The following is a 57,671-nucleotide window of genomic DNA, read 5'->3' on the forward strand; positions in this document are numbered from 1 at the left end:
CGTAAACTCGGGAGAATGGGGTTATTTTAATCAAAAGGAATTTAAACTTTTTGATTTTTTAGGAAAGGAACTTACTCCCGTTTTCAAAAAACAGGAACTGCGCTGGGAAGACCTCGATAAAGGCGGTTATCCTCATTATATGATCAAGGAGATTCACGAACAAGCGGGAATCTTTCGTAAGGTCATTCAAGAACGTATATTAGATAACGGTGAAATTGTTTTTCCGGAAATCAAACTCAACAAAGACGTTCTTTCCAGAGTCAACCGTATCATCATCCAAGCCGCAGGAACCAGTTATTACGCGGGGATGATCGGCAAACACTATCTCGAAAATTTTGCAAAGATCCAAACCGACACAGAAGCTTCCTCCGAATTTCGTTATAGAAATCCGGTAGTGGAAGGGGATACTCTCATCATGGGAATTTCCCAGTCGGGTGAAACCGCGGACACGTTAGCTTCCATTCATGAGGCGAAAGCGAAATTTATCAAAGTGATTTCTCTTGTGAACAACGTAAATTCTACGATTGCAAGAGAATCGGATTCTTATATTAGAACCGATGCGGGACCGGAGATCGGAGTCGCGAGTACGAAAGCGTTCACCGCTCAGGTTTTGAATCTTCTTTTATTCTCCATTTACATGGCGAATTTGAAGTGGTTGATCAGCGACGAAGAAAAGAAAACTCTCATCGAAGAGATCCGTTTTCTTCCCGCGAAGATCGATCGGATTCTCGCGCAAGCAAACAAGATCGAAGAGATGTCTTCTCACTTTACTACAGCGAAGGATTTTATCTTTTTAGGAAGAACTTACAATCATCCGATTGCGATGGAAGGCGCGTTAAAGCTGAAGGAAATTTCCTATATCCACGCGTCCGGTTACGCGGGTGGAGAATTCAAACACGGGCCGATCGCATTGATCACAAACGAAGTTCCCGTGGTTTGTATCGCGACAAAATCTGAAATTTATACAAAGATGGTTTCCAATATTCAGGAAATCAAAGCGAGAAAAGGGATCATCATTTCGATCGTTACGGAAGGAGATCACGAAGCAAAGGCTCTTTCGGATTATTGTTTTGAGATTCCGGAATGTTCCGAAATTCTAAGTCCGATCTTAAACGTAATCCCTCTTCAATTGCTCGCATACTATTCCGCGATCGCAAGGGGTTGTCCTCCGGATCAACCGAGAAACTTAGCCAAGTCCGTAACCGTCGAGTAAGATTATGCCGAAGATCCAGAGAATTCTCATCGATGAAAGAGAGGTTCCTGCGGGTTTACGATCCCTTACTCGGATTCGATCTTTCTCAGAGATTCGAAACGGAATTCTGAACACGATTCAAAGAACTAAAGAATACTATTCGGATGCAAAGATCTATTACATTCATTCCAATCCCGCTTTTCAACAGGCGTTTTTGGAAAGAAATTCTAAACTCCTTCCTTACGACGGAAAGGACGTGGATTTGGTTTTGTCGCCGGAATCTTATCTTCCATGGAATCTGATCGACGGAACCGCGAAGAACATAGAATCCGATCTCGAACTCAGCAAAGAAATTCAGAAATGGATTCGAAAGATCAAAGTAAAATCGAATCACTTTCAAGTCGTCGGCAAATCTAAACATCTGCACATTCATCCTTCAGCGACGATTTATCCCGGAGTTGTTTTTGATACTACATCGGGACCGATCCTGATCGATAAGGACGCCAAGATCACTTCTTTCTCATTCATAGAAGGTCCGGCTTACATCGGACCCAATTCTCAGATTGATAACGCGAGAATTACCGGAGCGACGAGCATCGGAGCCACTTGTAGAATCGGAGGCGAAGTAGGTACTTCTCTCATAGGCGATTTTACAAATAAACATCACGAAGGATTCTTAGGACATTCCGTTTTAGGAAGTTGGGTAAACATCGGCGCTCTTGCGACCACTTCCGATTTGAAGAACAACTATGGGGTTGTCAAAATTCGGGAAGAGGACGACGAATGTATCACCGGTTCGATCAAGTTCGGATCGGTGATCGCAGACTATTCTAAGATTGCGATCGGAGTGATGTTGAACACGGGAACCGTCGTGGATTTCGGATCGAACGTCGTCACCTCACGAGTGAGCGGGTATGTTTCTCCGTTTACTTGGGCCGAATCGGGACAACCTTATATTCTCGATTTATTCTTGAGAGACGCTCGAAAAATCATGGCGAGAAGAAATCGGGAACTCACGTTATCCGAAACGGAACTCATCCGTATCCTATACGAATCTAAAGTAAAAAAATAAAAATCCGGAGGGTTCTCTATGGAAATTATAGAATCCAAAATACGTACGTCCTCATCGGAGTATAAAGAGAATTTTGAAGATTTAAAACAAAAGGTAGAATCGGTCCGAGGCCTTATTCGTAGAATCGAATTGGGCGGCGGTGAAAAGGCGATTCAAAGACATAAGGGAAGAGGGAAGTTCACCGCAAGAGAACGGATAAACGCTCTCATTGATCCGGGAACCACATTCTTAGAATTTTCACCACTCGCCGCCGAAGGCGTTTATCCTGACAGCGTTCCTTCTGCGGGAATTCTTACCGGCATTGGAAGAATCTGCGGCGTGGATTGTGTGATCGTCGCCAACGACGCGACCGTAAAAGGGGGAACTTATTATCCTCTTACGGTTAAAAAACATATCCGTGCACAAGAGATCGCTCTGCAGAATTCTTTACCTTGTATTTATCTCGTCGATTCCGGCGGAGCCTTTCTTCCGATGCAAGACGAAGTCTTTCCGGACAAAGAACATTTTGGAAAAATCTTTTATAACCAAGCGAATCTTTCCGCTCTGAAAATTCCTCAGATCTCGGTTGTGATGGGAAGTTGCACCGCGGGGGGCGCGTATATTCCCGCGATGTCCGACGAATCCGTAATCGTAAAAGGAAACGGAACGATCTTTCTCGGAGGACCACCTCTTGTAAAAGCTGCGACGGGAGAAATTGTAACTCCGGAAGAATTGGGCGGAGCCCTCGTTCACAGTACGATTTCCGGAGTTACGGATCACTACGCGGAAGACGACGCGCATGCGATTGAGATCACAAGGAACATCGTTTCCACATTGCATCTCGCTGGAAATTCTTCTCAAAAGGGCGGAATCAGTTGGGAAGAACCCTTGTATCCCCCGGAAGAAATTTATGGAATCATTCAGAGAGACGTTCGTAAGTCGTACGACGTAAGAGAAATCATTGCAAGGGTTGTTGACGGATCTCGATTTCAAGAATTCAAAAAATATTATGGAACTACGCTCGTTACGGGATTTGCTAAAATCTACGGAAAGATGGTGGGGATCATCGCAAACAATGGCGTGTTGTTTGGCGAAAGCGCTCTCAAAGCAACTCACTTTATCGAGCTTTGTAATCAAAGAGGAGTTCCACTTTTATTTCTTCAAAACATTACCGGATTTATGGTAGGAAAGAAATATGAGAATTCGGGGATCGCAAAAGACGGCGCGAAGATGGTGAATGCGGTTTCTACTTCGATAGTTCCGAAGTATTCCGTTGTCATCGGAGGTTCTTACGGAGCTGGAAATTATGGAATGTGCGGTCGAGCATTCAATCCTAGATTTTTATGGATGTGGCCCAATTCGAGAATTTCCGTAATGGGTGGAGAACAAGCCGCTAACGTGCTTCTTACCGTAAAGATGGAACAATTGGAAAAAGAAGGAAAGAAAATGACCGATTCGGAGCAAATGTCATTTCGAAAACCAATCTTGGATGATTATGAAAGTCGTTCTTCTTGTATTTATTCTTCCGCGAGACTTTGGGATGACGGTGTGATTGATCCCGCTAAGACGAGAGAAATTTTAGGAATTGCTCTTTACGCAGATCATTCTTTGAGACCGGAACATCCTCGTTATGGAATTTTTAGAATGTAGAAAAAATTGCTTTCAAATTATATATCCGGATTTATCTATTTCACTAATTTGTTCCGGAATCTTCATGCAATTAAGAAATTATTTCCTTATTCTTCTCTCTTTGTGTTTTCTCCCATGGAACTTAATGGGAGAATCTCTCATTCTGAAGGATGGGACGATCATCAAAGGCCGCGTTACTTCTCAGAACGCGCAAACCGTAGTAATTCAAACCGAGGATGGAAAGAAGCAGGAATTTTCTAAGATTCGGATTCTAAAAATTGTTTACAAAGACGTTTCTCAAGCCGAGGTCTTAAAGATTCAAAAAGAGGAAGAAGCGAAGCTCGCAGAAAAGGAACAAAAGAAGAAAGATCAAGAAGATAAGAAGAAAACCGAAGAAGAGCTCGCTAAAAAGAATAAGGAAGAAACGGATAAACAAAACAAAATAGATAAGGAAGCGAAACTCGCTGACGCGAATCAGAAAGAGAAAGAACGCCTTGCTCGGATTCAACAAAAAGGTTTGGGACCTTGGAGCGTTGTGTGGAGATCTGCGGTTCTTCCCGGTTGGGGTCAATGGACCCACGAAAGAAAAAATCCTGCGATTGTTTATTCGGCTCTATTTTTCAGCTCACTCTATTTAGTTTATCGCGAGAATCAGATCTATAAAAACTCAGTGAAGGATCTGAATCATATCAATAATCCTTATGAAACTTTGATTCCTCCTCCTACTTTTTCGGATCCGGTAGCGCTCTATATTTATAGCAAACCTTTCGAAGATCAAAGAGATCGGGTCAATCAAAACTATCACAAGCTTCAGCTTTCCGTTGCCTTTACCGTTTTGGTGTACGCGGCCAATATCTTTGATGCCTATTTTTTTCATCCTCGTTTTGGAAAATCCGTAAGTAACCATTTGATTTTGGACTATAATCCGATGGCTCGATTGGATTCTACCTACACTTCCAATTCCACGTCGGCAAGTATGGAAACCTTCTGGAAACTCGGATATCGCTTCAATTTAGAATAGAAGCAGTTTTTAGAATTTCTCAGCATCTTTTTCAGAGAAAAAGCAGAATCAATAAATTTGCCTAAGAAATAGGCAGATTGGGGTACTTTTCATTTTCGGGATTCTCTGGAAATAGGAAAAGCTCAGGAGTTCCGACCTTTCTCCTCTCGAATCTCCAGAAAACGCGGGAACTCCCAGTTTTAGGCCATTTTGACTACCATTTAGAATTCTGAATTTATTATCTGCCTGGTACCAATCTTGCATTAATGTATGCAAATTGATTTGGGATGAGAATGATTATGAATTGGACCAAGAGACTACTCTTATTGCTCGCTCTGCTTCTTCCATTTGTCCTTTTCGGACAAGAAGCAACTGCTCCCGCTGCGGCAACGCCCGTAGCGGATAAAGGAGACACTGCATGGATGCTCGTGGCATCTGCGTTTGTGTTTTTTATGATTCCTGGACTCGCCCTTTTTTACGGCGGTCTTGTAAGATCTAAAAACGTACTCTCTACCATGATGCACAGTTTTGTTGCGATTCTGGTATTGACTATCCAGTGGACCGTTTTCGGATACAGTTTCGCATTTTCCGGAACGAATCCTTATTTCGGTAACTTTGACCTTGCTTTCCTCAACGGAATCGACGAGAATTCTTTAGAGTTAACGATTCCAAAATACGTTCACTTTCTCTTTCAAGGAATGTTCGCTCTGATCACTCCTGCTCTGATTTCCGGAGCGATTGCAGAAAGAGTAAAGTTCGGCGGATATATCGCTTTTATCCTCCTCTGGTCTACTCTCGTTTATGATCCGGTCGCGCACTGGGTTTGGGCGGCTGACGGCTGGTTGTTTAAAATGAGCGCTTTGGATTTCGCAGGAGGAACAGTGGTTCACTTGATCTCCGGTATCGCGGGTCTTGCTGCGGCTATCGTTCTCGGAAAGAGAAAGGGAGAAGGCCCTGCTTTGATCGCGCCAAACAACCTCACTTACACTTTGATCGGTGCCGGTCTTCTTTGGTTTGGTTGGTTCGGGTTTAACGCGGGTTCCGGTTTAGCCGTAAATGGTATCGCCGCAAGAGCATTCTTAGTAACCTTGATCGCACCTGCTGCGGCTGGAGTTGCTTGGTTAGTAATCGAATACGCACATACAAGAAAAGCAACCGCTCTTGGAGCCGCTTCCGGGATCGTTGCAGGTCTCGTTGTGATCACACCTGCATCCGGATTCGTTGGAGTTCAGGGAGCCCTCATTATGGGATTTCTTGTAAGTCCGATATGTTACGGAGCTATTCTCTTGAAAGGTAAACTCGGTTACGACGATAGTTTAGACGCTTTCGGTATTCACGGTGTGGGTGGTGCGTTAGGCGCAATTCTAACCGGGGTGTTTACACTTTCTCTCGGAGCTGGTGTCGCGAGCAGAGGCGATCAAATTCTGGTTCAGGTAATCAGCGTTCTCGCAACCGCGGCCTATTCTTTTATCGTTTCCGTTATCCTTGTATTCTTAATCGATAAGACAATCGGATTCCGTATCTCCGAAGATAAGGAAATTGCCGGTCTGGATTCTGAAATCCACGGTGAAAAAGGCTACGAGATTTAATTTAAGTTACTGAAGAATTTTAATAAGGAGATTATATGAAATTAATCGTTGCTATCATTCAGCCACATAAACTCGAAGAGGTTAAGGCAGAATTGACTAAGAATGAGATCTATAGACTGACCGTGAGCGATGTTCAAGGTTATGGTCAGCAAAAAGGGAAAACTGAAGTTTTCCGCGGACACGAATACCAAGTGAACCTTCTCAGAAAAGTTCGTTTGGAAATTGCGGTCAACGATGAATTCGTAAAACCGACTGTGGATGCGATTCTCAAAGCGGCTAAAACCGGTGACGGAAAAATCGGAGACGGAAAGATTTTTATCACTCCGCTTGAAGACGTGATCCGTATCAGAACAGGAGAAAGAGGAAGTTCAGCGATCTGATTTCTTTTTCGAATCAAGAATGGAGCCGGGTAATTACCCGGCTTTGTTTTTGTAAGATTGCTTTTTAAATTCGGTCGTCTTCGTCCCGATACAGTTTGGGATAAAATCGCCGCCGAATTGATTTTTGAGAATAAGGTTTTGCTACTTCGTAAGAACTACGAATCTTTCCTTTCCGGAAAGATCCTTCTCAACCTTTGCCTTCGCCCAGCCTCTATCAAGAGATTCCGCAACCAGAACGTTCGCTAAGGACGGAAGAGTTTCCATATAAAATTTTCCATGTGCGTTTAAGTAAGAATGCGCCTTTGCGATCAGGTTCGTCAGAAACTCCTTCGGATTATCAAGAAATAAAGCGAGATGAGGTTCGTAGTCAACGACGTCTTTCATCATCGTTTCTTTGTCGGAACTCGGGATATAAGGAGGATTGGTTGCGATTAGATCGAATTTGGATTCTTCTGGAATCAAGGAAAACAAATCACTTTCTAAAAATTGAATGGAGTCTTTTTCTCCCAAGATCTGGATCGTATTTTTTTCGGCGATCGAGAGCGCTTCCTTCGAGATATCGCTGAGGGAAACGTTCCAGTCCTTCCTTGAAAGCTTGAGGCTGATTCCTATACAACCGCTTCCTGTACAAAGATCGAGAACGTTGATTTCTTTTGGATCTTCCTTGAAATCGAGAAGAATCTTTTCGACGAGTTCTTCCGTTTCCGGTCTTGGAATTAAAACGTTCTCATTTACGTAAAACACGGAATTGTAAAACGCTTTTTGCCCAGTGATATAAGCGGTCGGCCTGTTCTTGGAACGTTCCACGATCCTTTCTCTGTAAGCGTCTTTTTCGACTTCGTTTAACAATCTTTCGAAGTTCACATACAACTTCACTCTCTGAAGATTCAAGAGATCGGCCAAAAGAATTTCGGCGTCCAATCGAGCGCTGGAAATTTCTTTCTTCTTTAAAAATTCCTCTGATTTTTTGAGGAGGGAGAGAATAGAATCTGGGTGTTGCATTGTAAAGTCGTATCCTTACCCACAAATTGGCTGGAATCTCAAGATAAATCCTGTCGGAAATACGACACTCTTCGTGAAAGTCGCGCGCCCCACCCTGATCTTGGGTGGTGGGGAGTGGCGGCGGGAAAATTCGGGAGATTTTGCTCTATCATAAAATTCTAATTTTGCAAGCACAAAGTCTCCTCTTTCTTTTGTCGGAATTCCTACAAATTCAATTCTTTAGATCGTCCGGATTCCGATATCCATTTCGACTTGTAGGCGAGGATATTTGTTAAGGAATGGGGGTGGTGCCCCCGAGAGGATTCGAACCTCCGACCAAAAGTTTAGGAAACTTCTGCTCTGTCCACCTGAGCTACGGGAGCGTTTAAGAATTCGGTTTCCGTTTTTGTGAGACTATTCTCTGGAAGTCGGCGATATTGTGTATAACAATTTTGTCTTCGTAGAGTTCGATTTTCCCGCTCTTGGAAAGAGTGTTGAGAACCTTTTGAACTTCTCCAACCGGTTGCGCGCACCATTCCGCTACGTCGTGTTGCGAAACGTTGAGAACGATCTCTTTAAAATCGCTGTGAGCGTGCATCTTTTCGTAGAGCATCAAGAAAACGTCGGCGACCTTTCCTTGAATATCATCCATGAGAAGAATGAGAAGCCTTCTTTTGGCGTCGTTGATTCTCACGGAAAAGATGGTGAGAATTTTAAGAGCTAACATCGGATTCTTAGTCATCAACAGTTCGAAGTTAGCGCGGTTAAAGTTCAGAACTTTTACTTCCGAAATCGCGATGGCAGTTGCGGATCGAGGTTGTTCTTCCAGAATCGCCATCTCTCCGAAGATATCTCCTTGTTCGAGAATATCCAAAGTTTTGATCAAGTAGTCTTCTTTCTTTGTGGGATTTGGAACCGTCTTTACGATCTTTACCTTTCCCGATTGGATCAGGTAAAAGTCGTTACCGGGTTCGTTTTCACAAAAGATAATCTGATTCGGATCATAAGTCTGGCCGAATTTGGAAAACATGGATTCGAGCATCATATCCATATTAGGTGCTCATCTCCTTTGCTTTCAGTCTGGATTTCTGAGAAATGCTGTCTTTTTCCGGAGGAAGCAAAGCCACCTTTCCGTAGAGCATTCTTGCTCTTTGACGATCTCCTTGGAGTTCCGAGATTTCCGCCAAATGAAAGAGAGATTCTTTGATCGATTCTCCCGAAGGGTATTTTTTGATATAAGTCGAAAAGGAAGAATTCGCGTTGTCAAGATCGTTCGTCTTCATTAGACAAATTCCGAGTTGAAAAAGTGAATTTTCCACCAACTTCTTCTCGGAGTCGAATTTGAAATCCGTTCGATTGAGAAGATCCTTGTAAAGCACCATCGCGTCGCTGTGTTTTCCGACGTTTACTAGGGTGTGAGCGCGGTTATAAAGCGAGGTGATGGAATTGTCTACGCCTTGTGTAATCGAGGATTTTTCCACTGCAGGTTTCATAATGTTCTGAAGAGTTTCCTGGCTGACTCGGCTTCCACCTTCGTAAACAAGAGGAGGCATGTTGAGAGGGAAGGGGCTTCCTCTTCTTGCGAGTTCTAAAAGTTCAGTTGCGCGGCCTGAATACGCGGTCCCCGGATAGTGTTGTAAATATTTTTCAAACGCGTAAACCGCGTGAGGAAGATTATTATTTTTATAAAATACTTCGGCTACGTTCATCAATTCGAAAGAAGGGTTTCTGGTGTCGGATTGTCCCAGGATTTCTTTCAATTTTTTATGAACCTGTCTGAGTTGGCTGGAAAAAACTTTCATCATCTTCAAAATGAGGTGAGTTTTCTCGGCGACGAACTGTTCAAACTCATTCGGTTTAAAAACGAGAATGGTCGCATTGCCTATAACTTGAGCGGTTTCTTCTCTAGGATATTTTCCGAGGGCGGATTTGACTCCGAAGAACTCTCCGATGCGAACGTCTTCTTTGACTTCTTGCCCTGTGTCTAGAGCTGGAAATGTCAGGATGACACGCCCATTTCTCAGGACGTAAATATCCTCCGCTTTATCCTTTTCAAAATAAATGATGGATCCGCCTTTATAATTTCTGATGATCGGACCGGCCAAATGATTACCTACTCAAAGTTATCAAATTCTTTCTGTGCGGGGAAAAATGCCAAATCCTTTTTATAACCAAGGGAGACGGCAAGCGATTCCAGGAGTTTTCCTGGAGAACCAGTTAAATACTTATCGGCGTCGTGAATCCGAATTCTCTCAACGTTCGCGCCGGATTCTTCAAAAAAAGATTCTAAACTAGCATCTCCGTAAACGGGGACCCCGTCTCGAAGGACGAGGCGAATGCTATTTAGGTCGGATTCGCAGAGATTCAAGTAAGGATCCTCGGAATTCCGAGTCATGATCACCAAATCCGCTCTTTTCCCGACTTCTATACTTCCGATTTCCTTTTCGACTCGGAATGCCTTCGCGGGATTGGTCGTCACCATTTCAAAAAGAGTTTTCGGTGAAAGGTCTTCTCCGTATTCACTCTGATAAAATTTTCTGGCGGCGCGAATTTCTTCCAAAAGATTTAAGGAACCGCATAAACTGGAATCGGTTCCCAGAGAAACGTTTACCTTGTGTTTCAGAAGATCTCGAATGTCGGTAGTTCTTTCGTAGAGAAATAAATTTGCTTCGGGACACCAAACCAGATGAGCCTTTTTTTCCGCGATAAGCGCGATGTCCGATTCGGATAAAACAACTCCGTGAATGAGAACTGTATGATCGCTCAAACAGCCCATCTTACTCAGAGCTTTTAAAGAATCTCTTGATTCCGAATCGAATCCTTCCGCGATCCGAGTGATATACGGAATATCGTCCTTTAGAGCTTTTGCATATTCTTCTTTGGGTCCTTCTCCCCAATTTAAAGAATACGTACAAATGCTATGTGAAAGAGAATAACGATTGAGAATTCTCACGGGAACGGATTCCACAAAAGGATCCTGAACAAAGTGTGGGATATGATCTTGAACGCTTGTAACACCGGAGATCAGATTCTTAAAAGAACCGAGTAGATAGAGTTGTTCCGGTTCCAATTGTTGTCTTTCCGAAAATACGATGGAAGACTTGAGATCGTTGTCCCAGGGAAGCCAATTCAAGTAAGGCTTGCTCGGAGCGACTCTGGGAAGATACGTACTTAAAAGATGATCGTGCGCGTTGATCAATCCCGGATAAACGTAAAGGCCGTTGAGATTGAGACGGATCCGTTTGCCGGTCGGAGGTCCGCCTGCGTTGACAGATAGAATGACTCCGTCCTTCACAACGATCGTTCCATTCGGAATCCATTGATCCTTGGTTACAATGCAGGCGTTTACGAGTTCGTATTCCATGTTTTTTTCGATTTAGATTCTTTAACGAATTTGAAAGTTCGGATCGACGGCGGAACTTCCGCGGTTCAACTGAAAGTAGAGTCCCTTTCCCGATTCCAGAGATCCTATGATTTGGGAAGAATCCACCGTTTCCCCTTCGGAAACGGAAACACTTTTTAAGTTTGCGTAGACGCTGGAATATCCGTTCTTGTGTTCTAATATTACAAATTTCTTATATCCATCCATTTCATCCACGACCAAAACTTTGCCGGGAGAAGCCGGTCTGACCTCGTTGTGTCTCGACGCTTTGAAAAGAACTCCTTTGTTTGGGGCAAAGCTGAGCTTGGTAAAAACGGATTGAACAGGAGGTTTGCTTTTCAGAGGGAAACGAAGAAATGGACGGGAAGAATCCGAAGATTCTTCCTTGAGAATCGGTCGGGCGGTTTTAGAGACGATCTTTTCGTTTTCTCGAGAAAAGGGTTTTCTGACTTTCAAGGATTCACCCGGAATCAAAGGGTCGCCGTTTTTCTTACCGTTCCATTCCATAATTTTATGATAATTTACGTTGAACTTTTTTCCCAAAGAATAATAAGTATCCCCTCTTTGGACGTTATAAACGGAAAGATTCTGTGATCCGGCGGGAAAGATCTGAAGAGAGACCGGAAAAAAAAGTAAGAGTAAGAATTTCCGAAAAACACGGTTCATTTCTTTGAGTATCGGCAAAACCGGGGAAGGAACTGCATTCAGGAATTGATCCGGAGATAAAAAAAAGGGAGCCCGAGAGCTCCCTTTTGAAGAAAGAATTTTTCGGAAAAAAATCAATCTTCGTCTTTTTGATGAACCTTGTATTTTTTCATCAACTCTTCCGCTACGTTTCTTGGAACCGGAGCGTATCTGGAGAATTCCATAGAGAATTCCGCCTTTCCTTGAGTTGAAGAACGTAATACGGTCGAATATCCGAACATATCCGCGAGAGGAACTTCCGCTTCCGTTTTACAGTAGCTGTCTTCTTCGGTTGTGTTCAGAATCATACCGCGTCTTTGATTCAAAGATCCGAGGATCGCACCTTGGAACTCGGAAGGACCGTCCACTTCCACTTTCATAATCGGTTCTAAAATCTGAGGATTCGCTTTGTTGAATCCTTGGCGGAACGCATAACGGCCCGCGATTTGGAACGCCATATCGGAAGAGTCCACATCATGGTAAGCACCGTCGTTAATCACACAACGAACTCCGATGATAGGGAATCCGATCATGGATCCGCGCTCTAAACAGCTCTTGAATCCTTTGTCTACGGACTGGATGTATTCTCTTGGGATCGAACCACCCACAACCTTGTTTACGAAATCGTAATTCAAGCTTTCTTCGAGAGGGATCGGTTCCATATAGCCGGCAACACGACCGAACTGACCTTGACCACCCGTTTGTTTTTTGTGGGTATAATCGAAGTCAGCTTTGGTAGTGATCGTTTCACGGTAAGCAACCTGAGGCGCGCCGGTAATCAATTCCACACCGTATTCGCGTTTCATACGCTCGATATAAACTTCGAGGTGAAGTTCTCCCATCCCTTTGATGATGGTTTGACCTGATTCCTGATCCACGTGGGTTTGGAACGTAGGGTCTTCCTTGGTAAAACGGTTTAACGCTTTTGCCAAGTTGGCGAGGTGTTTCGATTCCTTCGCTTCGATTGTAAGAGAAATCACGGGAGCGGCAACGAACATCGATTCCATGGAAACTTTGATTTTTCCGTCGGTGAAAGTATCCCCGGATGCACAATCGATACCGAAAAGAGCGATGATATCTCCCGCTTCCGCGTAATCGATATCTTCCATCTCATCGGAGTGCATACGACAGAGTCGGCCGATGTTATGCTTCTTGTTGCTCGACATATTGTAGATGGTCATACCTTTGGAAAGTTTTCCTTGGTAGACGCGCACGTAAGTGAGCTGACCATAACGTCCGTCTTCGAGTTTGAACGCGAGACAAACCAAAGGTTTCTCGAAATTGGATTCAAGAACGATCATTTCTTCGTTGTTTGCTTGATCCAGAGCCTTGTTCTTAACGTCCACAGGGCTTGCGAGATAATCCAAAACTCCATCCAGAAGTTTTTGAACTCCTTTGTTTTTGAAAGCAGAACCCATAAAAACAGGGGTAAGTTTGAGTTCGATGGTTCCGGTGCGAATCGCTCTTTTGATCATCTCTTCGGTTGGAGTTCCTTCGAGAAGAGCTTCGGTCAATTCGTCCGAGAACATAGAAGCGGCGTCCAAAAGTTCTTCGTGCTTCTTTTGAGCCAATTCTTTCAGATCATCCGGAATATCTTTTTCCTGAATGTCCATACCGTCTTTACCTTCAAAGTAGAAGGCTCTCATTTTTACGAGGTCTACAATTCCTTTGAGGTCATTTTCAAGACCGATTGGGATTTGAACGGGAACCGCGTTGTGTTTTAATTTTTCTTTGAGCTGATCGATTACGCGGAAAGGGTTGGCTCCGGTTCTGTCCAGCTTGTTGATAAAGGCAACACGAGGAACGTTGTAACGTCTCATCTGACGGTCTACGGTAATAGACTGAGACTGAACTCCGGCAACCCCGCAAAGAACGAGAATCGCAGAATCCAAAACTCGAAGAGAACGTTCCACTTCTACTGTGAAGTCAACGTGACCCGGGGTATCAATGATGTTGATCGTATGATCTTTCCATTGGCAATAGGTAGCCGCGGACTGAATGGTGATCCCTCTTTCTCTTTCGAGGTCCATACTGTCCATTTTCGCACCGACTCCATCCTTTCCACGAACTTCGTGAATGGCGTGAATCTTGTTTGTGTAGAACAAAATTCTTTCGGTTAGGGTCGTTTTTCCAGAGTCGATATGGGCAGAGATCCCAATGTTTCTGGTTTTAATGAGTTTTTCGCTCGGTTTGAATTCGGCTACAGCAGTGCTCATGGCCATCCTCTTATAAAAGATTGCAAATACATCCGGTGAAATCACCGGTGGGGAGCTTTGTTAAAAGTCCCTCAATTTACCAGATTCCAAAAAAGAGCGGATTTGTAAATCCAAATCATCGATTCAGATGCTTTGAAGACGTTTTTCATTTGCCGGGTAAGGATTTGGAAAAAATATGATCCTTTGCATCCCAGACGGGAATTTCAGCCTTTTCGAAATTGAGTTTGGTTTTTGGAAACGCAAGGGTTGAAAACTCGAAGTTGTCGGTTTTTTGATCGAAGCTTCCGGATTCTTACTTCATTTATTTGGAGAATCGGATCCGACTTCCGGCGGGAATAGGCTTTTATGCACCCACTGAAACTTTTTAAAAGAAATGTAAATCGAATCGCGAAAGCATTTCTTTTGTTATCGGTTGCTAGAACCCTTTGTCTCGGTTTTGCGATGGCGATTCTTGCGGGTTCATTCGGAATCTACGTAACCGAATCGGGTCGCCTCAGTTATACCAATTCTCTTTATCTCGCAACTTCTTCGATTTGTGTCACGGGACTTTCTCCCGTTCTTCTTTCCGAACTCCAAAGACCCACTCAGTTGATTATGATGTTCCTGATTCAGATCGGTGGATTGGGAATCATTACGTTTACGGTTTTGATCGGAGTGTTGGTCGTGCGAGGGCTTTCTCGAAGTACTCGCCTTGCGTCGTTTGTCTACGAAGCAACGGATGCTCACCTCGCTAAAAAAATGATGCGGAAAGATCAAGGACACGATCATTCCGGAATTGTCGCACCCGGAAAGAAGAAGTCCGAAGCGGAAGCTTCCTATGTAAGAAGAATGCTTCTTTCTCTTTTTAACATTTCTCTTTCGATCGAAGCGGTCGGAGCAATTCTTCTTTATTTTTATATGCCGGAAACGGATCGCCTTCCTGGAACTCCGAACCGATTGTTTTTGAGTTTATTCACTTCGGTCTCCGCGTTTAACAACGCGGGCTTTTCCGTCGTGGACGATTTGAGTTTTCTCGCAAAAGATCCGCTTTGTCTTTTGATCATTCAATTCTTAATCGTTATGGGTGGAATCGGATTTCCGGTGATTATCTTTATCGAAAAGTCGATCTTAGAAATTATCCAGAAGTTCATGAGTAAAATCGAAACCGTCACGGAAACGTTTATGATGCGTAGAACCATGCTTTTGGGAGAAGATCCTCCCGGCTGGTTTATCTTTGTGATCGCGACCTCTGTACGTTTGGAAGAACGATTAGAAGTTTATCGAAAAGAATTGTTCGGAGACGCGAATCGTTTGCAGATGAGCATCATCGTTCTTGGATCTTTGATTCTCATTCATATCGGAGGAATTTCGATTCTTCTCATAGAATACAATAATCTCGAAACGATCGGGAAGATGGGTTTTACGGAGAAGTTGTTTAATTCTTTTTTTCTTTCCGTTTCCTCGAGGACGGCGGGCTTTAATACCTTTGACATCACTGAAATCAGGAGCGCGACCTATGTTATTCTTTGTTCTTTGATGTTTATCGGAGGCGGTCCTCAGGGAGCGGCCGGCGGTATCAAGATCACCACCTTCTTTATATTAATCTTATATTTGAAAAACGTAATCAGTCCTCAAGCTCGAGTTCAGGCTTGGGGAGAAGACGTCTCTAAAAATTCGGTCGCGATTTCGACTCGAATTTACTTTCTCGCCACGATATCTCTCGTCATCTTTATGTTTCTCATTACTCTCGCGAATGGAAACAAACACGGAATCGAAACCATCTTTTTCGAAGTCATGTCCGCTTTTGGAACCGTGGGTTTGAGCTTGGGAATGACTCCTTATACGAACGATATCGAAAAATATCTCTACATCGCTCTGATGTTTATGGGCCGCGTAGGAACCTTTACTCTTCTGATCGCTTTTACCGGTCACTCCGGACTCGGAGATCTGGGAAGCAAAGACGACGGCCTGAAAATTCAGGTCGGTTGAGAATTCTTAACTTTCCCTTTTCTAAAGTTTAAACTTCGCAATCGACTTCGGTTTTCTCCGGAGCGATTCTTCTTTTGATCCAAGTTTGGAAAGATCACGTACGCTTTTGGAAACCTTGTCTTTCCTGGATCTAAAAAAGAGAACCGACGGCGTTTTCGTTCTATGATTTTGTGAAAATTCTAAAAAGGGCTGAAAAAAGGGGAAAAAAAGTTGACGAAGAATTTAGGCGGTATATAAATATATACGAAGTTGGAATCTATATATATGGCGCTTAGTATCAAAGACCCCGAAACCGATTTATTGGCTAGAAAATTGGCGGCCCTTACCGGGGAAACACTAACAGAAGCGATTACAAATTCACTTCGGGAAAGGTTAGATCGAATGGAACACAATCTCAATGTTCATTTTTCTCTGGATGAGATATACGATATCTCTCGTCGTTTTCGGGAACGGATTCAACAGCCGATTTCTTCCTTGGATCATGGGGACGAACTCTACAACCAAGAAGGATTGCCGGATTGATCGTCGATACTTCTGCCTTGCTCGCGATTCTTCTGCAAGAGGAAGAACAGGAGAAGTTCGTTCTTGCGATCGTTTCGAATCCGAATTCTCGAATGTCCGTCGCGAATTATTTGGAAGCGGCGGTTAGAACGGATCGTCTCAAGGATCCAGTGCTTTCTCGTTTGTTGGACGAAGCCATTGCCAAAATGAAGATCCATTTGGAACCGGTAACCGTAGAACAGATTCAATTGGCCCGGGAGGCCTACAAAGATTTTGGAAAAGGAAGCGGACATCCCGCGGGGTTGAACTTCGGAGATTGTTTTGCTTATGCACTTGCGAAGAATCAAAGAGTTCCGCTTTTGTTCAAGGGAGAGGATTTTCTCCATACCGATGTGGAACGAGCGAAGACCTATTGAAATTCTGGTTGCAAGTTCGGTAAAAAAATAAGAACCTCTGGCCGTGGAATATAGAATTCGAATTCAAAACCGCCACTATCAGTTCGCAGATCTGAAAAGCCTCTTGGCGAAGGCAAGTCCTCTTCGTTCCGGAGATATTTTAGCGGGAATCGCCGCGGCGAGTTATGAAGAACGAGTCGCTGCTCAGATGATTCTTTCCGATCTTCCTTTGACCTTATTCTTACAAGAACTTTTGATTCCTTATGAGGAAGACGAGGTTACTCGATTGATCGTGGACAGCCATGATCTCGTAGCCTTTTCTCCGATTTCATCTCTCAGCGTTGGAGAATTTAGAGAATTCTTACTGAATGAGAAAACCGATTCCGAAGTTCTTCGTAAACTGGCATTCGGGATTACTCCGGAAATGGCTGCGGCTGTTTCGAAAATTTGTTCCATTCAAGATTTGATTAGCATCGCCAAAAAGTGTAGGGTTGTTACAAAATTTAGAAATACGATCGGTCTTCCCGGAAGACTTTCCGTTCGACTACAACCCAATCATCCGACCGACGATTTGAAAGGAATTTCTGCGGGGATTTTGGATGGTCTTCTTTTGGGAAGCGGGGACGCGGTGATCGGAATCAATCCTGCGACGGATAATCTTCCTTCAGTTCATTCTCTCTTAAATCTTTTGGACGCTCTGATTCAGAAGTATGAGATTCCCACGCAGAGTTGTGTGCTCAGTCATATCACGACAACTCTGGAATTGATTCGACGCGGGGCTCCGGTGGATCTTGTGTTTCAATCGATCGGCGGAAGTCAGAAACTCAACGAAAGTTTTGGAATCGATTTGAAACTGATCGAAGAAGCGCGAGACGCGGCTCTTTCCCTAAAACGTGGAACCGTTGGAGAGAACGTTATGTATTTTGAAACCGGTCAAGGAGCCGGACTTTCCGCGGACGCACACTACGACGTGGATCAACAAACTTTAGAAGCGAGGGCCTACGCAGTCGCCAGAAAGTTTTCACCCTTTCTTGTAAATACGGTCGTAGGTTTTATCGGACCGGAATATCTCTACAACGGAAAACAAATTCTCAGGGCGGGAATGGAAGATCATTTTTGCGGTAAACTTCTCGGCCTTCCTATGGGAGTGGACGTTTGTTATACAAATCACGCGGAGGCTGATGGAGACGATATGGACACGTTACTCACGCTTCTCGGAGTTGCGGGTTGCAATTATATCATGGGTGTTCCGGGTGCAGACGATGTTATGCTTTCTTATCAGAGCACTTCTTTTCACGATGCGTTGTATCTTCGACAAGTTCTCGGTTTGAAACCCGCGCCGGAGTTTGAGGAATGGCTTCTGCAAAAAGGAATCCTCGATTCGAATTTGATTCCTCTTGATCAAAAATTACAAACCGGACTTCTCTCCGATTTGGAAACCTTGGTCGGCTGAATATGGATTGGCAAGACTGGAAACAATGGACGACTGCGAGAATCGGTTTAGGACGCTCCGGAGTCGCACTTCCTACAAAGGAAATCTTACAATTCCGTCTCGATCACGCCAAGGCGAGAGACGCCGTTTGGGCCGAGGTTGATTTCACCGCGCTTTCCGAATTTTTTTCCGAAAGAGAAATTCCCTCCGTCATGATCAAATCGAAAGCGACTTCAAGAGAAGAATATCTAGCGAGACCCGATTTGGGAAAAAAGATATCCTCTCAAAGTTTGCAGATCTTGGAGAATCTTAGTGAGTCCGATCCGAAACTTTCAGAGGACTTCGATCTCAGTCTTGTGATCTCGGACGGGCTTTCTGCGAGTGCGATCCGAGATTCTCTTCTTCCTTTTTTGGAAAGTTTTTTACCTTCTCTGGAACATTCTAAAATCAAAATGAGCCCGGTGACCATCGTCAAAAACGGAAGAGTCGCGATCGGAGACGAGATCGGCGCATTTTGGAAATCAAAGACGGTGATCATTTTGATCGGTGAACGACCGGGTTTATCTACGGAGAATAGTTTAGGTCTTTATCTTACCTATCATCCTTCCAGCGGGCTTACCGATGAAAAGAGGAACTGCATTTCCAATATCCGTTTGGGGGGAATGTCGTTTTCGGACGCATCAAGAAAGGCATTGTATCTTCTCACTCTTTCGCTTCAAAAACAACTCTCAGGAGTTTATCTCAAAGACGAGGAAAGTCCTTCCCTTTCCGAAAACCGTAAAATCGAATAGAAATCTGAAAATTACGATTGATATGTTTCCGTGTCATTCCTGGATTTTCCTTGATGAATTGAGGGATTCTAAGGAATGTAACCGAGTATGCTCTTACAGTATTTGAAATTGCTCCGGATCCATCAGTGGATCAAAAACGTAATCATTTTTGCTGGCATCATATTTGCAAAAAAATTAACCGATCCGGAATCTCTTCAGCGCGTCATCTCCGCATTCTTTTTGTTTTCGCTCGTTGCAAGTTGTCAATATGTGATTAACGATTATCTAGATCGTAAAGAAGACGCGCTTCATCCCGAAAAAAAACACAGACCTCTTGCTTCCGGAAAGTTGGATCCGTCGTTCGCTTTATTTATCACCGCGATCATTCTTCCCTTATCTTTGATTCTTGCTTATCTTTTGCATCCTTTCTTTTTCGGTTTGGTTGCGTTTTATCTGATCTTTAACGTTTTATACAGCAAGTTTCTGAAACACATGGTGATTTTGGATGTGATGAGCATCAGTATCGGATTTGTGATTCGTGCGATTGCAGGTTCGGTGATCATTCACGTTACCTTTTCTTCTTGGTTGCTTCTCTGTACTTTTATGTTGGCTCTTTTCTGGGGGTTTTCCAAACGAAGGGGAGAACTTATCATTTTGGAAGGCAACGCCAAAGGTCACAGAAAAATTTTGGACGAATATTCCACGAGTTTTCTGGACATGATGCTGGGAATCGTCGCGACGATGACTCTGATGAGTTATGTTCTTTACGTAACGAGTCCGACTACGATTGCGAATCTTGGAACGGATCAGATGATCTATACGATTCCTATCGTAGTGTATGCAATCTTTCGATCTCTTTATATCATCTATATTAAGAATATGGGGCACAACCCTACGAAAGCGATTCTTTCCGATTGGGGAGTTTTGGTCGCCGGTTTGATTTGGGTCGCGTTGGTGATTACGATCATGTATTCCGGTTTTGGAAAGGGTATTCGCTTCGATCTTTAATTTTTTCTAAAATTCTTTTTTCCGACCAAGTCAAAGATGTATAGAAGTTGCCAGATTTTACTTTGGATAGGACTTCAAGTCCGGTTCAAGAAAAAAATACCGTAAAATCCGTTGTCGTAATTACGACGCGGAAGACCGATGAGAATTTCATTTTCAAAAATCGACGATCACAACTTGTAACGATTCCTAACGTAAATCGAATTCAAAAGTATGAAAGAAATTCTTAAAAAAACGGCGAACATCGCTCTTTGGGTGGTTCTTTTTCTTGCGATCACGATTGGGATTTCGATCTTTAAAGCCTCCGATTTAAAACCTTCTGTTTCGTTAAACGGATCGACTCAAACAAACGGAGTAAAATTCGATTCTCAAGGCCGGGTTTCGATCGTTTATTTTTGGGCGACTTGGTGCGGAGTCTGTTCCACAAATCTTCCTTTAGTTCGATGGTATTCCGATCGTCTGGAAAACAGCGATCGATTCTCCTTTGTTTCCGTAGAAGAAGGGGACAACGCTGAGAAACTTTCCAACTACATCCGGGAACGAGACGTAAAATTCAACGTTATCTCCGGAAATTCAAAACTCTTAAACGAATGGAAAGTAAATGCGTTTCCGGCGTTTTTTATTTTAGATCGTAACGGTGTGATTCGATTTGCGGATTCAGGTATGATGAATCCCCTCAGCTTATTTTTAAGAATCTGGATTTCGTATTTTTTCTTTTGATTCTTTTCTCCGATTTACTGTTTCATATTCTATTTTCTGAATGTAATTCTTAAAAAATCTCAAGAATCGGGAAAAAACGTTTTCCCTGACATAACAACGGAAAGAAAAAGAACGTGCGATTTGGAAATATTTTTCTAAAAATGATTCTATAATTCCGGATATTGATTGTAAAAAGAGTCTTTTTTTCATCCATTTCTATAGAGAACTATTTTGTCTTAGGAATACTACTTTCGATGCGAAGCGATCATTCTTTCCGATTCCCCATTCTTTTTATCCTTTCTGTTTTTATTCTGATTCCAGGATGTAAGGAAAAATCTCCGGAAAATGCATGTGATCCTTCTTCCGAGGCTTATTTGGAGGCCGCGATTCTCAGTTCGGCTTCCGGAAATTTATTTCCAGTATGTTCTCCCGCTCCTCAGTCCCTGAGTTATCCGCGGGCCGTTTTTGCGAACGGAAGCCCGATCAGTTTGGTTCCAAATGTTGCCGGAAACGGATTGAGCTTTTCGATCACTCCTCTGCTCCCGAGCGGTGTCGTTCTGGATTCGTTCAATGGATTGATATCGGGCTCTTATATCGGCTATTCCGGGGTCGATACGATCTATCAGGTTAAGGCTTCCAATTCTTCAGGAAGCGTAAGCTATTCTTTAGAATTGATTCTTTATGGAACCGCACCTTTGAAAACAGGACAAACCGTCTGTTCGGATTCCGGAGGTACGACCATATCCTGCGCGGGAACCAAACAAGATGGAGAATCTCAGAATGGAAATAATTCTAATTTTTCGGGACCGAATCTGATCACGGGAACCGATTACACGACGACCGATAATTTTTCCGGTTTGATCTGGAAGAGTTGTAGTGAGGGAGTATCGGGTCCGACTTGCGGAACCGGAGCTTTTAGTTCTTTGACTTGGATTGCAAGTGGAACCGCATGTTCAAATCTCAATGCCGGGGTCGGCTATGCAAATCGCACCGACTGGAGACTTGCCTCCGCGAAAGAGTTGTCCACCACTTTAAACTATAGCGGAACCAATCCAGCGACATACTCCGCATCTTTTCCAGGGACGAGCGGTTCCGGATATTGGAGTTCCACTTCTTACGTTCCTTTGATCACAACGGATAACTGGTATGTTTCTTTTACGGATGGAACGATTGGGGAAACCATCAAGGGAAACACGAATAACGTGCGTTGTGTTTCCGGGCCTTCGCTTCCAACACCGCTCTTCAAAGACAACGGAGATTCCACGGTGACGGACGTAAATACCGGATTGATTTGGGCTCAGTGTAGCGCCGGTTTATCCGGGACGGGATGTGCTTCGGGCGCCGTTTCTTTTCCGAATTGGACGACGGCGCTTCTTACCTGTAATTCTTTGAGTTTGGCCGGTAAGGTTTGGCGTTTACCTTCCATAAATGAATTGAGCAGTTTGACGGATTTGCGCGTGGCCAATCCCGCAATCTCATCCGCCTATTTTCCTGGAACCTTTAGCGGAAACTATTGGACCTCGACTACATACACAAATGCGACCGATGCTTGGATTGTTCAGTTTGGAGCCGGCAATATAGTTACTAATTTAACAAAAGGCGCGACCGCGGGTGTTCGTTGTGTGGCGACCGGACCTTGAGTTTTATCGAATGAGCTCGTTCAGATTCGAATCTCCTCCAACCGATATGTAATGTATGGAGCCTTTTAAACCAAAACCTCTTCTGAATAAGTCGGAACTCCGGCAGATTAAAAAATCCAGAACGAGAGTAGAAGGGAAAAAGGTAATCACCGACGACGTAAAGAAGCTCAAATCGTTGAGCGTAACACCCGACCTTCCCAAAAAAGAACTCATTCAATATTACAAGGAACCGATCTGGATCGAATACTACATTCCTCGAGAATCGAGATTCGCTTATGAAGTTAAATATCTTTTTGTAAAGTTAATCGATCCCGTTCCAAGACCGGAACCCGAAGATAGAATTTTGAGAGAAGCCATTGTAAATGGAGAATTTATCGATATCATCGAAGTTCTTTTTCAACATCCGGAAAAGGAAGATTTGTTGCGTAATAGTTATTTAAACACGTTTCCATTTTTAGAATCCATCTCTGCGAATTATAAACAATATTTAAAAAGCCAAGACGCTTATGATCTGAGAATTCCTCTCTTTCATACGGAAGCTTTGATGAAACGAGAACCGACCGTTGCGACCTTGGAATTTTTAGGTCCGTTTACGATCTTCAATCTCAACTGGCTGATCCGAAAGTTAAACGAGGGAGGAGAAGAATTCTCACTCGAAGACGAAACCATTTCCGTCTTGATCAAAAGAAGAAACGAATACTGGGAACAAAATTCTCTCCCAGTCGACGAGGATTTCGAACTCTTCGCGGCCCTTTTTTACGAACAAGCATTTCCACACAGAGGCTCGGAATATGATGACGCCTTACTTCTCAGAGAAACGGGCGATCCGAACGTCTAAAAAGTTTTTCCTTCTTTCTGCAAAAACATTCCTGCAAACAAAAGAAATTTCGTCTAACTTAACTTCTTTTGTTTTCCCGTAAGTTTATCTTTGAGCATCAGAAACGGTTCTTCGATTAATAAAAAGAAGAACCAAGAGATTAGAAACGTAATCAGAACCAGATAAACACTCGTAAGCAAAAACATTCCCACCGTCGGAGTCGCTTGCAACAGAGGAAGAATTTTTTTTGCCGCCAATGGAATCGCGAATATATGCCAAAGATACGCGGTATAACCGAGACGCGCGAAAGGTCGGAAGACCGAAAGGCTGAAAAAACGTTTTAAGAATCCCGGATAAAAAGAAAAATACATTAGAATTCCGAATCCGAGTGAAAGCAGAACGGGCCGCAAAACAAGAGCCCAAGAAGTCCCCGGATCGATCTGGTGCGCGTAAATCACGATTGCGAATCCAAGAGTGAGAATGGAAATAATTCCTACCTTGTATTTTTTTGCCCTTTCTGCAGTGAGTGGAAAGTGATGAAACACTTCGTACACGATCATACCTGCCAGAATCGAATCGAATCTCGCATGAAAATTGTAAGCGGCGTTCATATTCGTATCCGGAGAAAATGCGATATTCATTCTCACAAGAAACGCGGTTAGAAATCCTAAAAAGTAAAAAAGAAATCGAACTTGGATGTTCACTCGAAAGAGAAATACCGCGCATAAAAAAGGAAGAATGAGATAGAAATGTTCTTCGATGGAAAGCGACCAACCTCCGTTGTAAAGTCCATAGGGAAGAATATCAGAAAGATAGAATATATCCACCCAGATGTACTCCATTCTCGTCTTTGTGTCGGCGATCAAAGAAAGAATTTGGGCGTTGTCGATTTGTATGGATTCTAATTTTGCCAATTGCTGGGATTTGCTATAATAGAGTATCGCAAGGGCGAAATAAAACGCCGGAAAGATCCGCAGAGATCTTTTAATAAAAAACTGTTTGATTTCAAGTTTTCCGTTTCTTTCGTGCTCTCGAAACAAACCGCCGTAGATTAAAAACCCGCTGAGCAAAAAGAAAAAGTCCACTCCGGAAGAAAGGGAACCGAGAAAAAGACGCAACGGATCCGAGTCTCCTGGAAGGATCGTTTTTGCAGTGACCCAAGCGTGAAAAACGACTACAAAAAGAATCGATATGGCGCGGATTCCGTTTAAGTTTTCGTATTCGTTTTCTTTCTTATGAAAAATAGAAAAACAATATTCTTTTATATTCATTTTATTTAAAATACTCATATAGTTTATTTAGTGGCGTATGTTTGTTTAGGAAGCAGGGTAGTTTATAAAAAGAACCAGACCTTCCCTCTCAGTTTTTGAAACGGAACCAAACCATAGTTTCTGGAGTCTGTCGAATTTTCTCGGTTGTCACCGAGAACTAAAAAGTAACCGGGTGGAATTCTTCCTGCATCTCCTATCGGAACATTTCCTTTTACGGCGGTCATCGGAATCATAGAAAGGGAAGGCGCAATGGTTTTGAATCCCGGTTTTAAGAATGTTTCCTGAAGAGGGCCGTCGTTGATGAGAACCCGGTCGTTTTCAAAACGGAAATAATCTCCGGGCAAACCTACGACTCTTTTTAAACTCAGTTCTTCTTCGAGACCGTCCAAAACCAAAACGTCGAATCTGCTTACTTGGCCTTCTAAGAAAGAAAATTCCCATCTTCCGATCCGAGCGGGGAAACCCCATTTTGTAACTAAGATCAGATCTCCTTCCTTATAAGAAGGGGCCATTGAATAACCGGAAATAAAATAGATTTGAAACAGAAAGAGCCGCATCAAAAGGATCGTAAAAAGAGAAAGAAAGATGGGAGAAATCTGCCAGAGAATTTTTGAAACCTTTCCTTCGTGTTCGGAGCTTTTCATACGAGACTGGAACAGAATCCGTTGAAAGAGCCAGAAGGAAAAGTCAAAAATGCGAAGTAGCTTCCGAATCTAAAAGAATTGTGAAATCGAAAATTTTTTATTTTAAATTTCCGATCCAGATTTCATATCCGGCCGTCTTGGAAACATGGAAGTCGGAAAGACTTTCTTTTAATTTCGGTATAAGAATTTTTGAATCCCATTGAATCGGTTGAACGATTTCCATTCCCATCGAATTCTTCTCCATCTTCTCCTTGGTTTTAGAATCTACAATTCCAAGATCATATTGTACGAATGCGATCTTAGAATTAGGCCAAACCTTAGAGGAACGATTTACGATTTCAAGAATCTGATCGGAACTTTCCGCCTTGAACACGACCTTATCCAAATAACGGGTTCCGATCGTATAAAAAGATAAGTAATCGGTATAAACCCAAATGTCGGCATCCATCGAAGAAATGATGGATGAGAATTTCTTAACATGAATACTTCTACCTCTTTGGATTCCCAAGCCGACGAGTCCCAAAAGAAAAGAATATATAAAACAAACGATAAAAACTTTTTTTAGATTCTTCTTACCTTTGCGAATCATATAAAACCAATATTTGCGAACGAGGATCGAGTATGGAAGAATGATCGAAGCAAAAAATCTAGGTCCCCAGTTGTTGAATCCGTCGTTCGGAGTGGTTAAAAGAACTAAGACCAAGAATAACAAAGAGGATCCGAGTAACGTGCGATTCGTGCGGGAAAGTTTCCGAAATCGAAACGCTAAAATCGAAAAGAGAATCAATGCCGACGGAAGATAACCGAAATAGCCGACTTTTAGAGGACCAAAAAGAAGGAGGTTGATAATCCAGTCAGTTCTCTGCGACCAAGATACGGAAAAGCCGTGAAGGTTTGCTAAATACCGAGTTCCAAAAATATGTCCGTAGTCGATCCAATTCCAAATAAAAAAGATCGAAACGGTCAAAAATAAACCAAAAAGAATATTCAAAAAATTAAATATAATCTTGGAATTTTTTTTCTGAAAATAGATCGGAACTAAACCTACTGCATGGAATAGTAAAAGAGATCCCGCGTAAATGAGTCCTTCCAGTCGAAACCAAATATAAAAACCTAAAAACGCGCCGGCCAGGAAGTGTTTTCTCAGATTCGGCTGACCCTTAAAAATAAGAATTAAGGGAATTAAGGAAAGAAGAATGATCAGTGTATTTTCGGAAAAGTCGAGAGAAAGAGACCAGGCGAACGTGCAGAAGAACGAAAGGAACAAAAATAAAAAATCAAACTTCCAATATCTTTTCAGCAGAATCAAAGTGAAAAACGAAAGTATCACCGAGAAATATGGAAGATTCTTAATTCCGACCAACCAATAAAAGGGACTTACGATCGCCGCAAACGAAAGTGGGAAGGCACTGATCAATCGATCCTTATTTAGCAGATGAAGATTTTTCGGAAGATAATAAAATTCTAAATTAGAATCGATCGTCCTTCCGGGATAAAACAATTCTTCGGATTGAAATTCGTTCCGGATTAAGGAATCGATCTGAATCGCTTTGTCATGGCTGTCTTGAAAGAGAGAATATTCAGGTATTGTAAATCGTAAAGATCCAAACATACCGATAAATAATAAAGACCAGAATAAAAACTTTTTGGAACCGAGATAAGAAAGGATCGATTTCATAGAATTCTTTATATTTCACCCAACAGCAGATTGTGATTGCAAGCGACTCGAGAAAGTCGACAGAGTCGAACTGAAATTTCCGAAAGCTTCCCGCTAAATTGATCGTATGTACGGAGCGAGCAACTATAAAATCTTGAGTAGAATCAAAAGTTAAGGACCTCAAAATTTTCGATAAATTCTTTTCTATTAACGATCGATCCGATTCGTCGGGTTTTGACCTCAGCAAATTGATTTACAGACACATGGTTTTTTTTTTCCATGAAATATCTCATAAAACAGGGATCTCAACGTTATGAAAGCGGCCTTCTTATCTCTTTTTGAAAAGCGAATCTGGGAAAAGGACTCATTGAATGGTCTTCGTGCCATTTCTATGATGGCCATTTTTATCTTCCACTTATCCGATCCGATTCGTCATCATCTTCCGCAAGATACGATAGTTCTCAATACGTTTATCAGCAATTTAACTTCCTCAGTAGATTTATTTTTTATTCTGAGCGGTTTTTTGATTTACGGAGTTCTCTATCGAACCTGGGAAAAAACGGGAACCTTGAGTTTTAAGGATTTTTATATCAATCGAAGTTTAAGGATTTTTCCGGCGTATTATTTCTTCGTTTTTATAGCGCTCTTTGTCAATAAATTGCAAGTGAAGATGATGATTGCATCTACGGATCCGAAAATCCAAGCGCTTCTACCTTCTTATTCCGCTTCCGTAGATCGATGGATTTACGACGCGCTTTACGTTTCTAACTACGTAACGTCGTCGCATTTTCACACTTGGTCTCTTTCTTTGGAAGAGCAGTTCTATTTAATCTTTCCTTTGATTTGTTATTTTATACTTTTTAAATTAACAACGAAGTCTCGAATTCTCTTTCTCGTTCTATTGTATAGTTCCGCTGCTCTCATTCGTTACTTCGTTTATCAAGCGAATGTTGGAGATCAACCTTATAAAGTCTTCGATCTCTTATTTCATCGTCCGGCTCATACTCGATTCGATTCCATCGTTGCAGGGATTCTTACCTTCGAGCTTTATAAGAATTGGAACTTGGTTCCAAAAGAACACAATCGAATCCGAGAATGGTATTTTCTAATTCCGGGGCTTTCGTTTTTGGCGATTGCGAGTTTTATTCCTTATCAATTTTCAGTTTATTATACGGTATTTCGATTTAACTTTTCGAATTTGGGATACGCGCTGGTAATGATTGCAAGTATTCACAATCTATCCTATATCGGAAAGTTTTTGAGTTTGAGAATTTTCGCTCCGCTTGCGAGAATGAGTTACGGGACCTATCTTTGGCACATAGTGGCGATCTTTATCGCGAGCACTCAACTCAAGGTTAATGTCGACAGCATTTCTTGGTTTCAGTTTTGCAAAGCCCTTGGAATTGGTTTTTCTTACGCGCTTCTCTTTGCATTTATATCTTATATGTTGATAGAATATCCGTTCCTAAGTTTGAAAAATCGACTGAAGAAGGATTAAGATTTGCGACCGTAGAAACTCCGGTTTTTTACAAACGAACCTTGGTTTCAAATCTTCAAATCGATTTATTTTTTTTCTCTCGTAAATTGAGTCGCGAGAACTCCTTTGTATGAGGCGGCTTCTCTCATCGTCTGAAAATTTTCGCGCAATCGTTCTTTGAGGTTTAATTTTTCCGAAGGAAAAAACTCAGAAGAACTTTTTCCAAAACTCTTCGCTTCTTTTGCATTCATCTCGAAAAGAACCAAAGAAGTAATCGAACTTTCCTTTTTGATATTCTCAAGAATGGGATCAAAATTTGTCTTGGAATTTAAGCAGAGAATTTTTCTGGAAAGATGTTCCAACCCCGCCTGTCCGCAGAGGATCGGGTCCGTAAAAAGCCAGAGTGGCGCGTCGTTCCGCGCGTAGAATTGGCGAAAACTCCGTTCCTGTTTGGCCGCGTGATGGAAAATTTTCAAAGTTACGGCCGAGATCAAAAACGAAAAGACAATCAAAACTACGGAAAGAATCTTCCAAACCTTAGAATGCGAAGGATTCCAGCCGTCCCAGAGGACAAGAAGCGGAAGGAAGCTTAGCATTAGATATCTTCCCGTAATCGTAATTCCGTCGTTAGGCGCCGATGCTCCGATCAGAATGATATAAGAAAGACTGAGAAGAATGAGAAAGTTTTCTTTATCAGTTCGTTCCTTTTTAAAAACGAGATAATAAAGAATGGGTAATAATAAAAAGGAAGAACAGAAAAATAAACCGAACTTGGGGATTCCATCCACGTAATTTACAAACGTCATCGAAAAAAATCTTTGGATACGATCGATGGTTGTGCTTCCATTGTTTCCAAAATTGAATAAAAACCGCGCTCCGAAAACGTGTCCATAATCGAAATAATTCCATAGAAGAAAGAGAATTGCAGGGGAAAGGCTTAATAATATTATAAAAAAATTATATTCTTTCCAGATGTCTTGGAACTTGAATTTTGAGGTTAGAACTTCAGCAATCAACAAGCTGAGTAGAAATGGAGAAGATTCCAATCGAAACCAAATTGAAAGTGAAATTGTTATCAAAGATAAATAAATCAATTTCACTTTTCCGGTTTCTCTGTATTCCATCCACCAAACAAAACCGAGCGTATTGAGCATGAAATAAATAGAATATTCGTTAAAATCAAGACTGAGCGCAAAGAGGATTGTGGCTCCGTAACCGAGGATTGCGGTCTTTTGATTTATAACTTTTTTACTCGTGAGAAAATAAAAAGAAAAAACCATAGAAAGAGAAAAAAGAAAAGGAAGAAGATTCCAGTCGAGACCTGCTTTTTTGATAAGCGAAGTGAAGACGGAAAAGGCGACAGGAAAGGCTCCGATAAATTTTCCTTGAATCGTATTTACAAAAGCTTGAGAAAGAAAAAAGTTCTCGTGTTGAGGATCTAAGCTCTGAGCGGGGTATTGTAATTCCTCTGATTTAAAATCGTTTTGAATCAGAGATTCGGTTTGCATCGCTTTGAGAAGTGAGTCCGCGATATAAAAATCGCCGGTCCCAATCCAAACGTGAAGAAATGGAACAAGTATTAAAAGAATACAAATCGCCCATTGGTCTTTAAATTTTTGCAATAGTTTTTTCAATTGAAACCTATCTCAGCTTCATTCGAGAGATTGAATCTCAAGAATGTAAATTGAAGATTTTCCATATCATAATATGATTGCCAAGCGGATTTTTTAATTTTGGAATCTTGACTTCGAAATTGGAAACATTCAATTGGAAAAAAGTTTCCAAAGAAGCGATTCTTTTTGAATTGGAATGGATGGGAGATTGTTGCTTGAGAGGAGGTTTGTAGCCGATGGACTTCTACAATTTTGGTCTCGCTTGGCTTTTGTAATAAAAAGAAAGATTGGTTACATCATTTTACTTCGCTTTTGTAAATCCCGTAAATAATTTCTATACTCCCTAGGCTTTGTCTTTTTGAGATTCGAATCGATTGAATCTTGGAAATCGCTTCCGGATCGAACTGATTGAGAAAAACGAGCATCCCATTCTTCGTATCCTTATCGTATTCTAGGTTTTTCATCCCTTCTGTATATTCTTTCGCATAAGCAAAGTATTCGAAGGAAACCGAAGTCTGATTGTGAGAGGATGAATATTTTTTCAGCAATTCGATTAACTCTTCCGCGTTGATTGCCTCGTAAACTCTACCTTGAAAGTAAAGTCCTTCGCTCGCCATTCCTCCAATCAAACCGTTCTGAAAGATCAAAAGATTCTCCTTTGGTTCTTTCAGGATAAATTCTTGAACACCTTTTGTGTTCTTTGCAAAACCCTTCGTAGTTTTGTAATAGATCCAAGTCGGTAAAATAGAAATTCCAAGAATCGCGTAGAGTGGAATTCTCCAGAGATAATTTTTATTCTTTAAAAACTGAAATGCTTTCGATGCGAGTAGAAAAAGTCCCGGCAAACCGGGAGTCAGATAACGAGAACCGAATTCCGCCCCCCCGTCGTTCGGCGCCGTGCTCGCGGAGACGAGGATCCCAAGGATCGAAGAGACGATTAGACTCTTCTCTTTGTTTTCCAATTCTTTCCAGTTTTTAAAAAAGGAGAATACAAAGATTCCGACCCCGAAAAGTAGAAACGGGGAATATCCAAAAAGTCCTAACTTTAGGTTTCCGTAAAATAAGAGATTTATAAAATTCTTAAATAGATTGGTTCCATCTGCGGAATCATAGTTTGCGTTGAATCTTGGTCCGAGGATGGAATGAAAGAACGAAAAGTTGAATCCGCAGTAACCAAGAAAAAACAAGAAAAGAAGAATGGAGGAGACTACAAAACCGGTTCTGTTTTCGTTTTTTTGGGAAAGCGGGAATTGATAGAAGGTTTCAGAAATCCAATAGATTCCCAAAAAGATAAGATATTCTAAACGAAACCAATAACAGAGAGAAAGAAGGAGGGTGCTCGCGATTGTCAGGGCCGGTGAAAAATTCTTCTTTGATTTTTGATAGAGAATAATGCCGGTAACGAATAAAAAGAGTCCGACTCCGACATCCATAAAAAGATAACCGTTCATAACGACCGGAGTCAGGATTGAAAAAAGAAAAATCTGCCAGGAAGGAATTTTGTATTCTCGACCGAGGAGATACAAAGAAGATCCGATCAACAGCGCGGATAAAAAATAAATTCCGTAAGCGCCTCCGAATGGAAGCGCAATCGCATAAAGAATTCCTAAAGAGATAGGGAACGCGATGATCTTGTGACCGTTTGCGATCGACATTTTCAACAGGCTAAACTTGAGTTCCGGATCAAAGTCAAAGCCCGGATAAAAAACGTCTAAGGATTGAAAGCCGCTGAGAAAAATCGATTTTCCAAGAATGAATTTTTCGTAGTGATCCGCAGAAAGAAGATATTTCGGGGGAATGCTTAAGTAAAGAAAAAACGAAAAAATAAACGCGGCTAATATCGCGCCGTATTTATTTTGAAAGAATCGAGCGAGAAAGTCTTTGAGTTTTGGGATCATTGAGTTATAAAAAATTCAAAAATAGAAAAACTAATTTTAATACATTCGACATAAAGGGAAAGGATTCGAAAAAAGTTCCCTTCATTTCGAAGTCAGCGTATCGAAATCGGTTTCGAGGTCAATCTGCTTTCCTTTTGTAAAAATCTTCCCTTTTGGCTTTGGTTCAAGATCGATTCCACGTTTTCGGAAATTAATTTTTAAAGAATGAGGAATTGTAAAACGAAGTATTTTTTCATTGATCCATTCTTGGAATCGTGCAAAACTTGAAGTTATGCAACAGGAAACTCCCTCCGATCCCAATCTACTTGGTCAATTTCTTTCCCAGTCTCCGGTAAAGGCTCTGATCGATCGTTACAAATCAGAAAAGGGGAAAGTTCGGAGCTTTATGGAAAAGCTTCCTCTCTATGCGAGCGGTTTGAAGGGAACCGAATTTCAAAACGCGGATTCTCTTTTGAGAAAGGAATTGGCTTCTAAAATTTCTCATCTGAAAGAACCGATGCGAAGATTGGAAGAGGCTTTTGTATCGACCAAAAAAATGGATCTGATCGGAAGCAGCGAAATCGCGGTCGTTCTGATCGATAAACTTACGAACGCAATTCAATCCGCAGGATACGGACTTACCGGTCTCGGTTCCGGACTCAAGGCCACGCAAGAAGAATTGGAAAAGCTCGCTGAGTTTGATTTTTCTCTTTTTAAAGAAGTGGAAGGGATCGAATCCAAGGTCCAGGCTTTGAAAGTGACAGCGGAATCTTCGGTGGAAGAAGTTCGCAATTTGGTAAGCGACATCCGAGTAGCTCTGGATGGATTGGAGAATGCGTTTCGATCTCGTAAGGATCTCTTTACGAAACTCTAAACGATATTCAGAGGTCTTATTGGATGGTAAGAATCCGAAAAAATTGTGTTTCGAAACACAAATAGAAATCTTAAATAATTAAAAGGAATGAATCATGGCATTGATTGATGTAATCAAATACGAAGGACAACCCGGAGAGATCGTTTGGAAGTTTCCGAGAAACGATATCAGTCATTTCGGTCAACTCGTTGTAAACGAAAGTCAAGAAGCGGTCTTCTTTAAGGAAGGAAAGGCTCTGGACGTTTTTGGTCCGGGAACTCATACTCTGAAAACGGGAAACATCCCGCTTTTGGAAAAGATCGTCAATCTTCCGTTCGGCGGTCAGACTCCGTTTACGGCAGAGATCGTTTACGTAAACAAATCCGTAATCAATATGACCTGGGGAACTCCGGCTCCGATTCAAATCGAAGATCCGAAGTATCACATCACTCTCGGTTTGAGAGCATTCGGAAATTATAATATTAAAGTTATCGATTCCAAATCGTTCGTGAATACGGTTGTGGGAACTCAGCAAAGATTCAATCACGACGGAGTCGATAAACTTCTCAAGCCGATGGTAGTAACCAGGCTCAGCGATTTTATCTCCGAAGTCGTATTAAAAACCGGAGTTCCGATTACTCAGATTTCTCAACATCTGGAAGAGGCTTCTTCGGCCGGAAAAACAAAAACACAACCCGACTTTCAAAAATACGGTCTTGAGGTTTTGGATTTTTTCATTCAGTCGATTAATTTTGATCAGAACGATCCGAACTTTCAAAAGATTCAGAAAGTTCTCACCGATAAATTCGAAATCGAAACGATGGGGAATATGTATCAGCAGAAAAGAATGCTGGATATCGGTGAAGCTGCCGCGACTAATCCCGGAGGAGCCGCCGGTGAAGGTATGAGCGCCGGAATGGGTTTGGGAATGGGAATGAATATGGCCGGGATGATGGCCAATATGATGGGACAGAATCAAGCCGGAGCAAAACCTGCTGGTGACGACGCGGCTTCAAGAATCGCAAAACTGAAGTCACTTCTGGACGGCGGCCTCATCACTCAGGAAGAATTTGATACCAAAAAAAAGGACATTTTGAATTCTATCTAAAATATGGTCTCCACTCTCACTCGATACAAAGCCGAATTTGAATGTATAAACGATTCCTGCAAAACTCGATACGATCTAAACGAGATCGTATACGAGTGTAGAAAATGCGGAAGTCTTCTCCAAGTTTCACACGACTTGGAAGCTCTGAAGACGGTATCGGGTGAAGAATGGAAACAGACTTTTGATTCGCGTTTTCGCTCTGTCAAGTTTCCGAATTCTTCCGGAATCTGGAACAAAAGAGAATGGGTTCTTCCTCATATTGAAGATAAGAATATCGTAACTTCCGGAGAAGGGCTTTCTCACCTCTTTAGTTCCGAACGTTTGACCGCAGACTTAGGTCTCGGAAGTTTTTATGTAAAGCAATGTGGGATCTCACACACCGGATCTTTCAAGGATCTCGGGATGACTGTTCTTTTATCCCAAGTCAAACACATGATTTCCAGCGGAGTTCCGATCCAAGCGGTAGCTTGTGCGAGTTCCGGAGACACTTCTGCGGCGCTTGCTTCCTACGCGGCAAAAGCGGGAATACCGGCGATCATCTTTCTTCCTGCGGGAAAAGTATCTCAGGCGCAACTCATTCAACCCGTGTCCAACGGAGCGAAAGTAATCGCATTGGACACCGACTTCGACGGTTGTATGCAAATCGTCAAAGAAGTCACTCGCGAAGCCGGAATCTATCTTGCGAACTCGATGAATTCGCTCCGAATCGAAGGACAAAAAACGATCTCCGTTGAAATTACACAACAGTTGGAATGGAAGGTCCCGGATTGGATCGTAATTCCCGGTGGCAATCTTGGAAACGTTTCCGCCTTGGGAGCGGGATTTGAAATGATGCTTTCTCTCGGGCTCATCGATAAATTACCGAGGATCGTATTGGCTCAAGCCGAACACGCAAATCCATTATATCTTTCGTATTTAAAGAATTTTGAAAGTTTCGAGCCGGTCTCTGCGAAGACAACTCTGGCCTCTGCGATTCAAATTGGAAATCCGGTTTCCATTCAGAAGGCGATCAAAACCCTCAAGAAATTCAACGGAGTTGTGGAACAAGCGAGTGAAGCTGAACTTTCCGACGCCGCGGCAAAGGCCGATCTTTATGGTTTATACAATGATCCGCACACAGGCGTCGCTCTTGCGGCTCTTAATAAACTTCTGAAAAAGGGAACCATCTCCAAAGGTGAGAATGTGGTCGTCATCTCTACCGCGCACGGGTTAAAATTCACCGAATTTAAGCTTAAATTTCACGCGGGAGAAATTGCAGGGACGGATTCTAAGATGGTAAATTCAATCCATAGAATCGAGCCAAAAGCGGAGAAAGTAATCGATTTGATTCGAAATCTCTTACATTTGGGATAAAGCTCATTTTTACCCGGTTCTTAGAATTTTTTTAAGACTTTTTTTCCTAATTTTTTTTTTTTCGTCGAAAGTCAGAAGTTTTTCGTCATATCTCTAATCCATGAGGGATTTTGACGATGTATCAGCCGACTTTCGAATGGAAGTTGATTCTGCAATTTCGAAAGAAGTTCCCATTTCTTTAATCACTTACGTTCTAACACCCAAGGGTGAGAAAAAACTTAAGTATATCATTCAAGGGATTCTTACTCGTTATGATCGATTGGATCTAACAGAGCTTCTTTACACCTCTTCTAAGGAACTGATCGTCAACGCGACAAAAGCCGCGATCAAAAGGATTCTTTTTAAAGAATCCAAACTCAATATTGAATCGATTGAAGACTATGAAAGAGGAATGAAATCCTTTCATAGTAGCTTAAGTGACAAAAAGTTCCCGTTTTATAGGGAAAAGATGAAAGAGCACGATCTTACTATAAAAGTAACATTCTTTTTTAATCAGCATCGTATCATTTTAAAAATTTTGAATAACTTTCCTTTAACGGATCAGGAAGAAAAGAGAGTGAGAGAAAAATTTAGAATCTCTCGAGACTTTGATAATCTTTTTGAATTCTTTATGAAGTTCGGTGATTCTACGGAAGGCGCCGGACTTGGAATTACGATGGTTGAAATTTTAGTTGCTCAAAGCGGATTTGACAGGCACTTGTTTACGATTTACAGCAGAAAAGGTATTTCGCAAACTGTTGCAAGAGTCGAAATCCCACTGAGAGAGGATTATATTCCTAGGAGATTGAAATTCCGTAAGGGACAAAATTTCATACCTAGTTTTGTAGAATGAGGATGAATGGAACCGAGTAATCAAGCCAATAACAAATTGCAGGAACAAGCGAATCTAATGAATCTCGCGCTTGAATCCGTTGTTACGGAAGATCAAGCAGTAGAATTGATTCAGGGAAAGATCCGAGATGCTTTCCTATTAAAAATTAGAATCGACATTGAAAATAGAAGCGGCGCCGTCGTTGCATTAGTTAGCAAATATAAGAATGACGTAATAGAAATTTATTCTCTGTTTTCCAATTCTTCTTTGATTCGTAAAATTCGTAGTTTCGAAGATTCCGCAGCGTTTGCGCTGGATATGGTGGAAGCCGCAAAGTCGGAACCGTTTGATCCTGGACTTTCCGATAGTATCGGCCGCATCGTTTATTCTAAACTCACCAAAGCAGTATTAGAAACTTCTTATCCGAATTGGGAAAGAAACGACGCGTCGAGCTTAGTCAATATTTTAGAAAATCAAATTAAAACATCATTAAAAGTGAATATAGTAAGAATTCAAGCGGACGTAGAATATATGTCCAGTTTGAAGTTCAGAGCTAAGAACGTATTCACCGGAATCATTCCGGCGGTCAACCGTCCCGTGGAAGAGCCGTCCATCGGTCAGGTTCCGGAAAGCCAGGAGAAAACCCCGGTTCAAAGACAAATCGAACAATTCAAGAGACCGTTCGGAAGAGTGGTCGTTGCCAAGACGGTCCTTTCTCCTGTCGGAGGAATTGACTTCGACGATTTGAGCGAAGGAGACAAACTTCTCTTTCAATTGCCCACCGGAAGTATGGATGAAAAAGCCATGGCAAAAACCTTAGGCGGTTACGACGATGCGGGAAATCCTAAGAACGTAGTCGGTGAATTTATAGGAATCGCCGCCGGTAAGGGAGAATATCATATCTTTGCAAAAGGGCCTTCCGGCGTTTTGTTACAAGCATTTGAAGAACGTCCTGTTCGACTCGCAAGACTCAAAGGAAAAACTACGGCCAGTTCCGCACCGGCGAAGGTAGAATCTTCCAGCGGCGGATCTTTGGGAATGATCATCGTAGCTGGTGTCGTGATCGTTTTAGGTTTGTTGGTCTTTTTGATTATGAAATAAGTTTAGAGTGCGCGTTTTTCGTCGAAGACGAAAAACGCGCGAGGTTCCGATAAAACACGAAGATCAACCGATCACAAGGTTGACAAGTTTTCCGGGAACATAGATTTCTTTGCGGATTGTCTTTCCATCTAAGATTCCCTTTATTTTTTCCAGATTCTTTGCCAATGTGATTGCATCGGCTTGAGTTACGTCTTTTGGAGCTTTGAACTCGTCTCTCAGTTTTCCGTTGACTTGAACAACGATAAGAATTTCCGATTCCACCAAATATTGAACGTCTGCTTCCGGAAAGGTTTCGTGAGAAAGGGATTCTTTTTTACCGGCGCGTTTCCAGAGTTCTTCCGCGATGTGAGGAGCGAAAGGAGCGATCAAAAGGATAAAAGGTTCCAATATTTTTTTCGGTCTTCTTTCCAGAGGAGTGAACTCGTTCACAAAGATCATCAACTGAGAAATCGCAGTATTGAAAGAAAAGTTCGGAATATCTTCGGAAACTTTTTGGATCGTTTTGTGAAGAATTTTCCATTCTTCCGGAGTGGGTTCTATCTCGTCGAGACGAAAGGATTCTTCTTGGCCGCTGTGAAAGAGTCTCCAAATCCGATTTAAGAATCTAAAAACTCCTTCCACACCTCTTGTGCTCCAAGGTTTCACCATCTCCAAAGGACCCATAAACATTTCAAAAAGGCGAAGGCTGTCTGCTCCGTATTCTTTGATCACGTCGTCGGGATTTACAACGTTTCCAAGAGACTTCGACATCTTACGTTTGTCTTCTCCGAGGATCAATCCTTGGTGAACGAGTTTTCCAAACGGTTCCTTCGTGGAAACAACCCCGATATCGTATAAGAATTTATGCCAGAATCTGGAATAAAGAAGGTGAAGAACCGCGTGTTCCGAGCCGCCGACATACATATCAACGGGCATCCATTTTTTCTCCAACTCAGGATCGCAGAAGAATTTACCGTTTTTAGGATCGATATATCGTAGATAATACCAACAAGATCCGGCCCACTGTGGCATCGTGTTGGTTTCTCTCGTTCCGATTTCTCCGGTAACCGGATCCTTGTAGCTCAACCATTCTTTAGCGAGCGCAAGAGGAGATTCTCCAGTTCCGGATGGTTTAAATTCTTTTAAATTAGGAAGTACTAATGGAAGTTCGGATTCAGGAATCGCTTTCGTAACTCCGGAAGGATAATGAACTAAGGGGATCGGTTCTCCCCAATATCTTTGTCTTGCAAAGAGCCAGTCTCTGAGTTTGAACTGAATCTTTTTCTTTCCGATCTTTTTGGATTCCGCCCAAGAAATGATCTTAGAAGAAGCGGACGTGTAGTCCATTCCATCGATTGAAATTTCAGAGGAAGAAGAATTTATACAAACGGATGTTTTCGAATCAAAGGCATTGTCTACGGAGATTTCACCTTCGATCACGGGAAGAATCTTGAGATCAAAAGCTTTTGCAAACTCAAAGTCTCTTTGATCATGAGCGGGGACCGCCATGATTGCACCGGTTCCGTATCCGTAGAGAACGTAATCGCTGATCCAGACCGGAATTTTTTTGGAAGGATCCGCAGGGTTGAGCACGTAGGCGCCGGTAAATACTCCCGATTTTTCTTTGCTCAATTCGGTTCTATCCAAATCACTTTTGAGAGCGGAAGCCTTTTGATATTCTTCTATCTTTTGTTTTTGTTCGGGAGTTGTGATGACGGAAACGATCGGATGTTCCGGAGCTACGACCATGTAAGTCACTCCGAAGATCGTATCGGGTCTTGTAGTAAAGATTCGGATTCCATCGAGATCACCGATCGGCTTTGGAAAAGGAAATGTGATTTCCAGTCCTTCGCTCTTGCCGATCCAGTTTTTCTGCATTTCGAGCGTGGAAGTCGGCCATTGCACGAGCGTAAGATCTTCTAAAAGACGATCCGCGTAAGCGGTGATTCTCATCATGTACTGACGCATCGGTTTACGAACGACTTCGTAACCTTTTTCCACCCATTCTTCCACTTCTTCGTTGGCAAGAACGGTTCCTAAACCTTCGCACCAGTTTACGGGGATTTCGGCCTGATAAACGAGGCGAAAATCAGAAAGAATCTTCTCTTTCTGGGCAGGAGAGGACCCGTTCCATTCTTCCGCACTGAACTGCTTATAATCTAAACCTTCGGAACCTTGTTTGGAGAATCTTTCGATGAGCGTGTCAATAGAATTGGCTTTTTTGAGTTCCGGATTAAACCAGGATTTGTAGAGCTGAAGAAAGATCCACTGAGTGAATTGATAGTAGTCCGGATCTGTTGTGGAAAGCTCTCGAGACCAATCGTAAGAAAGGCCGATCATTTTGATCTGTCTGCGAAAGTTATCGATATTATTCTTTGTAGTAGTGGCTGGATGAACTCCTGTCTGCATCGCATAACGCTCCGCAGGGAGTCCAAAAGCATCCCAACCCATGGGATGTAAAACTTCAAAACCCTTCATTCTCTTAAAACGAGAGAGAATGTCGGTGGCTGTGTATCCTTCCGGGTGACCTACGTGCAGTCCGGCTCCGGAGGGATAAGGAAACATGTCCAAGCAGTAGAATTTTGGTTTAGAAGACTGAATATTTGTCTGAAAGCTATTGTTCTCTTCCCAAAAATTTTGCCAAAATAATTCTACTTCCTGAAACGGATATTGCATTTGGATCCTTACTTTCTTACTGAGTCGATTACCTTGATCAATCTTTGAAATGTTTTACTCAAACATGATTTGCAAAGATCGTATTGGTAGAGTTGCGTGACCTTTGATCTGCATCCTGTGCAAGTCAAGAGATGATTCCCTTTCGTTTCTGTTCGTTTTTCTTCGAGTAACTGCATTTTGCTCCCAGACTTATCCATGCTGATTTGTTTATTTACAGAGTGTCAATAAATCCGGAAAGAAACGTGATCCAACAACATCCCTTCCCGGCTGATCGGAGATTACGTTATAAAAACCAGGTAGTTTAGAGTCAAAAAAAATTAGCGAACACTCATCAGAAATAAGTAGAATTTTTTTTAAAAAAATTGAGATCTTTTGTTTTATGTGGAATGCTTTTTTAAATGCATGTTTCCAATGTATGAAGGCCAATCGATTGGAAATATATTTCTTTTAAGAGTCAAACAAGGATGGTATCGCGTTTGCTACAGGTAAAAAATCTCAATAAGTCCTATTTAGTTTCGGGAAAAAAACTCGAAGTATTAAAAGACATCTCTTTTCAGATCGAAGAAGGAGAATTCATCGCAATTATTGGGCCTTCTGGCTCCGGAAAATCCACATTGCTCGCTATTTCAGCAGGTTTGGATCGCCCCGACGAGGGAGAAGTGATCTTAGATGGGATTCCTCTCTTAGAAAAAGAGGAAGACGAGCTTGCAAAACTCAGAGGAGAAAAAATTGGATTTATTTTTCAAAATTTTCAACTGATCAAATCGCTCAATGCGTTGGAAAATGTCTCTTTACCTCTTGTCTTAAACTCAAAGTTAAGTACCGCTCAAATAAGGGATCAAGCGTTTGTATGGTTGGAAAAAGTTTCCATGAAAGAAAGAGCTTCTAACTTTCCTGGTCAACTTTCCGGAGGAGAAGAACAAAGGATTGCAATCGCAAGATCTTTCATTCACAATCCGAAAATTTTATTCGCAGACGAACCGACTGCAAACTTAGATAAGAAGAATGGAGAGATGGTGATGAATCTTCTCGCCGAGTTAAATCAAAAAACTTCTTCCACGTTGATCGTCGTCACTCACGATCATACCGTTGCGGATCTTGCGGATCGTGTATTGGAGATGAGCGACGGAAGAATCATAAGAGAAATTCAAGGTAAGAAGAATCGTTTTAAGAAGAAAGCTTCCGTGAAGTCCGTTAAGAAAAAGGTTTCTAAGAAAAAGAGATGAAACTGAAATTATTAATTCAATCGATCCTTCGGGATTTTCGTTCTAGAAAAAGTTCTGCGTTGCAGATTGTGTTGGCGATAGCGATCGGGACCGGCTCTGTAACTGCGATTCATGCTTATAGAGAAGAATTGAGCCGGTCCATTTTAAAGGAAGCTCGTAACCTAATGGGTTCCGACCTTTTAATTCAAGCGCCTTCTCCGATCACTGCGGAACAAAAAGAATTTATGTCCCAAAGTCTTCCAAAAGGATCGGAAACCTCCGAACTCGTGCAGTTTGCTTCTATGCTTAGAAATCCCGAGAATGATGAAACTTCGCTTTCTCTGATCAAAACGATGAAAGGAAAATTTCCTTACTACGGAGAAATTCTAACGGAACCGCCGGGCGCTTATCGAAAACTCAAAGAAGGCGAGATCTTACTCGAAGAAAGTCTGATTAAGAATCTAAAACTCAAAGTAGGTTCTTCCGTTTCCCTCGGAGATGGAAATTTTATACTGAAGGGAAAGGTTCTCAAAGAACCCGGAATCGCCGGAAGTTTTCTTTCCATGGCTCCTACTTCGATCATTACTTCTTCGTCATTGGTTTCCACTGGTTTGGAACAAAGAGGTTCGAGAATCAGTTATCTGATTCCGATCAAGCTCAAGGATCCTAACGTCGCGAGTAAATACAAAGAACTTCATTTTAAAGAGTATATTCAAAAAGACTTAACTCTTTACGATTCTACGGAAACAAACTCCGGGTCACGAAAATTCTTAACGAATACGCTGGATTTTTTCAGTTTGCTCGGTTTATCAGCTTTCTTTTTGGGAGGAATTTCGATTCTTCTTGCAAGCCGTGCGGGGATTCGAGAAAAATCAGGCGCTCTCGCCGTTTTGAAATGTTTAGGAGCCAGCCCGAGAACGGTAAGCATTATTGTTTTGGGAGAATTGTTATTCTTCTCACTGATCGGTTCCATTCTTGGCATCGGCTTGGGAAATATATTGCTCGGTTGGATTCCCGATCTCGCTGGAGAAGAACTTCTCGGGTTTAAACCTACAATCGGTCTCTCTTCCTTTCTTTGGGGTTTGTTGATTGGAATTTTGATTCCATTCTTTTCTTCCATCGAATCGCTCGTAGAAATTAGAACGTTAAAACCGATTTTAGCGTTAAAAGAAGAATTTCAAGACGAAGCAAATCGGATTCCTAAGTTTAGGCTCACTCAAATTTTGGGTTATTCGATTCTATTTCTGTTGTTCTTTCTTTTGGCGTGGTGGGAAACTGAAAGTCCTTGGAAGGGATTGATTCTTTGTTCCATTCTTCTCATTCTTCCCTTGGTCGTCTTTGTAGTATATTCAGGAATTAGAATATTGATTTCTAAGATCAAAGAAAAAAGCGATCTGACTCCTTTTTCGAGATTTATCATCGGGAAATTCGACCGTCCAGGAACAACTCTTTCTTTATCCGTGATCGGACTTACGAGTTCTTTGTTCATTCTTCTTTTATCGCTGATCGTAAGCGAAAGCCTTTTGGAATATAGCGGCGCTAAAGATAAGGAGAGGCGACCGAATCTATTCGTAATGGACATCCGTCCGGAACAAAAAGAACACTTTGAAGAAGTTGTAAAAGAATTCGGCGGAGAGAAGGTAATCGTTGCTCCTGTCATCGGAGCGAGATTATCGAAGATCAACGGTGAAACCGTGAAGAAAGACGAGACGGAATCCTCCGCCTTGAAAAGAGATTGGAGATCGACCGCGAGAACCAGAGAATATTTTCTCTCTTATCGAAACGATCCGTATCCGACTGAAAAAATTGTGGACGGTGACTTTTGGAGAAAAGGGGAAGAGGATCAAATCTCGATAGAGAAAGAATTCTCCACTTATTTGAAGGTCAATTTAGGAGACAGTTTGACTTTTTTGATCGGAGGCGTCGAGGTCACAGGAGTGATCCGTAATTTTAGAACCGTTAATTGGGCGGATATGCGTCCAAATTTTGTCGTCTTGTTTTCAAAAGGAATTTTAGAAAAAGCTCCTGGATACTATTTGAGTTCGCTTCGGATCGAATCCGAAGAAAAGAGATACGATCTTCAGAAGAGCTTGGTGTCCAAATATCCGAATCTAACAATCATCGATACCGACAAAGCGGTGCGTGCGTTCTTAGGAATCTTGGAAAAAATATCGTTTACGATTCGATTGATGACTTGGCTGATTTTGGGTGCGTCTTTGTTGCTGATACTGACGGCGTTAAATTCAAGTCGAAAAGAAAGAATTGAAGAAACCACTTTGTTAAGAATCATCGGCGGCACTTCGAGTTTTTTAAAAAAAGTTTTTCTGTGGGAAGGAATTCTTTTAGGCACTTTTTCTTTTTCATTGGCATTGCTTTTGGCTTGGGGAGCAAACGAGTTGATCAGTCAGAAGGTTTTGGAAATTCAATCGTCTCATCCCTTTCTTGAATATTTGATCGCTTATGTTTTTACGATTCTTGCAACCACATCGGTTTATTATTTAAACCTGAGAGGAGAATGGAAAAAGCCTCCCGTGAGTTTTATGAAAGCAATGTAAGAATCTTTAGACGTCGTTTGATCGATGTCTCGTAAATCTCGGAGAAGCTTTTCTTTGTAAGTTCTCCGAGATTTTTTTTACTTAGAATTTATTTTTTCTTAAAAAAATCGAACGCTCGAATTCGGAAAGGAACCGTTCTGTGTATGGAACAGATCTTTTTCAATTCCAATGAGCGTATTCAATCCGTTCTGGCCGAAAGTCAGGATCAAGTCGTTACGCTGCTGGTGCCTGAGAGTTATTTTGAAAGTCTTTCGAATGAAGAGAAAAGACTTTTGGGTAAGAAACTGCCTTATCTTTTGAGGAGATACGGAAAATTTATGTGCGCTCGAAGTCGGTTAAATGAGAAAGCGATCACTACTCTTTATCAAAAGAATCAAGGGAACTTAAAAAAGCTAAATGTAAGAATGGGAACGGGATATTGGGCTTTGTTAGGTGTTTTGGCTCACGCTCACGGCGTATCTCGTTGTTTCCTTTTTAATTTTTTGTTGTCCTTGGATCAGGCGGGGGTCGGAGATTCTATCGTAGAAGTTTTAAATGGAGGAGTTCCTACCTTTCACGAGGTTTACAGATATATCTGGCAACTAAATATCACTCACAACAAGGTCACTCGTCTTTTAGAGTTTGAACCAAACCCACTTCAGACATATTTTGATTATAGTTTTCCCTGGTTAAAGAGAAAGACCTGAATAATTCTCAGATTCTCTTTTTAACTCCACCCAAAGAAAGATACGAAATTTCTATAGGACATCTTAGTCCTATAGATGATGGAAAATACTATTTTAGATTGGAAGCAAAGAATTCCACAGTAGGAAGTTGAGTTTTCGCAGAACAAACTTTATAGTTGGAAGCGGAAGGGCATGAAGCGGTTCCACCAACTTTACATCCTTTATCCTGACATTTTTTTCTATTATCAAACGTATCGGAGCCGGCGTATCTACAATAGTCTCTGCAGATCTCGGTCGAACCGGAGGTGCAAATATAGCAACCGTCAGCGGAAAGATCTCTCAAAAAAAATAAAGAAACTAAAACGGCTGCGATATATACGAAGTTCTGAAATTTTCTCATTAAATTCCCCTATCGGAATCTGATCGTAAAAATTCTTCGATCTCTGTAAAGGCTAAAATCAAAGAATCCTTAGTTCAACATTGGGTCTTTCGTATGTTCTACGAAGTAGCGATAGATTCCACCTTTGCTTCTCAGAGCTTCCTGCCAGGTAGTGTCGGGATCATGATTCAGAACAAAATCTTTCGTTGCTTCATGAACAACCCAAGACTTTCGATTCATCTCTGTTTCCAATTGTCCTGTTCCCCAGCCGGAATAACCTTGATACACGTGAAATTTAGAAGGAGATTCTAATAATTCCAACAGAGTATCAAAACTTCTCGCGAGAAACAAGCCGGGAATCACTTCGATTCCCGGTTGAGAGATATTGTTATTCTCATGCAGAACGGAGATGAAAGTAGGATCTACAGGGCCGCCCGAATAAATAGGAAGACTTCGACTGGCTTCATCCGGAATTCCCTGAATTACATCGCCGATGGCCGCCTCTTGTTTTTTGTTCAATACTAAACCAAAGGCGCCCTGGCTGTCGTGTTCAATCATTAGAATTACAGTTTGATTAAAGTAATCCATCACAATTGAGGAATTGGAAATTAGAATTTTTCCGTTATAAGTTTCTTCCATTCGTTTTACCGATATTAGACCGTTCTTACTTTTTAGACGTTCCGTGAATTTCAGAAAGAATTTTATACGCGATTTCCAGCGTAGCGACGTCGGAATCTCTATTCACGATAGGGTCCGTTTCTTTTCTGATACAACGAATAAAATGTTCGTGTTCTTGTTTCAACGGATTGTCTTTGTGAACAAAGATTTTTTCTACAATGGATTCCTGACGGTATTTGATTTCTTCGGATAAAAGAAGAATATCGGACGTTGCTTGTCTGTGCAGTTCGATTTCTTGATCCGTAAAATCCAACATAATATAAACGTCTTTTTGAGTGATGTTTAATGTTCTGATTTTTGCCTGGGTCGCCCGAGACGCGGTGATGCTCGCAAGACATCCGTTCTCAAATTCTAATAATACGTTGGCGATATCTTCGTGATTCGACTGGACTTTTGTTCCTGAAGCGGACAACTTCTTCACCGGAGAATTTACAAGATTCAATACGATATCGATGTCGTGAATCATCATGTCGAGGACAACTCCGACGTCCTTGATTCTCGGATTAAAAGGAGCCAATCTTCTGGATTCAATCAGTAACGGATCCTTTACAATTTTACCTAATTCTAATACTGCGCCGTTGAATCTTTCTACGTGCCCGACTAATAATACTAAATTTTTGTCTGCGGCGATCTTTACGAGTTCCTTTGCCTGTTCGGTTGTTTCTGCGATCGGCTTTTCGACTAATACGTGTTTGCCGGCTTCCAGCGCTTTTTTGGCGATATCATGATGAAGGAAGGTTGGAACTGCAATGATGACGGCGTCAACTTTTGAAATTAAATCTTCAAAAGAAGCGAATGCAGAAGTCTTGTGTTTTTCAGCCATCTGCTTGGCTCTTTCGATATCCGCGTCGTAGATTCCCGCGAGGGTGGCGTCCCCCAGAGTTCTTGCTACGTTCACATGATACTGACCCATGTGTCCGGTTCCGATCACACCGAGTTTTACTCTTTCTGTCATTTTGTTTCCTTTCTATTACGCGCGTTAGGCGTTCTTCGGGGAATGCCCGATCTTTTTTGATCATATAAGAACAACCCGAAGTTTTCTTTGATAAGAATTCTTCAGGAAGGTTCTTCTTTATTTTGTGAAAATTTTTCCCTTAGAACCCGGGATGTTCTCTCCGGATTCTCTGGCGAATTCTTCTATCAATTCTCTTTGGCGTCTCGTTATCTTTTTCGGAATTTCGATTCTTACGATGACGTGTTGATCGCCTTTACCGTAAGCTCCGAGATAAGGCATGCCGTGTCCTTTCAATCGGAATACTTGTCCTGACTCGGTTCCTTCCGGAATTTTCATCTTGGCTTTTTTTCCGTCTATGGTCGGAACCTCGATCTCAGCGCCTAAGATGGCTTGAGCCAAGGTTATCTTACGAGTAAGAATTAAGTCGTTTCCTTGGCGTTCGAATAACTCGTGTTTTTTGATATGAGTTACTACGTAAAGATCTCCGTGAGGTCCGCCGTTTGGTCCCGCTTCGCCTTCTCCTGATACTTTCAATCTGGATCCGGTTTCGATTCCCGGAGGAATTTTTATATTGATCGTTCTTCTTTTTTCCTGAAGACCTTGTCCATTACAAGACTTGCATGGATTGGAAATCGTAGTTCCCTTTCCTCTACAAGTAGGGCAGGTCGTCGCTACGGAAAAGAATCCCTGAGTTCTTCGGATCTGACCGGAACCGCCGCAATCGGCGCAAGTAGTTGGAGAACTTCCTTTTTCCGCGCCGGAACCGTTACAGTCCGGACAGGATTCTAATCTTGGAATTTCAATTTTATATTCTCGGCCTAAGGCTGCGTCTTCGAGGGAAACTTCTAGGTTATAACGTAGATCGGATCCTCTCTGGGGACCGGACCTTCTTCCGCTGCCGCCAAAACGTCCCCCGCCACCGCCTCCGCCGAAAAAATCACCGAAGATATCGCCAAAGTCTCCAAAGATATCGGAGAAATCAGTGTACGCGCCTTGCCCATAGCCGGCACCGCCCGCGCCAACGCCGGCTTTTCCGAATTGATCGTAAGCCTGACGTTTTTTAGCATCGCGAAGAACTTCGTATGCTTCCGTGGCTTCTTTAAATTTATCTTCGGATTCCTTATCACCCTTGTTTTTATCTGGGTGATATTTGATTGCTAACTTTCGATAAGCAGATTTAATCTCTTCGTCGTTAGCCGTCTTGGAAACTCCAAGAATATCGTAGTAACTTCTTTCACTCATTGTTTAATTCCAAGTAAAGCGTTGATTCTTATTGGGTAAGTTTGATTGCGAGTTCAACACCTTGATAACTTTGAAAATGCCCGCGTTCGGTCTTGCGACCAAACGCGGGCTTGATTAATCAAAGTTTTTACTTTTTCTCATCATCCACTACAGTATAATCTGCGTCGACGACCTTTTCCCCGTTGTTCGCAGAATTGTCTCCTGCGCCTGCTCCGGGTCCTGCAGAAGCTCCTGCCTGTTCAGCGCCGGGAGCTCCTTGAGAATAAATCTTCGTAGCAATCTCGGAAGCAATTTTAGAGATCGATTCTTTTGCGGATTCGATTCTTGCTTTGTCATTGCTTTCGATCGCTTCACGAGCGCGTTTGATTTCATCGGTTGCGAGTTGTTTTTCGTTCTCGGCGATTTTATCTCCGGCTTCGTTCACGGTTTTTTCCAAAGAATAAGCAAGAGTGTCTAACTCATTCTTAGCTTCGATGACTTCTCTCTGAGCCTTATCGGCGGCAGCGTGAGCCTCAGCGTCCTTAACCATCTTTTGGATTTCGTCTTCGGACAATCCGGAGGAAGATTCGATACGAATCTTTTGTTCCTTGCTTGTTCCAAGATCTTTCGCAGATACGTGAACGATTCCGTTCGCGTCGATATCAAAAGTAACTTCGATTTGAGGAACTCCTCTTGGCGCCGGTGGAATTCCGATCAGATCAAAACGACCGAGGGTTCTGTTCGCGGAAGCCATTTCTCTTTCTCCTTGGAGAACGTGAATGGAAACCGCAGACTGATTGTCGGCCGCAGTCGAGAACACTTGCGATTTCTTTGTAGGAATCGTTGTGTTTCTTTCAATCAACTTGGTCATCACTCCACCGAGAGTTTCGATTCCAAGAGAAAGAGGAGTCACGTCGAGAAGAAGAACGTCGGAAACTTCTCCTGCTAAAACTCCACCTTGGATCGCAGCGCCCACTGCAACGACTTCGTCCGGGTTCACGGATTTATTCGGTTCTTTACCGAAGATCTGTTTTACCAGTTCTTGAACGGCAGGAATTCGAATCGATCCTCCCACGAGAATCACTTCGTCGATCTCGGATGCCTTGAGTCCCGCATCGCGAAGAGCGTTCTCACAAGGAATTCTTGTACGATCCACAAGAGCTTTTGTAAGTTGATCAAATTTCGCTCTAGAAAGAGTCATGTCCAAATGTTTTGGACCGGATGCATCCGCAGTGATGAACGGAAGATTGATCTGAGTAGACATAGTACCGGAAAGTTCGATCTTCGCTTTTTCAGCGGCCTCTTTCAATCTTTGTACGGTGTTTTTATCCGCGGAGATATCGATACCGGTTTGATTCTTAAATTCTGCGATCATCCACTCCATGATTGCCATGTCGAAGTCGTCTCCACCGAGATGAGTATCTCCGTTAGTGGATTTTACTTCAAAGACTCCGTCTGCGAGTTCGAGAATGGAAATATCAAAAGTTCCACCACCAAGGTCGTATACGGCGATCTTAGAATTTACATTCTTCTTATCAAATCCGTATGCGAGCGCTGCAGCGGTCGGCTCGTTGATGATTCTTTCCACTTCGAGTCCGGCGATTCTTCCGGCGTCTTTGGTCGCTTGACGTTGTTCGTCATTGAAATACGCAGGAACCGTGACAACCGCTTTCGTTACTTTGTGACCGAGATAATCCTCTGCGGTTTGTTTCATTTTCATGAGAACGCGCGCTGAGATTTCCTGAGGAGTGAACTCGCCGGCGGTGGTTTCAAATTTTACGCCTTCGTTACCGGAACGAACGACCTTGTAGGAAACGTGTTTTAGTTCGGATTCGCACTCGCTCAGTCTGCGTCCGATAAAACGTTTCGCAGAACGTACCGTGTTTGCAGCATTGGTAATCGCCTGGTTTTTGGCAAACTGTCCGACCAGAGTTTCTCCTTTTGCTGTAAATGCTACGATAGAAGGAGTCGTTCTCGCTCCTTCAGAGTTTTGAATAACGACTGGGTCTCCGCCTTCCATGACCGAAACGACCGAGTTTGTGGTTCCTAAGTCGATCCCTATGATTTTTTCTTTGGACATTGTTGTGCTCCTTTATACTTCCCTGAGATTCTAATTATACCTTTGGTTTTCCGATCCGAACCCTTGCAGGTCGAAGCGCAAACTTCTCTTCATTTTCTTTGTAGAAGTAGCCGGGTTGATAAACTTCAATCACCGTCTCTTCCGCGTATTGGTCGTCTTCTTCCGAAGAGAGGGCTTCCATCGACATCGGATCGAAGGATTCTCCCTTTGGATCAAAACGAACTACATTCGATTTTTCTAATACGGAATAGAATTCTTTTAGAACCATCGCTACTCCGTCCACGAAAGGTTTTAATTCTTCGGATACGGTTTTTGTAGTCGCGACACGTTCCAAGTTGTCGATCGGATTTAGAAATCCGGTCACGAGCGATTTTACGGCTTCCTTCCGGATGGATCCGAATTCTTGAGCGGAACGCCTTTTGTAGTTCTGAAATTCCGCCCTTTCTCTCGCCCAGGAATCTTTTAACGATTCGATTTCCTTTTTGGCGGTTTCTAATTCAATTTGAAGCGTAATTTCCGGCTCTACGGTTTCGGTTTGCTCCGTTGATTGTGTTGATTCTTCAGGATTCATTTTCTCTACTTTAGTTTCCTCTAATGTTACTGTTTGAGAATTTTTTTCGCTGACCATATCCTCTTTCGAAGGATCGCTTTTTGCGTTTGTGTTTTCGGTCATCAAATCTTCTCCTATCATTTACTAATGCGCGTCACCATTTCGGATACCAGCTTGGAAGTGAAGTCCACAAGAGGCAGGGCTTTGTTGTAGTCCATTCTCTGGGGCCCGATAATTCCAAGAGCTCCGATCTTTTTCTCTCCCATTTTATAGTTGGAAGTTATAATCGAAACTCCGGACATAAACTGATCTCCGTCTTTGCCGATGATCGTATAAACTCCGTCCTGGTCGATATGTCCCGAGAAGAATCCTCTTAAAAACCCCTGATCATCCAAAAGAGAAAGAACCTGCGAAAGTTGTTCTTCTTCGTCTCTAAAGTTCGAGTAGAGATTCTTAAATCCGTCGATATACAAAGTGACTTCGGAATTCTCCGGAGTCATCGCCGATGAAATCAAAGGTGCGATTCTTGCAAAATCCTCCGGGCCGTCTCTGTGAAACATCAACTTCGGAACCACAGTATTCTGAATTTCGAATATATCGTATCCTCGCAGGTTGTCGTTCAGATACTTAGAGATCTGATAGAGAGCTTCCTGCGAATAATTTTGATCCACAAAGATGTTTCTGTGAAGAACGGTTCCAGATCTCATTACGAGAATCATAAGAATTTCGTCTCCGTGAACGTGGATGAGTTCCAAATGTTTCAACGTATCCAAGTTTTTTGCGGGACCGATTACGATCCCCGCGGCGTTGGATAAGGAAGAAAGAACCGAGGCTGTAGCTTTGAGGATCTGATCCAACTTAAACTGCATCTTCAGGTATTCTTCCTGGATTCTTTGTTTTTCTTTGAGCGTTAACTCATACATAGTCACGAGGGAATCGACGTAGAATCGATATCCTCTTTCCGTAGGAATTCTTCCGCCGGATGTATGTCGAGAAGCAAGGTATCCAAAATCCTCTAGGTCTTTTAGAACGGCGCGTATCGATGCCGGAGAAAGTCCGATGTCGTGTTTATCAAAGAGGGTCTTCGAACCAACGGGCCGATTCTCCAGAATAAACTCATCTACAAGGGCTTTCAGAATTCTTTTATGACGGTCAGAGAGATCCATGCTTCTTTTTTAGCACTCTGAATGTTAGAGTGCTAATCCATAGATTAAGTTTCCGAATTCCGGATAAAAATGTCAAGGAAGAAAGTCCGAGAGCGATCGGAGAGGGCAAAATTCGGAATTTTTTTGGCAATCGCCCCGAAAGAGTGCGTGAGATCTGAGGTTTTTAGTAAGAATCCTGAGTGGAGAGAGGAAAGGAATCGGCGTTCCGATTTTGGCCCCTTCGAAAGCCCTAAACAAGGGGAGGTCGGAACTTCGACCCAGGTCGTTTGGATTCAGGAGATCGAGCGAGCCCAATCGGAGAAAATTTGAAATCCAGGTTCCCAGGCTCCAAGCCCGGATTGGCCGTTGATATGTCCTAATTCTCCCAGATTGATCGTTTCGAGGTTCCAGAGTTTTCCCAAATTCTGAGAAAACTCCGCCCTCGAGAAGGGATCGTTTTCGCTAAAGAGAATCAATCCGTTTGTCCTGAGGGATTTTTGCGGGAACTCCGCAAAGTCTTCGAGACCCTTGGGAAACACGGAGGATTTTGGGTCCGGAGGGGCCACGAGGAAAACTCCAAGGATGGAATCTGCGATTCTCTCCAGGGCCTTCGCGATCAAAAGACAACCGAGGCTATGCCCAATGAGAATGGAATTCTTCGATTCTTTTGTGCTTTCGATTTGTCGGACCAAACTTTCTTCCCATTCGGAATAGACCGGGTTTTCCCAGTCCTTTTGTTGGATTCTTGTAAATCCGTGGAATTGTTCCCAAAAGGTTTGCCAGTGATCGGGACCGGAATTGGAAATCCCGGGAATCAGAAAGGTTCGCATCTTTGTTTTCTCATTTTAAGAATCTCTTGCGGGTCCATTTTGTTTTCGGGAGAATCCGGCTTCTCCTTGAAATCGTTGTTTCGTCGAGGAAGCAAGGTTTTGGACGAAATTCCGACCAGAAAAGGGCGGCTCGGAAAATCCCCGGACTTCGACTTTTTTCCCGCCGAATTTCCGTTGAACATAGGAGTTCCTACATTTCAAATGTCAAGCCCTATTGTTCGTTAAAACAGAATAAAATCTCATATACTGGACAATGTTTTATAATTCTATAGAATCCGATAAGTTGGAAAACAACACTTTCCGAATTTCGGTCTTTCGTCGATCTTACTAAAAGAGAATGAATTCCCGCAAAACCAGGCTTACGATCCTATTTTCTTTTATCTGTCTTCTTTTCTTGATTCTCGTCGGGAGAGTCGTCTTTCTTACATTTTTGAACGAGAGAGAAGTAGTTCTCAAAACCGGAGATCGAGTTATGAGAGGCGCGATCTACGATCGCCGAGGAATTGAACTCGCGATGACCGTTGATTCCGCGACGATCGGAATTTATCCCGCAAACATCTACGATCCGAATTTTACCGCAGTTCAACTCGCGCCTTATCTTGAAATGTCTCCCGAAAAAATCGAAGCGATGATTCGGGAGAAGAGCCGTTACTTTCTCCTCAAGAGAGAAATCGACGAAGCCCTTGGGAATAAGATCATGGATCTTTCTCTTCCGGGTGTGAGAAGAGAAAAAGAATACAAGCGGGTTTATCCGCACGGAAATCTCGCTTCGAGTCTTGTCGGTTTTACGGGAATGGACGACGATCGTGCGCTCTCCGGTTTGGAAGTGCAATACAACCAAGACCTTATGACTCCGACGGAATCGGATTCTTCTCGTGGAAGTAATTTACATCTTACCATCGACGGTCTTATACAATACAAACTCGAAAAAGCTCTCGGCAAACGTTTTGAAGAAACCGGATCCAAAAAAGCGATCGGGATTCTTATGGAAATCAATACCGGAAGAATTTTGGCTTCCGCTTCGTTTCCGGCGTTCGATCCGAATCAATACAACGAATCGGGAGAAGATTCTCATACAAACTGGGCGATCCGTCACGTCTACGAACCCGGTTCCACGATGAAAATTTTCTTGGCCTCCATTCTATTCAATGAAAATCTAATACGTCCCGACGAGAAGTTTCACTGCCCCGGCTATATAGAACTCGGTAAAACGAGAATCAAATGTACGGACGCACACGGGCATCTGAACCTGGAAGAAATTCTTCAATACTCTTGCAATGTAGGAATTATCAAAGCTTCACAAAGAATTCCGGAACCTCTTCTCTATGATTATATGAAGAAGTTTCAATTCGGAGAAAGAACCGGATTCTTACCGAACGAATCGGTAGGTTACTTTCCACCTTTGAAAAAATGGACGCCGGCGACGACGATGTTTATGGCGATCGGACAAGGAGTTTCCGTGACTCCGATTCAACTCGTCGCTTCCGCCGCTTCGGTCGTCAACGGAGGAAGAATGCTGACACCAAGAGTTGTCTCTCACTTCAGCGATTCTTACGGAGAAATTCTTCACGAATTCAAAACACAAGAAACTCCGATCGGAATCCGAGAATACACGACCGAAAGAATTTTGAGAGCAATGACCCGAGTCGTTCAATCCGGAACGGGTAAGAACGCTTACATTCAAGAATATTCCATAGCGGGAAAAACAGGAACCGGACAAAAAGCTGTATCAGGAAAAGGTTATGTAGAAGGTCTTTGGTCCGCTTCGTTTCTCGGATTTTTTCCCGCGGAACGCCCCAAGGTCGTGGGTTTGATTCTTTTTGACGAACCGAAAGGAGGAACTCATTCCGGAGGAGGACTTGCGGCGCCCGTTTTCAAAGAAGTTGTGGAAAATATCATCCCGATCATCGAACAAGGGGAAAAGACGCTCAACGTTTCTCTCAAACGTTTTCAAAGAAAGAATTTGAAAGTTGTGGAACCGGGAGAAGTTCCCGATCTCGTGGGAAAAAGCAAAAGAGAAGCCCTGGAAATATTGAGGCCTCTGGGAGTTCCCGTAAAATTTCACGGAAGCGGATTTTGTTATCAACAAGAGCCGAGCGCCGGCGAAAAAATAGGCGACGGAAGACTGAATTTATATTTTAAGTAAATAGAATATTCTGTAATTCTAAAATGAATACTTCCGCAGACGAATCCGTCCTTTTAAAAAATCTAAAAACCTTGTCTACGGTTTCACCCGGAATGGAAGAAAGAATTCTTCAATCCGAAGGAAAACTAGAAATCAAAACTTCCAAAACGGGACTTCCGATTTTGGTTGCGGACGGAATTTCTCTTCACAGTGCGATGGATCCGATTACCGAATCCAAACGTCTTCTCGAAGGTTTGAAAAAAGAGGACGAAGAAAGGGTTTTTCTTTTTTTCGGAGCGGGAATCGGTTATTCCATCCAAGAAAGTTTGAAACTGAAGAACGTGACGACGGTCTGGATGGAAGCGGAGGCGATCGTATTACGTTATGCGCTCTCTTTCTTTGATTATTCCGAATTTCTAAATTCGGGTTCTCTGAGAATTTTACTTTCTCCTATCATCGAACAGGACCTTTATGCTGCCTTCCGAGGGATTTCGGGATTCCCGATCAGCTTTATTGCACATCGAGGAAGCAACCAATGGAAAAAAGAATCCTATGAAGAATTGAGATTTATAGCTGAAGGTTTTTTTCACAAGAAGGACGTAAACATTTCCACGCTCACTCGTTTTGAAAGAATCTGGACTCGAAACTTTATCTCCAATCTTCCCGCGCTTTCCGAGATGCAACCGATCAAAGCCTTGTTTGGAATCGGAGAAGGGAAGATCGACGTTCTTGTTTGTGGGGCCGGACCTTCTCTGATTCTATCATTGGATGAGATTAGAAATTTCAGAGAACGTTATGTGATCATTGCTGTGGACACCGCTTTGATGGTTCTCTGGAACGCCGGAATCGATCCCGACTTGATCTTCTCGGTGGATCCTCAAGCCCTCAATTCCAAATATCTCGAAGGATATTCCGGAAACGCAAAGATCGTTTTCGATCCGACTTCTTCGTATCATTCTCTTCGTTTGCCTGGAGAATTTAAACACGGTTTTTTTACTTCTTCTCCGTTTCCTCTGATCAAGATCCTTTCATCCGATCCGGAAGAAGAAATCGGAGTTATCGATTTCGGAGGATCTGTTTCCACGAACGCGGTCAGTCTTGCGGAAAAGATGGAAGCAAGGAATATTCTTTTATTAGGACAAGATCTTTCCTTTCCGGATAAACTCGCTCACTGCAAAGGCGCCGTCTTAGAAGAAAGACTGAATTATATCGAAAGCAGAAAGTTAAGAAGGGAATATCACAATCACAAACAGATGACCGCACTTCCTGTAAAACAGGCTCCTTCCTTAAAAGGCGGAAGCATTCGAACCAACGAAAAACTATTGATCTTTAAAAAATGGTTCGAAGAACATCCTAAAAAAAATTCTTGGTTCAATCTGGGAAAGGACGGTGTTTTGCTGGAAGGAATTCCAAATACGAACTTTTCGGAATATATTCAAAAAAACGAATGCGATTTGAAGATTGTGAAATCGGTGCGCGTTAGAATTTCTGAAATTTGTGAACGGAGCGGAACTAAATCCGAAGCGCTTGAAGTCGTCGAATCTCGTCTTCAGAAAAGAATTCTTACCGAACTGAAAAATCTTTCCGGTCAGCTCAAAGGATTTTCGGAAAAGGTCAAGAAGGGAAGAGTTCTTTCCGATCGTCTTTATTCTCAGATCAAAGCCGAAGATCGTTTTAAGGATCAGATTCTCAAGAGCCTGAAAGAAATGGATCGGATCGACGAGGAAGTTTCTTCCAGAAAAGGACTCACCGAAATTTTAGGAATGAGCATTCAAAGAACGGTTCTTATGATTACCGAAGGATACGAAGGCGGACTGACCTTGGAAGAAAAGAAAAACGAAAGACTCGGGATCGCAAAAAAAAGTCTTCTTTTGTATCAAGGACTCGAAGACGCGTGTAATCTGCATTCTAAACTCATTTCAAAAACGATAGTTCAACTTTCGAAATTCTGATCTCTGGTCGCGAAGCATCTCCTCATCTTTTCGAAATGAGTTCGTAAAATGATTCCCGCCGAGACACCGGCGTTTAGGGATTTTTGCAATTGTGTTCGAAAAATTCTAAATTTGAGAAAATTTTTTCTTTTTTAGGTTGACGAAAATTGTGCGGTGCAATACAAAAGGATTGTGCGATGCACAACGAATCGATCTCAAGGAGAAAAATCGAATGGAAAAGCAAATTCTAGATGTTCTGAATGCGGGTCTTGGACTCATCAAAGCTGGTCAAGAAGGTCTGGGTAAAGCGAAAGCTGATCTCGAAAAAACCTATTTGGAGCTTGTTACAAAAGGAGCTTCTGACAATTCTGAAGCGACTGTCAAAATCCGCGAAACTGTTGATAAAGTTCTCAACGACATCAAAGAAGTGTCTTCTGTAGCCGGAAAAAACTACGAAGAAACCAGATCTAAGATCATCGAAAACTACAACAAAATCACCGAAGAGATCAAAAACAAAATCCCTGAAGGCCAAATTGACGCTGTAAAAGCTAAAATTAATGAAGTGGCTGAAGCGATTAAAAACACTACTTCTGGAAAAGCGCCCGCTTCTAAATAAGAATCGAGTTCCCATTTCCCTCTCGGGCGGGATGAAACCCGCCTGAACCCTTTCTTCTTTCCTTTCTTGACAATCATTCCCGGTTCGATACACTTTCTCACCTATGAGTAAAGAATATCGGTGGATTCCTTTTTTAATTCTTTTAAGCCTTCTTTTATCCGTTCAAAATCTATTCTCTCAAAATATTGTTCCAGTTCCTCAACATTCTTCTGAAAATCAGGATGCGGATGTAAAGAGCGGGGATTCCGGAACAAATGCTAAACCGAAGGACGTTTCTCTTTCCCAAAAAGAAATTCGAATGAAGAAGAAATTTTTCTTAGGGGGAATTTATCTTCCCGGTTACGGTTCCGCGATTTTGGGTTGGAACGCTTGGGAAAAAGTTACGATCGGTGTTCAATACTATCAAAATTCGAATAACGTGAGCGGAGATTTTGATTCAAGATATTCTTACTTTTTAGGTTACGGGGTTGCGAGACAATCCGATCGAGAAGTAAAGAATGCGGGAGGAGGAATCTTTCTTAATTACTTTTTATCCGATTCTTCCGTTTATATTCCCATTCAAGTCGGTGGAGAATTGATGAGAAACACAAGACACGATCAATTTATAGATACTACCGGCGCTCAATCCTATCGTAACGAAAGGGTTAACTTTGACTACGGTCCTCGATACTATGCAGGGACCGGGATCGGAGTTCGTCATCAGTTCGAATCCGGATTCTTCTTTGGGTTCGAGGTTGTGATGAGAACCTTCGGTCGTTATCATAAGAATGTTTCTCTCAATACTTTAGAATATGGGAATCGTCCGGCGACGATCGAAGACTATTGGATTCGGAAAGAAGAATTAAAACGGGACCACGCCGGGAAACTTTACGACGCGGGCTTCGACCTCGCAGTCGGAATCGCTTTCTAAAAAAAGAAAAAAGGTTATCGATGATCGAAAAAATAAAGGATCGAAGAGATCTAAAAAGACCTCTCGTGTTTGCAC

At 42.4% G+C, this 57,671-nt stretch carries 48 protein-coding genes, 1 tRNA gene and 1 pseudogene (2 of these 50 cut by a window edge); 29 read left to right on the forward strand and 21 right to left on the reverse strand.

What is annotated here, in order from left to right:
* From glmS to A0128_RS02125, 6 genes are all read left to right on the forward strand, one after another.
* On the forward strand, positions 1-1,213 hold the 3' portion of the coding sequence (glmS, locus tag A0128_RS02100) for a glutamine--fructose-6-phosphate transaminase (isomerizing) (protein ID WP_069606015.1). 620 nt of this gene lie to the left of the window's left edge; 1,213 of the gene's 1,833 nt are visible here — the last part of the coding sequence; the start codon falls outside the window, past its left edge; it ends in the stop codon at positions 1,211-1,213.
* A 4-nt stretch (positions 1,214-1,217) separates the two neighbouring features.
* Positions 1,218-2,264: a GlmU family protein gene (locus A0128_RS02105; protein WP_069606016.1), complete on the forward strand. Its 1,047-nt coding sequence runs from the start codon at positions 1,218-1,220 to the stop codon at positions 2,262-2,264.
* Between the two features lie 18 nt (positions 2,265-2,282).
* Positions 2,283-3,893 carry a carboxyl transferase domain-containing protein gene (locus tag A0128_RS02110; RefSeq protein ID WP_069606017.1) on the forward strand — a complete coding sequence of 537 codons (1,611 nt, stop codon included), beginning with the start codon at positions 2,283-2,285 and terminating at the stop codon, positions 3,891-3,893.
* Positions 3,894-3,957: 64 nt separating this feature from the next.
* Entirely contained in the window at positions 3,958-4,893 is a 936-nt protein-coding gene (locus A0128_RS02115) for an LA_0442/LA_0875 N-terminal domain-containing protein (RefSeq protein ID WP_162274087.1), read from the forward strand.
* Positions 4,894-5,171: 278 nt separating this feature from the next.
* The gene (locus A0128_RS02120; RefSeq protein ID WP_069606019.1) at positions 5,172-6,461 is read left to right on the forward strand and encodes an ammonium transporter; all 1,290 of its coding nucleotides are present in this window, start codon (positions 5,172-5,174) and stop codon (positions 6,459-6,461) included.
* Positions 6,462-6,496: 35 nt separating this feature from the next.
* Positions 6,497-6,841, forward strand: coding sequence for a P-II family nitrogen regulator (locus A0128_RS02125; protein WP_002619748.1), 345 nt, complete (start codon positions 6,497-6,499; stop codon positions 6,839-6,841).
* A 141-nt stretch (positions 6,842-6,982) separates the two neighbouring features.
* On the opposite strand, the gene prmC is transcribed toward A0128_RS02125, so the two are convergent.
* The 7 genes from prmC to fusA form a co-directional block, all read right to left on the reverse strand.
* Positions 6,983-7,843, reverse strand: a complete 861-nt coding sequence (gene prmC, locus A0128_RS02130; protein ID WP_069606020.1) for a peptide chain release factor N(5)-glutamine methyltransferase — start codon at positions 7,841-7,843, stop codon at positions 6,983-6,985.
* A gap of 285 nt (positions 7,844-8,128) precedes the next feature.
* Positions 8,129-8,205 (reverse strand) — tRNA-Arg (locus tag A0128_RS02135).
* A gap of 2 nt (positions 8,206-8,207) precedes the next feature.
* Positions 8,208-8,873: a Crp/Fnr family transcriptional regulator gene (locus A0128_RS02140; protein ID WP_069606021.1), complete on the reverse strand. Its 666-nt coding sequence runs from the start codon at positions 8,871-8,873 to the stop codon at positions 8,208-8,210.
* Position 8,874: 1 nt separating this feature from the next.
* Complete coding sequence (locus A0128_RS02145; protein ID WP_069606022.1) at positions 8,875-9,927, reverse strand: tetratricopeptide repeat protein; 1,053 nt, start codon at positions 9,925-9,927, stop codon at positions 8,875-8,877.
* 8 nt (positions 9,928-9,935) lie between these two features.
* On the reverse strand, positions 9,936-11,186 hold the full coding sequence (locus A0128_RS02150) for an amidohydrolase family protein (RefSeq protein WP_069606023.1): 1,251 nt from the start codon (positions 11,184-11,186) through the stop codon (positions 9,936-9,938).
* 21 nt (positions 11,187-11,207) lie between these two features.
* A complete protein-coding gene (locus A0128_RS02155) occupies positions 11,208-11,870 on the reverse strand; it encodes an LIC_10271 family cell wall hydrolase (protein WP_069609049.1) in 663 nt (220 codons plus the stop codon).
* 113 nt (positions 11,871-11,983) lie between these two features.
* Positions 11,984-14,104: an elongation factor G gene (gene fusA, locus A0128_RS02160; RefSeq protein ID WP_069606024.1), complete on the reverse strand. Its 2,121-nt coding sequence runs from the start codon at positions 14,102-14,104 to the stop codon at positions 11,984-11,986.
* 345 nt (positions 14,105-14,449) lie between these two features.
* Here fusA and A0128_RS02165 point away from each other — a divergent pair, with 345 nt between their 5' ends.
* The 9 genes from A0128_RS02165 (at position 14,450) to A0128_RS02210 (ending at position 23,352) form a co-directional block, all read left to right on the forward strand.
* On the forward strand, positions 14,450-16,072 hold the full coding sequence (locus A0128_RS02165; protein WP_069606025.1) for a TrkH family potassium uptake protein: 1,623 nt from the start codon (positions 14,450-14,452) through the stop codon (positions 16,070-16,072).
* Between the two features lie 264 nt (positions 16,073-16,336).
* A complete protein-coding gene (locus A0128_RS02170; protein ID WP_069606026.1) occupies positions 16,337-16,594 on the forward strand; it encodes a type II toxin-antitoxin system VapB family antitoxin in 258 nt (85 codons plus the stop codon).
* A complete protein-coding gene (locus A0128_RS02175; RefSeq protein WP_069606027.1) occupies positions 16,591-16,989 on the forward strand; it encodes a type II toxin-antitoxin system VapC family toxin in 399 nt (132 codons plus the stop codon). The genes A0128_RS02170 and A0128_RS02175 overlap by 4 nt, the downstream gene beginning before the upstream one ends.
* 43 nt (positions 16,990-17,032) lie before the next feature.
* Complete coding sequence (locus tag A0128_RS02180; protein ID WP_069606028.1) at positions 17,033-18,421, forward strand: ethanolamine ammonia-lyase subunit EutB; 1,389 nt, start codon at positions 17,033-17,035, stop codon at positions 18,419-18,421.
* 2 nt (positions 18,422-18,423) lie between these two features.
* Complete coding sequence (gene eutC / locus A0128_RS02185; RefSeq protein ID WP_069606029.1) at positions 18,424-19,191, forward strand: ethanolamine ammonia-lyase subunit EutC; 768 nt, start codon at positions 18,424-18,426, stop codon at positions 19,189-19,191.
* Between the two features lie 87 nt (positions 19,192-19,278).
* Positions 19,279-20,178 (forward strand): decaprenyl-phosphate phosphoribosyltransferase, encoded by a 900-nt coding sequence (locus A0128_RS02190; RefSeq protein WP_069606030.1) that lies wholly within the window; start codon positions 19,279-19,281, stop codon positions 20,176-20,178.
* Between the two features lie 210 nt (positions 20,179-20,388).
* Positions 20,389-20,895 (forward strand): TlpA family protein disulfide reductase, encoded by a 507-nt coding sequence (locus tag A0128_RS02200; RefSeq protein WP_069606032.1) that lies wholly within the window; start codon positions 20,389-20,391, stop codon positions 20,893-20,895.
* Positions 20,896-21,128: 233 nt separating this feature from the next.
* Positions 21,129-22,514: an Lcl C-terminal domain-containing protein gene (locus tag A0128_RS02205; RefSeq protein ID WP_069606033.1), complete on the forward strand. Its 1,386-nt coding sequence runs from the start codon at positions 21,129-21,131 to the stop codon at positions 22,512-22,514.
* A 55-nt stretch (positions 22,515-22,569) separates the two neighbouring features.
* Positions 22,570-23,352, forward strand: a complete 783-nt coding sequence (locus A0128_RS02210) for a hypothetical protein (protein WP_069606034.1) — start codon at positions 22,570-22,572, stop codon at positions 23,350-23,352.
* Between the two features lie 53 nt (positions 23,353-23,405).
* Here A0128_RS02210 and A0128_RS02215 read toward each other — a convergent pair whose 3' ends face one another.
* The 3 genes from A0128_RS02215 to A0128_RS02225 form a co-directional block, all read right to left on the reverse strand.
* Positions 23,406-24,602: an acyltransferase family protein gene (locus A0128_RS02215; RefSeq protein WP_069606035.1), complete on the reverse strand. Its 1,197-nt coding sequence runs from the start codon at positions 24,600-24,602 to the stop codon at positions 23,406-23,408.
* 62 nt (positions 24,603-24,664) lie between these two features.
* Positions 24,665-25,246 (reverse strand): signal peptidase I, encoded by a 582-nt coding sequence (lepB, locus tag A0128_RS02220; protein WP_069606036.1) that lies wholly within the window; start codon positions 25,244-25,246, stop codon positions 24,665-24,667.
* 97 nt (positions 25,247-25,343) lie between these two features.
* Complete coding sequence (locus A0128_RS02225; RefSeq protein ID WP_069606037.1) at positions 25,344-26,924, reverse strand: LA_3751/LA_3752 family putative glycosyltransferase; 1,581 nt, start codon at positions 26,922-26,924, stop codon at positions 25,344-25,346.
* A 292-nt stretch (positions 26,925-27,216) separates the two neighbouring features.
* Between A0128_RS02225 and A0128_RS02230 the strand changes: the two genes are divergently transcribed.
* The gene (locus tag A0128_RS02230; RefSeq protein ID WP_069606038.1) at positions 27,217-28,401 is read left to right on the forward strand and encodes an acyltransferase family protein; all 1,185 of its coding nucleotides are present in this window, start codon (positions 27,217-27,219) and stop codon (positions 28,399-28,401) included.
* A gap of 65 nt (positions 28,402-28,466) precedes the next feature.
* On the opposite strand, the gene A0128_RS02235 is transcribed toward A0128_RS02230, so the two are convergent.
* Complete coding sequence (locus A0128_RS02235; protein ID WP_069606039.1) at positions 28,467-30,014, reverse strand: LA_3751/LA_3752 family putative glycosyltransferase; 1,548 nt, start codon at positions 30,012-30,014, stop codon at positions 28,467-28,469.
* Positions 30,015-30,289: 275 nt separating this feature from the next.
* A complete protein-coding gene (locus A0128_RS02240; protein WP_069606040.1) occupies positions 30,290-31,891 on the reverse strand; it encodes an LA_3751/LA_3752 family putative glycosyltransferase in 1,602 nt (533 codons plus the stop codon).
* Between the two features lie 271 nt (positions 31,892-32,162).
* Here A0128_RS02240 and A0128_RS02245 point away from each other — a divergent pair, with 271 nt between their 5' ends.
* The 5 genes from A0128_RS02245 to A0128_RS02265 all read left to right on the forward strand — a co-directional run bounded on the left by A0128_RS02245 (position 32,163) and on the right by A0128_RS02265 (position 37,096).
* Positions 32,163-32,744, forward strand: a complete 582-nt coding sequence (locus A0128_RS02245) for an LIMLP_15305 family protein (RefSeq protein WP_069609050.1) — start codon at positions 32,163-32,165, stop codon at positions 32,742-32,744.
* Between the two features lie 94 nt (positions 32,745-32,838).
* Positions 32,839-33,831 carry an SPFH domain-containing protein gene (locus A0128_RS02250; protein WP_069606041.1) on the forward strand — a complete coding sequence of 331 codons (993 nt, stop codon included), beginning with the start codon at positions 32,839-32,841 and terminating at the stop codon, positions 33,829-33,831.
* 3 nt (positions 33,832-33,834) lie between these two features.
* Positions 33,835-35,184, forward strand: coding sequence for a threonine synthase (gene thrC / locus A0128_RS02255; protein ID WP_069606042.1), 1,350 nt, complete (start codon positions 33,835-33,837; stop codon positions 35,182-35,184).
* A gap of 100 nt (positions 35,185-35,284) precedes the next feature.
* Positions 35,285-36,016 carry a hypothetical protein gene (locus A0128_RS02260; RefSeq protein WP_069606043.1) on the forward strand — a complete coding sequence of 244 codons (732 nt, stop codon included), beginning with the start codon at positions 35,285-35,287 and terminating at the stop codon, positions 36,014-36,016.
* Between the two features lie 6 nt (positions 36,017-36,022).
* Positions 36,023-37,096, forward strand: a complete 1,074-nt coding sequence (locus A0128_RS02265) for an LIC10486 family protein (protein WP_069606044.1) — start codon at positions 36,023-36,025, stop codon at positions 37,094-37,096.
* A gap of 63 nt (positions 37,097-37,159) precedes the next feature.
* Here the strand turns inward: A0128_RS02265 and leuS are convergent, their stop codons facing one another.
* Complete coding sequence (leuS, locus tag A0128_RS02270; RefSeq protein ID WP_069606045.1) at positions 37,160-39,751, reverse strand: leucine--tRNA ligase; 2,592 nt, start codon at positions 39,749-39,751, stop codon at positions 37,160-37,162.
* 476 nt (positions 39,752-40,227) lie between these two features.
* On the opposite strand from leuS, the gene A0128_RS02280 reads away from it, so the two are divergent.
* From A0128_RS02280 to A0128_RS02290, 3 genes are all read left to right on the forward strand, one after another.
* The gene (locus A0128_RS02280) at positions 40,228-40,977 is read left to right on the forward strand and encodes an ABC transporter ATP-binding protein (RefSeq protein WP_069609051.1); all 750 of its coding nucleotides are present in this window, start codon (positions 40,228-40,230) and stop codon (positions 40,975-40,977) included.
* The gene (locus A0128_RS02285; protein WP_069606047.1) at positions 40,974-43,511 is read left to right on the forward strand and encodes an ABC transporter permease; all 2,538 of its coding nucleotides are present in this window, start codon (positions 40,974-40,976) and stop codon (positions 43,509-43,511) included. The genes A0128_RS02280 and A0128_RS02285 overlap by 4 nt, the downstream gene beginning before the upstream one ends.
* A 143-nt stretch (positions 43,512-43,654) precedes the next feature.
* Positions 43,655-44,197 carry a DUF1564 domain-containing protein gene (locus tag A0128_RS02290; RefSeq protein ID WP_069606048.1) on the forward strand — a complete coding sequence of 181 codons (543 nt, stop codon included), beginning with the start codon at positions 43,655-43,657 and terminating at the stop codon, positions 44,195-44,197.
* 88 nt (positions 44,198-44,285) lie between these two features.
* On the opposite strand, the gene A0128_RS02295 is transcribed toward A0128_RS02290, so the two are convergent.
* The 8 genes from A0128_RS02295 to A0128_RS02335 form a co-directional block, all read right to left on the reverse strand.
* On the reverse strand, positions 44,286-44,576 hold the full coding sequence (locus A0128_RS02295) for a hypothetical protein (RefSeq protein ID WP_069606049.1): 291 nt from the start codon (positions 44,574-44,576) through the stop codon (positions 44,286-44,288).
* 69 nt (positions 44,577-44,645) lie between these two features.
* Positions 44,646-45,194 (reverse strand): YqgE/AlgH family protein, encoded by a 549-nt coding sequence (locus tag A0128_RS02300; RefSeq protein WP_069606050.1) that lies wholly within the window; start codon positions 45,192-45,194, stop codon positions 44,646-44,648.
* 25 nt (positions 45,195-45,219) lie between these two features.
* Complete coding sequence (locus A0128_RS02305) at positions 45,220-46,188, reverse strand: Gfo/Idh/MocA family protein (protein ID WP_069606051.1); 969 nt, start codon at positions 46,186-46,188, stop codon at positions 45,220-45,222.
* Between the two features lie 117 nt (positions 46,189-46,305).
* Positions 46,306-47,430, reverse strand: coding sequence for a molecular chaperone DnaJ (gene dnaJ / locus A0128_RS02310; RefSeq protein ID WP_069606052.1), 1,125 nt, complete (start codon positions 47,428-47,430; stop codon positions 46,306-46,308).
* A 127-nt stretch (positions 47,431-47,557) separates the two neighbouring features.
* Positions 47,558-49,489: a molecular chaperone DnaK gene (dnaK, locus tag A0128_RS02315; protein WP_069606053.1), complete on the reverse strand. Its 1,932-nt coding sequence runs from the start codon at positions 49,487-49,489 to the stop codon at positions 47,558-47,560.
* A gap of 34 nt (positions 49,490-49,523) precedes the next feature.
* The gene (gene grpE / locus A0128_RS02320; protein WP_069609052.1) at positions 49,524-50,162 is read right to left on the reverse strand and encodes a nucleotide exchange factor GrpE; all 639 of its coding nucleotides are present in this window, start codon (positions 50,160-50,162) and stop codon (positions 49,524-49,526) included.
* A 14-nt stretch (positions 50,163-50,176) separates the two neighbouring features.
* Positions 50,177-51,205, reverse strand: coding sequence for a heat-inducible transcriptional repressor HrcA (hrcA, locus tag A0128_RS02325; RefSeq protein WP_069606054.1), 1,029 nt, complete (start codon positions 51,203-51,205; stop codon positions 50,177-50,179).
* A gap of 272 nt (positions 51,206-51,477) precedes the next feature.
* Entirely contained in the window at positions 51,478-52,014 is a 537-nt protein-coding gene (locus A0128_RS02335) for an RBBP9/YdeN family alpha/beta hydrolase (protein ID WP_069606056.1), read from the reverse strand.
* Between the two features lie 337 nt (positions 52,015-52,351).
* Between A0128_RS02335 and A0128_RS02345 the strand changes: the two genes are divergently transcribed.
* From A0128_RS02345 to A0128_RS02365, 5 genes and pseudogenes are all read left to right on the forward strand, one after another.
* Positions 52,352-54,160 (forward strand): penicillin-binding protein, encoded by a 1,809-nt coding sequence (locus A0128_RS02345; protein WP_069606058.1) that lies wholly within the window; start codon positions 52,352-52,354, stop codon positions 54,158-54,160.
* A gap of 125 nt (positions 54,161-54,285) precedes the next feature.
* Positions 54,286-56,091: pseudogene (locus A0128_RS02350) on the forward strand (motility associated factor glycosyltransferase family protein); the annotation flags it as partial.
* A 211-nt stretch (positions 56,092-56,302) separates the two neighbouring features.
* Positions 56,303-56,686, forward strand: coding sequence for a phasin-related domain-containing protein (locus A0128_RS02355; RefSeq protein WP_069609053.1), 384 nt, complete (start codon positions 56,303-56,305; stop codon positions 56,684-56,686).
* Between the two features lie 103 nt (positions 56,687-56,789).
* Positions 56,790-57,596, forward strand: coding sequence for a hypothetical protein (locus A0128_RS02360; RefSeq protein WP_069606060.1), 807 nt, complete (start codon positions 56,790-56,792; stop codon positions 57,594-57,596).
* A 20-nt stretch (positions 57,597-57,616) separates the two neighbouring features.
* On the forward strand, positions 57,617-57,671 hold the beginning of the coding sequence (locus A0128_RS02365) for a glycerophosphodiester phosphodiesterase (protein ID WP_069606061.1). The gene runs 731 nt beyond the window's last position; only the first 55 of its 786 coding nucleotides appear in the window; it begins with the start codon at positions 57,617-57,619; the stop codon falls past the right edge of the window.

Source organism: Leptospira tipperaryensis, assembly GCF_001729245.1.
Classification (GTDB): Bacteria; Spirochaetota; Leptospiria; order Leptospirales; family Leptospiraceae; genus Leptospira; species Leptospira tipperaryensis.

What these genes read in the sequence shown, in the direction of transcription:
- A0128_RS02150 (WP_069606023.1), bottom strand. Translation starts at nt 11,186, where the DNA reads ATGGAATACGAACTCGTAAACGCCTGCATTGTAACCAAGGATCAATGG.
- A0128_RS02250 (WP_069606041.1), top strand. Translation starts at nt 32,839, where the DNA reads ATGGCATTGATTGATGTAATCAAATACGAAGGACAACCCGGAGAGATC.
- eutC (WP_069606029.1), top strand. Translation starts at nt 18,424, where the DNA reads ATGGATTGGCAAGACTGGAAACAATGGACGACTGCGAGAATCGGTTTA.
- A0128_RS02170 (WP_069606026.1), top strand. Translation starts at nt 16,337, where the DNA reads ATGGCGCTTAGTATCAAAGACCCCGAAACCGATTTATTGGCTAGAAAA.
- A0128_RS02290 (WP_069606048.1), top strand. Translation starts at nt 43,655, where the DNA reads ATGGAACAGATCTTTTTCAATTCCAATGAGCGTATTCAATCCGTTCTG.
- prmC (WP_069606020.1), bottom strand. Translation starts at nt 7,843, where the DNA reads ATGCAACACCCAGATTCTATTCTCTCCCTCCTCAAAAAATCAGAGGAA.
- A0128_RS02265 (WP_069606044.1), top strand. Translation starts at nt 36,023, where the DNA reads ATGGAACCGAGTAATCAAGCCAATAACAAATTGCAGGAACAAGCGAAT.
- A0128_RS02260 (WP_069606043.1), top strand. Translation starts at nt 35,285, where the DNA reads ATGAGGGATTTTGACGATGTATCAGCCGACTTTCGAATGGAAGTTGAT.
- A0128_RS02225 (WP_069606037.1), bottom strand. Translation starts at nt 26,924, where the DNA reads ATGAAATCGATCCTTTCTTATCTCGGTTCCAAAAAGTTTTTATTCTGG.
- A0128_RS02205 (WP_069606033.1), top strand. Translation starts at nt 21,129, where the DNA reads ATGCGAAGCGATCATTCTTTCCGATTCCCCATTCTTTTTATCCTTTCT.
- A0128_RS02115 (WP_162274087.1), top strand. Translation starts at nt 3,958, where the DNA reads ATGCAATTAAGAAATTATTTCCTTATTCTTCTCTCTTTGTGTTTTCTC.
- A0128_RS02105 (WP_069606016.1), top strand. Translation starts at nt 1,218, where the DNA reads ATGCCGAAGATCCAGAGAATTCTCATCGATGAAAGAGAGGTTCCTGCG.
- A0128_RS02190 (WP_069606030.1), top strand. Translation starts at nt 19,279, where the DNA reads ATGCTCTTACAGTATTTGAAATTGCTCCGGATCCATCAGTGGATCAAA.
- leuS (WP_069606045.1), bottom strand. Translation starts at nt 39,751, where the DNA reads ATGCAATATCCGTTTCAGGAAGTAGAATTATTTTGGCAAAATTTTTGG.
- dnaJ (WP_069606052.1), bottom strand. Translation starts at nt 47,430, where the DNA reads ATGAGTGAAAGAAGTTACTACGATATTCTTGGAGTTTCCAAGACGGCT.
- A0128_RS02210 (WP_069606034.1), top strand. Translation starts at nt 22,570, where the DNA reads ATGGAGCCTTTTAAACCAAAACCTCTTCTGAATAAGTCGGAACTCCGG.
- A0128_RS02230 (WP_069606038.1), top strand. Translation starts at nt 27,217, where the DNA reads ATGAAAGCGGCCTTCTTATCTCTTTTTGAAAAGCGAATCTGGGAAAAG.
- grpE (WP_069609052.1), bottom strand. Translation starts at nt 50,162, where the DNA reads ATGACCGAAAACACAAACGCAAAAAGCGATCCTTCGAAAGAGGATATG.
- A0128_RS02200 (WP_069606032.1), top strand. Translation starts at nt 20,389, where the DNA reads ATGAAAGAAATTCTTAAAAAAACGGCGAACATCGCTCTTTGGGTGGTT.
- A0128_RS02110 (WP_069606017.1), top strand. Translation starts at nt 2,283, where the DNA reads ATGGAAATTATAGAATCCAAAATACGTACGTCCTCATCGGAGTATAAA.
- A0128_RS02165 (WP_069606025.1), top strand. Translation starts at nt 14,450, where the DNA reads ATGCACCCACTGAAACTTTTTAAAAGAAATGTAAATCGAATCGCGAAA.
- A0128_RS02120 (WP_069606019.1), top strand. Translation starts at nt 5,172, where the DNA reads ATGAATTGGACCAAGAGACTACTCTTATTGCTCGCTCTGCTTCTTCCA.
- A0128_RS02215 (WP_069606035.1), bottom strand. Translation starts at nt 24,602, where the DNA reads ATGAATATAAAAGAATATTGTTTTTCTATTTTTCATAAGAAAGAAAAC.
- A0128_RS02245 (WP_069609050.1), top strand. Translation starts at nt 32,163, where the DNA reads ATGCAACAGGAAACTCCCTCCGATCCCAATCTACTTGGTCAATTTCTT.
- A0128_RS02345 (WP_069606058.1), top strand. Translation starts at nt 52,352, where the DNA reads ATGAATTCCCGCAAAACCAGGCTTACGATCCTATTTTCTTTTATCTGT.
- A0128_RS02125 (WP_002619748.1), top strand. Translation starts at nt 6,497, where the DNA reads ATGAAATTAATCGTTGCTATCATTCAGCCACATAAACTCGAAGAGGTT.
- A0128_RS02300 (WP_069606050.1), bottom strand. Translation starts at nt 45,194, where the DNA reads ATGGAAGAAACTTATAACGGAAAAATTCTAATTTCCAATTCCTCAATT.
- hrcA (WP_069606054.1), bottom strand. Translation starts at nt 51,205, where the DNA reads ATGGATCTCTCTGACCGTCATAAAAGAATTCTGAAAGCCCTTGTAGAT.
- A0128_RS02335 (WP_069606056.1), bottom strand. Translation starts at nt 52,014, where the DNA reads ATGCGAACCTTTCTGATTCCCGGGATTTCCAATTCCGGTCCCGATCAC.
- A0128_RS02155 (WP_069609049.1), bottom strand. Translation starts at nt 11,870, where the DNA reads ATGAACCGTGTTTTTCGGAAATTCTTACTCTTACTTTTTTTTCCGGTC.
- A0128_RS02305 (WP_069606051.1), bottom strand. Translation starts at nt 46,188, where the DNA reads ATGACAGAAAGAGTAAAACTCGGTGTGATCGGAACCGGACACATGGGT.
- A0128_RS02285 (WP_069606047.1), top strand. Translation starts at nt 40,974, where the DNA reads ATGAAACTGAAATTATTAATTCAATCGATCCTTCGGGATTTTCGTTCT.
- A0128_RS02240 (WP_069606040.1), bottom strand. Translation starts at nt 31,891, where the DNA reads ATGATCCCAAAACTCAAAGACTTTCTCGCTCGATTCTTTCAAAATAAA.
- A0128_RS02355 (WP_069609053.1), top strand. Translation starts at nt 56,303, where the DNA reads ATGGAAAAGCAAATTCTAGATGTTCTGAATGCGGGTCTTGGACTCATC.
- A0128_RS02360 (WP_069606060.1), top strand. Translation starts at nt 56,790, where the DNA reads ATGAGTAAAGAATATCGGTGGATTCCTTTTTTAATTCTTTTAAGCCTT.
- A0128_RS02295 (WP_069606049.1), bottom strand. Translation starts at nt 44,576, where the DNA reads ATGAGAAAATTTCAGAACTTCGTATATATCGCAGCCGTTTTAGTTTCT.
- lepB (WP_069606036.1), bottom strand. Translation starts at nt 25,246, where the DNA reads ATGAAAAGCTCCGAACACGAAGGAAAGGTTTCAAAAATTCTCTGGCAG.
- A0128_RS02140 (WP_069606021.1), bottom strand. Translation starts at nt 8,873, where the DNA reads ATGGATATGATGCTCGAATCCATGTTTTCCAAATTCGGCCAGACTTAT.
- fusA (WP_069606024.1), bottom strand. Translation starts at nt 14,104, where the DNA reads ATGAGCACTGCTGTAGCCGAATTCAAACCGAGCGAAAAACTCATTAAA.
- dnaK (WP_069606053.1), bottom strand. Translation starts at nt 49,489, where the DNA reads ATGTCCAAAGAAAAAATCATAGGGATCGACTTAGGAACCACAAACTCG.
- thrC (WP_069606042.1), top strand. Translation starts at nt 33,835, where the DNA reads ATGGTCTCCACTCTCACTCGATACAAAGCCGAATTTGAATGTATAAAC.